Source organism: Synechococcus sp. H55.10 (genome assembly GCF_047502715.1).
Taxonomy (GTDB): Bacteria; Cyanobacteriota; Cyanobacteriia; order Thermostichales; family Thermostichaceae; genus Thermostichus.
Genome location: NZ_JANSJJ010000014.1, coordinates 1 through 56,235 on the forward strand (window position 1 = coordinate 1; position 56,235 = coordinate 56,235).

50 protein-coding genes, 1 tRNA gene and 1 pseudogene (1 of these 52 only partly in view) are annotated in these 56,235 nt (G+C 60.0%); 20 read left to right on the plus strand and 32 right to left on the minus strand.

Annotated elements, in window-relative coordinates; translation table 11 throughout:
- Both NW858_RS01230 and NW858_RS01235 read left to right on the plus strand, forming a co-directional pair.
- Window positions 1-226 (plus strand): transposase (locus NW858_RS01230; RefSeq protein WP_414519437.1); only part of this gene is annotated, 226 nt, incomplete at its 5' end.
- A gap of 16 nt (window positions 227-242) precedes the next feature.
- The gene (locus NW858_RS01235) at window positions 243-797 is read left to right on the plus strand and encodes a class I SAM-dependent methyltransferase (protein ID WP_414519439.1); all 555 of its coding nucleotides are present in this window, start codon (window positions 243-245) and stop codon (window positions 795-797) included.
- Here NW858_RS01235 and NW858_RS01240 read toward each other — a convergent pair.
- Window positions 687-1,091, minus strand: a complete 405-nt coding sequence (locus NW858_RS01240) for a hypothetical protein (protein WP_414519441.1) — start codon at window positions 1,089-1,091, stop codon at window positions 687-689. The two genes, NW858_RS01235 and NW858_RS01240, sit on opposite strands and share 111 nt — an antisense overlap.
- A gap of 212 nt (window positions 1,092-1,303) precedes the next feature.
- Here NW858_RS01240 and NW858_RS01245 point away from each other — a divergent pair, with 212 nt between their 5' ends.
- A complete protein-coding gene (locus NW858_RS01245; protein WP_414519443.1) occupies window positions 1,304-2,488 on the plus strand; it encodes an NAD(P)/FAD-dependent oxidoreductase in 1,185 nt (394 codons plus the stop codon).
- A 101-nt stretch (window positions 2,489-2,589) separates the two neighbouring features.
- A complete protein-coding gene (locus NW858_RS01250; RefSeq protein WP_414519444.1) occupies window positions 2,590-3,564 on the plus strand; it encodes a GDP-L-fucose synthase family protein in 975 nt (324 codons plus the stop codon).
- On the opposite strand, the gene NW858_RS01255 is transcribed toward NW858_RS01250, so the two are convergent.
- From NW858_RS01255 to NW858_RS01265, 3 genes are all read right to left on the minus strand, one after another.
- Window positions 3,561-4,298: a DevA family ABC transporter ATP-binding protein gene (locus tag NW858_RS01255; RefSeq protein ID WP_414519446.1), complete on the minus strand. Its 738-nt coding sequence runs from the start codon at window positions 4,296-4,298 to the stop codon at window positions 3,561-3,563. The two genes, NW858_RS01250 and NW858_RS01255, sit on opposite strands and share 4 nt — an antisense overlap.
- A gap of 189 nt (window positions 4,299-4,487) precedes the next feature.
- Window positions 4,488-5,672, minus strand: coding sequence for an ABC transporter permease DevC (devC, locus tag NW858_RS01260; protein WP_414349174.1), 1,185 nt, complete (start codon window positions 5,670-5,672; stop codon window positions 4,488-4,490).
- Between the two features lie 10 nt (window positions 5,673-5,682).
- Window positions 5,683-6,834, minus strand: coding sequence for an ABC exporter membrane fusion protein (locus tag NW858_RS01265; RefSeq protein ID WP_414509865.1), 1,152 nt, complete (start codon window positions 6,832-6,834; stop codon window positions 5,683-5,685).
- A 293-nt stretch (window positions 6,835-7,127) separates the two neighbouring features.
- Here NW858_RS01265 and murC point away from each other — a divergent pair, with 293 nt between their 5' ends.
- The 4 genes from murC (at window position 7,128) to NW858_RS01285 (ending at window position 10,827) form a co-directional block, all read left to right on the plus strand.
- The gene (gene murC, locus NW858_RS01270; RefSeq protein WP_414519449.1) at window positions 7,128-8,657 is read left to right on the plus strand and encodes a UDP-N-acetylmuramate--L-alanine ligase; all 1,530 of its coding nucleotides are present in this window, start codon (window positions 7,128-7,130) and stop codon (window positions 8,655-8,657) included.
- Window positions 8,654-9,592, plus strand: a complete 939-nt coding sequence (gene murB, locus NW858_RS01275; RefSeq protein ID WP_414336521.1) for a UDP-N-acetylmuramate dehydrogenase — start codon at window positions 8,654-8,656, stop codon at window positions 9,590-9,592. The genes murC and murB overlap by 4 nt, the downstream gene beginning before the upstream one ends.
- 114 nt (window positions 9,593-9,706) lie before the next feature.
- Window positions 9,707-9,961, plus strand: a complete 255-nt coding sequence (locus tag NW858_RS01280) for a hypothetical protein (RefSeq protein WP_414335383.1) — start codon at window positions 9,707-9,709, stop codon at window positions 9,959-9,961.
- A gap of 86 nt (window positions 9,962-10,047) precedes the next feature.
- Entirely contained in the window at window positions 10,048-10,827 is a 780-nt protein-coding gene (locus tag NW858_RS01285; protein ID WP_414519451.1) for a DUF3598 family protein, read from the plus strand.
- Here the strand turns inward: NW858_RS01285 and NW858_RS01290 are convergent.
- The 4 genes from NW858_RS01290 to aroB form a co-directional block, all read right to left on the minus strand.
- Window positions 10,793-11,575, minus strand: coding sequence for an alpha/beta hydrolase (locus NW858_RS01290; protein ID WP_414519453.1), 783 nt, complete (start codon window positions 11,573-11,575; stop codon window positions 10,793-10,795). The two genes, NW858_RS01285 and NW858_RS01290, sit on opposite strands and share 35 nt — an antisense overlap.
- A gap of 47 nt (window positions 11,576-11,622) precedes the next feature.
- Window positions 11,623-12,396 (minus strand): ZIP family metal transporter, encoded by a 774-nt coding sequence (locus NW858_RS01295; RefSeq protein WP_414519455.1) that lies wholly within the window; start codon window positions 12,394-12,396, stop codon window positions 11,623-11,625.
- Between the two features lie 311 nt (window positions 12,397-12,707).
- Window positions 12,708-13,715, minus strand: coding sequence for an aspartate-semialdehyde dehydrogenase (locus NW858_RS01300; protein ID WP_414519457.1), 1,008 nt, complete (start codon window positions 13,713-13,715; stop codon window positions 12,708-12,710).
- A gap of 35 nt (window positions 13,716-13,750) precedes the next feature.
- Entirely contained in the window at window positions 13,751-14,875 is a 1,125-nt protein-coding gene (gene aroB, locus NW858_RS01305; RefSeq protein WP_414519459.1) for a 3-dehydroquinate synthase, read from the minus strand.
- 202 nt (window positions 14,876-15,077) lie between these two features.
- On the opposite strand from aroB, the gene NW858_RS01310 reads away from it, so the two are divergent.
- The 3 genes from NW858_RS01310 to dnaN all read left to right on the plus strand — a co-directional run bounded on the left by NW858_RS01310 (window position 15,078) and on the right by dnaN (window position 19,816).
- Window positions 15,078-15,308, plus strand: coding sequence for a DUF4327 family protein (locus NW858_RS01310; protein WP_414334190.1), 231 nt, complete (start codon window positions 15,078-15,080; stop codon window positions 15,306-15,308).
- A gap of 150 nt (window positions 15,309-15,458) precedes the next feature.
- Window positions 15,459-17,741: a RelA/SpoT family protein gene (locus NW858_RS01315; protein WP_414334189.1), complete on the plus strand. Its 2,283-nt coding sequence runs from the start codon at window positions 15,459-15,461 to the stop codon at window positions 17,739-17,741.
- A 716-nt stretch (window positions 17,742-18,457) separates the two neighbouring features.
- Window positions 18,458-19,816, plus strand: a complete 1,359-nt coding sequence (gene dnaN, locus NW858_RS01320) for a DNA polymerase III subunit beta (RefSeq protein ID WP_414348229.1) — start codon at window positions 18,458-18,460, stop codon at window positions 19,814-19,816.
- 67 nt (window positions 19,817-19,883) lie between these two features.
- Here the strand turns inward: dnaN and NW858_RS01325 are convergent, their stop codons facing one another.
- The 5 genes and pseudogenes from NW858_RS01325 to rpsB all read right to left on the minus strand — a co-directional run bounded on the left by NW858_RS01325 (window position 19,884) and on the right by rpsB (window position 25,662).
- Entirely contained in the window at window positions 19,884-21,086 is a 1,203-nt protein-coding gene (locus tag NW858_RS01325) for an AAA family ATPase (RefSeq protein WP_414509871.1), read from the minus strand.
- A 216-nt stretch (window positions 21,087-21,302) separates the two neighbouring features.
- Window positions 21,303-22,304 carry a tRNA epoxyqueuosine(34) reductase QueG gene (queG, locus tag NW858_RS01330; RefSeq protein ID WP_414519461.1) on the minus strand — a complete coding sequence of 334 codons (1,002 nt, stop codon included), beginning with the start codon at window positions 22,302-22,304 and terminating at the stop codon, window positions 21,303-21,305.
- A gap of 8 nt (window positions 22,305-22,312) precedes the next feature.
- Window positions 22,313-23,728: an amidohydrolase gene (locus tag NW858_RS01335; RefSeq protein ID WP_414519463.1), complete on the minus strand. Its 1,416-nt coding sequence runs from the start codon at window positions 23,726-23,728 to the stop codon at window positions 22,313-22,315.
- A gap of 327 nt (window positions 23,729-24,055) precedes the next feature.
- Window positions 24,056-24,712 (minus strand): annotated as a pseudogene (gene tsf / locus NW858_RS01340) (translation elongation factor Ts); the annotation flags it as partial.
- Between the two features lie 158 nt (window positions 24,713-24,870).
- Window positions 24,871-25,662, minus strand: a complete 792-nt coding sequence (gene rpsB, locus NW858_RS01345) for a 30S ribosomal protein S2 (protein WP_414334179.1) — start codon at window positions 25,660-25,662, stop codon at window positions 24,871-24,873.
- Between the two features lie 299 nt (window positions 25,663-25,961).
- On the opposite strand from rpsB, the gene NW858_RS01350 reads away from it, so the two are divergent.
- A tRNA-Pro gene (locus NW858_RS01350) sits at window positions 25,962-26,035 on the plus strand.
- Window positions 26,036-26,066: 31 nt separating this feature from the next.
- Here the strand turns inward: NW858_RS01350 and NW858_RS01355 are convergent.
- The 12 genes from NW858_RS01355 to NW858_RS01410 all read right to left on the minus strand — a co-directional run bounded on the left by NW858_RS01355 (window position 26,067) and on the right by NW858_RS01410 (window position 41,653).
- The gene (locus NW858_RS01355) at window positions 26,067-27,266 is read right to left on the minus strand and encodes an aldo/keto reductase (RefSeq protein WP_414334178.1); all 1,200 of its coding nucleotides are present in this window, start codon (window positions 27,264-27,266) and stop codon (window positions 26,067-26,069) included.
- Between the two features lie 150 nt (window positions 27,267-27,416).
- Window positions 27,417-28,496: a ribosome small subunit-dependent GTPase A gene (rsgA, locus tag NW858_RS01360; RefSeq protein ID WP_414348222.1), complete on the minus strand. Its 1,080-nt coding sequence runs from the start codon at window positions 28,494-28,496 to the stop codon at window positions 27,417-27,419.
- Window positions 28,493-28,756 (minus strand): sulfurtransferase TusA family protein, encoded by a 264-nt coding sequence (locus tag NW858_RS01365; protein ID WP_414334176.1) that lies wholly within the window; start codon window positions 28,754-28,756, stop codon window positions 28,493-28,495. The genes rsgA and NW858_RS01365 overlap by 4 nt, the downstream gene beginning before the upstream one ends.
- On the minus strand, window positions 28,753-29,937 hold the full coding sequence (gene dnaJ / locus NW858_RS01370; protein ID WP_414334175.1) for a molecular chaperone DnaJ: 1,185 nt from the start codon (window positions 29,935-29,937) through the stop codon (window positions 28,753-28,755). The genes NW858_RS01365 and dnaJ overlap by 4 nt, the downstream gene beginning before the upstream one ends.
- Before the next feature lie 126 nt (window positions 29,938-30,063).
- On the minus strand, window positions 30,064-31,872 hold the full coding sequence (dnaK, locus tag NW858_RS01375; RefSeq protein WP_414334173.1) for a molecular chaperone DnaK: 1,809 nt from the start codon (window positions 31,870-31,872) through the stop codon (window positions 30,064-30,066).
- A gap of 178 nt (window positions 31,873-32,050) precedes the next feature.
- Window positions 32,051-32,779 (minus strand): nucleotide exchange factor GrpE, encoded by a 729-nt coding sequence (grpE, locus tag NW858_RS01380; protein ID WP_414334171.1) that lies wholly within the window; start codon window positions 32,777-32,779, stop codon window positions 32,051-32,053.
- A 151-nt stretch (window positions 32,780-32,930) separates the two neighbouring features.
- Window positions 32,931-34,592, minus strand: a complete 1,662-nt coding sequence (locus NW858_RS01385; protein WP_414348216.1) for a bifunctional metallophosphatase/5'-nucleotidase — start codon at window positions 34,590-34,592, stop codon at window positions 32,931-32,933.
- 63 nt (window positions 34,593-34,655) lie between these two features.
- Window positions 34,656-35,876 carry a DUF445 domain-containing protein gene (locus tag NW858_RS01390; protein WP_414334169.1) on the minus strand — a complete coding sequence of 407 codons (1,221 nt, stop codon included), beginning with the start codon at window positions 35,874-35,876 and terminating at the stop codon, window positions 34,656-34,658.
- 64 nt (window positions 35,877-35,940) lie between these two features.
- Window positions 35,941-36,885: a hypothetical protein gene (locus tag NW858_RS01395; RefSeq protein WP_414334167.1), complete on the minus strand. Its 945-nt coding sequence runs from the start codon at window positions 36,883-36,885 to the stop codon at window positions 35,941-35,943.
- 135 nt (window positions 36,886-37,020) lie between these two features.
- On the minus strand, window positions 37,021-38,583 hold the full coding sequence (locus NW858_RS01400) for an S-layer homology domain-containing protein (protein ID WP_414519465.1): 1,563 nt from the start codon (window positions 38,581-38,583) through the stop codon (window positions 37,021-37,023).
- A 146-nt stretch (window positions 38,584-38,729) separates the two neighbouring features.
- Complete coding sequence (locus tag NW858_RS01405) at window positions 38,730-39,764, minus strand: NADP(H)-dependent aldo-keto reductase (RefSeq protein WP_414332807.1); 1,035 nt, start codon at window positions 39,762-39,764, stop codon at window positions 38,730-38,732.
- Window positions 39,765-39,847: 83 nt separating this feature from the next.
- Window positions 39,848-41,653 carry a hypothetical protein gene (locus NW858_RS01410; RefSeq protein WP_414519468.1) on the minus strand — a complete coding sequence of 602 codons (1,806 nt, stop codon included), beginning with the start codon at window positions 41,651-41,653 and terminating at the stop codon, window positions 39,848-39,850.
- 371 nt (window positions 41,654-42,024) lie between these two features.
- Between NW858_RS01410 and NW858_RS01415 the strand changes: the two genes are divergently transcribed.
- Window positions 42,025-43,146 carry a PP2C family protein-serine/threonine phosphatase gene (locus NW858_RS01415; RefSeq protein WP_414336493.1) on the plus strand — a complete coding sequence of 374 codons (1,122 nt, stop codon included), beginning with the start codon at window positions 42,025-42,027 and terminating at the stop codon, window positions 43,144-43,146.
- Here the strand turns inward: NW858_RS01415 and NW858_RS01420 are convergent.
- A complete protein-coding gene (locus NW858_RS01420) occupies window positions 43,143-45,299 on the minus strand; it encodes an NAD(P)H-quinone oxidoreductase subunit 5 (RefSeq protein ID WP_414332811.1) in 2,157 nt (718 codons plus the stop codon). The two genes, NW858_RS01415 and NW858_RS01420, sit on opposite strands and share 4 nt — an antisense overlap.
- Before the next feature lie 371 nt (window positions 45,300-45,670).
- Between NW858_RS01420 and NW858_RS01425 the strand changes: the two genes are divergently transcribed.
- Window positions 45,671-46,027, plus strand: a complete 357-nt coding sequence (locus tag NW858_RS01425; RefSeq protein WP_414332812.1) for a single-stranded DNA-binding protein — start codon at window positions 45,671-45,673, stop codon at window positions 46,025-46,027.
- On the opposite strand, the gene NW858_RS01430 is transcribed toward NW858_RS01425, so the two are convergent.
- A complete protein-coding gene (locus NW858_RS01430) occupies window positions 46,024-46,800 on the minus strand; it encodes a cobalt-precorrin-6A reductase (RefSeq protein ID WP_414332814.1) in 777 nt (258 codons plus the stop codon). The genes NW858_RS01425 and NW858_RS01430 overlap by 4 nt on opposite strands.
- 64 nt (window positions 46,801-46,864) lie before the next feature.
- Between NW858_RS01430 and NW858_RS01435 the strand changes: the two genes are divergently transcribed.
- Together NW858_RS01435 and ispG are read left to right on the plus strand one after the other, a co-directional pair.
- Window positions 46,865-47,380 carry a bifunctional nuclease family protein gene (locus NW858_RS01435; RefSeq protein WP_414332815.1) on the plus strand — a complete coding sequence of 172 codons (516 nt, stop codon included), beginning with the start codon at window positions 46,865-46,867 and terminating at the stop codon, window positions 47,378-47,380.
- A 249-nt stretch (window positions 47,381-47,629) separates the two neighbouring features.
- Window positions 47,630-48,871 (plus strand): (E)-4-hydroxy-3-methylbut-2-enyl-diphosphate synthase, encoded by a 1,242-nt coding sequence (gene ispG, locus NW858_RS01440; protein ID WP_414332881.1) that lies wholly within the window; start codon window positions 47,630-47,632, stop codon window positions 48,869-48,871.
- 254 nt (window positions 48,872-49,125) lie between these two features.
- Here ispG and NW858_RS01445 read toward each other — a convergent pair whose 3' ends face one another.
- Complete coding sequence (locus tag NW858_RS01445; protein WP_414519470.1) at window positions 49,126-49,518, minus strand: hypothetical protein; 393 nt, start codon at window positions 49,516-49,518, stop codon at window positions 49,126-49,128.
- Window positions 49,519-49,624: 106 nt separating this feature from the next.
- On the opposite strand from NW858_RS01445, the gene NW858_RS01450 reads away from it, so the two are divergent.
- Together NW858_RS01450 and NW858_RS01455 are read left to right on the plus strand one after the other, a co-directional pair.
- Window positions 49,625-50,296 carry a hypothetical protein gene (locus NW858_RS01450; protein ID WP_414332817.1) on the plus strand — a complete coding sequence of 224 codons (672 nt, stop codon included), beginning with the start codon at window positions 49,625-49,627 and terminating at the stop codon, window positions 50,294-50,296.
- A gap of 86 nt (window positions 50,297-50,382) precedes the next feature.
- On the plus strand, window positions 50,383-50,679 hold the full coding sequence (locus tag NW858_RS01455) for a DUF2470 domain-containing protein (protein WP_414332819.1): 297 nt from the start codon (window positions 50,383-50,385) through the stop codon (window positions 50,677-50,679).
- Window positions 50,680-50,696: 17 nt separating this feature from the next.
- Here the strand turns inward: NW858_RS01455 and grxC are convergent, their stop codons facing one another.
- From grxC to NW858_RS01475, 4 genes are all read right to left on the minus strand, one after another.
- A complete protein-coding gene (grxC, locus tag NW858_RS01460; RefSeq protein ID WP_414332820.1) occupies window positions 50,697-50,957 on the minus strand; it encodes a glutaredoxin 3 in 261 nt (86 codons plus the stop codon).
- A 71-nt stretch (window positions 50,958-51,028) separates the two neighbouring features.
- On the minus strand, window positions 51,029-53,812 hold the full coding sequence (polA, locus tag NW858_RS01465) for a DNA polymerase I (protein ID WP_414332822.1): 2,784 nt from the start codon (window positions 53,810-53,812) through the stop codon (window positions 51,029-51,031).
- Between the two features lie 216 nt (window positions 53,813-54,028).
- A complete protein-coding gene (gene recR / locus NW858_RS01470; RefSeq protein WP_414332824.1) occupies window positions 54,029-54,628 on the minus strand; it encodes a recombination mediator RecR in 600 nt (199 codons plus the stop codon).
- Window positions 54,629-54,641: 13 nt separating this feature from the next.
- The gene (locus NW858_RS01475) at window positions 54,642-54,977 is read right to left on the minus strand and encodes a YbaB/EbfC family nucleoid-associated protein (RefSeq protein WP_414332825.1); all 336 of its coding nucleotides are present in this window, start codon (window positions 54,975-54,977) and stop codon (window positions 54,642-54,644) included.
- A gap of 199 nt (window positions 54,978-55,176) precedes the next feature.
- On the opposite strand from NW858_RS01475, the gene NW858_RS01480 reads away from it, so the two are divergent.
- Window positions 55,177-56,073: a carbohydrate ABC transporter permease gene (locus NW858_RS01480; protein ID WP_414332827.1), complete on the plus strand. Its 897-nt coding sequence runs from the start codon at window positions 55,177-55,179 to the stop codon at window positions 56,071-56,073.
- Between the two features lie 49 nt (window positions 56,074-56,122).
- A protein-coding gene (locus NW858_RS01485) for a UbiD family decarboxylase (protein ID WP_414332828.1) crosses the window boundary here: on the plus strand, window positions 56,123-56,235 show its 5' portion. The gene runs 1,396 nt beyond the window's last position; 113 of the gene's 1,509 nt are visible here — the first part of the coding sequence; its start codon is at window positions 56,123-56,125; the stop codon falls past the right edge of the window.

Sequence of the window (56,235 nt, forward strand, 5' to 3'; positions counted from 1 at the left end):
TAACCTCGTTTCTTTTCTCAAGTCAGCATCAAGTCGCATACTAAGACAACAGTTTGCGGAACAGCTCAATAAAGTGTCCTGGGGAAAGGCTAAGCTTTGGCATGATTCTAAGTGCATTGTCTCATGCGGCGGTGCACCTCTAGAAATTGTGAAGCGATATATCCAGAATCAGTCAGGAGGCGCTATCCCTCCCCACCCGGGTGGGGAATCCCGCGCCTTACGTTGAACAAAGCCTGGGCCAGATGCCGCCGCAGGTGCATCTGCAGATGGCCGATGCCACCCAGTTGCCTTATGGGGATCGCTGTTTCGATGTGGTGATCACCGTGCATGTGTTGCACCTCATCTGCGAGTGGCAACAGGCAATCGCCGAGATCCGGCGCGTGCTCAAGCCAAGTGGGGTCTATCTCTACGGCTACGGCGAGCGGGTGACGAGTGCCCGCCACTCCTTTGAGCTGCGATGGGCCCAAATTCTGGCGGAGCTGGGATTTGAGCCACAACAGGTGGGGGCCAATGCCGAGCAGGTGGAGGCGTTTTTGTGGGCTCAAGGGGCCCATGGGCAGCAGGTAACGGCGGCAGAGTGGCAGACGACCTTCACTGCCCAAGCCTTGTTTGAGCAATACGCCCAGCGCTGCTACAGCAGCTCCTGGTCGGTCCCAGAAGCGATCTTTCAGGCGGCCATCGCCCGCTTACAAGCCTGGTTTCAAGATACCTATCCCAACCCCAATGCGGTGCTGCTGGGGGAGAGCCGGTTCCAAATGCTGCTGGCCCGCTATCCCACCGATGGCTACCGACCCTAACCCCAACAGCCCGATCAGATCTCCCAAGCGCAGATCTGGGAAAGCCACCACGCTGGCTGCCAGGATCCCCACCACCCAAGCACCCACTTGGCCGATCTGCACCAGCAGCATCTGTAGGGAAGGGCTGGGGATCCACCGGTTGGCTGCGGATCCCACCAGGCGGCGCACCGCCCGAACGCCATAGCGGGTGGCCCAGAGGATCACCGCGGCAATCAAGAACCCCGGCAACAGCTCGATGCCTCGCCCCACCATCTCCAAAAGACTGCGGTTGATGGTTTGAAGTAGTTCTTTCATATCTTTGCCCTTGCTCCGCTATCGACCACGATGAACGCCAGATCACTCTATAACACCGTTGAACTGCGGCGGGAACACTCAATTAGGACTCAGGGAGGCCCTCTGGGGGTTCCTCCTCAGCTAGTATCCGCCACCGCTGAGGTTCTGCTGCGCTTGCTACCCTGAACAGAGCCACTCTGCCGCAAGATGAAGTTCAGGGTAACGAGGGCAGCATGGCCAACTACGACTGGATTGTCATCGGCGGCGGGATCACCGGAGCGGCCTTGAGCTACGAGCTGGCCCGTCAAGGGGGATCCGTTCTCCTCATAGAGAAGGAAGCGCTGCCGCCCAGTGCCACGCGCTACAGCTACGGTGGCCTGGCCCATTGGGCGGGGAAAACCCCCCTGCTCAAAGCTTTGGGGGAAGAAGGGATCCAACGCTACCGCATCCTGTCAGAGGAGCTGGAGGCGGATATTCACTTTCGCGAGCTGGATCTGCTCCTGCCAATTGCCCCTGGCCACCAGCTAGAAGCTGTCGAAGCAGATCTGGCCGACTGTCGCATCCCACCCCGGCGGATTTCTGTAGAGACGGCCTGTGAGCTGGAGCCCCTCTTGCATCCGGCGGCCCTAGAGGGTGTGCTCTGGGCCCGGCATGGCCACATTCACCCCTGGCTGACGACGCTGGCTTTTCAGAAGGCTTTCCACCGCCTGGGCGGATCCCTGCTCTTGCAAACCGTGACGGGCCTGCGGCGACAGGGGCAGCACATTACGGGCGTGGAGACCGATACAGGCTTCTATGGCGCAGCCCAGGTGGTGGTGTGCGCCGGCGGCTGGACGCGGGCTCTGTTGCGCCAGGCCGGGATCCGGGCCCCTATCTACTTCACCCACGCCGAATCCCTCGAGCTGAAGCCTGCAGAGGTGCGGTTGAGAAGCATCGTCATGAGCGCGCCCGTGCGGCGTTTGGAGCTGGAGCGGCAAGCGGCCCACCCCGACCGGGATCCCTTTTGGGATGAGCCGGGGCAGGAGCTCTGCCCGCCGATTTTGGATGTCGGGATCCTGCAATTTGTGGACGGCAGCATTCGCCTGGGCCAGATCAGCCGGGTGCTGACGGATCCCATGGCCGAGGTGGATGCCGCTGCCAGCGAAGCCCAGATCCGGGAACAGGCCGGTCGCTACCTGCCCCAGGTGGCCCGCCTGCCCGGGCGGTGGTATCACTGCTTGGTGGCCTTCAGCGCCGATCACCAGCCTCTGGTCGGATCCCTGCCCGGCTGGGAAGGCCTGCAACTGTTTTCCGGCTTCAGCAACCCTTTGGCCATCGTGCCAGCCCTGGCCCGTCGTTTCGCCCAACAGGCTTATGGACAAGTGGACGAATGGATCCCTGCTCTGTCTCCGGGGCGGTTTGTCCAGGTTTTGAGTTGAATACCTCACCTGTCGATTGTCAATGGCCATCGCCGAACAGCTCTGAGATACGGCTATCCCATCTGCCGCATAATGGAAGCCGGGGATTTTCCGCGTCGGACATGATGCTCAACAGTGTGCCCAGTGCCATCGATCTCAGCCAAAAGCGCATCTTGCTCACGGGGGGCAGCGGCTTTTTGGGCAAACATGTGCTGCAGCAGTTGCAAGTGCTGGGGGTGAAGCCGGAGCAGGTGCGGATCCCGCGCTCCCGCACCCACGACCTGCGCCGCTGGGAAGTCTGCCAAGAGGTGGTGCAGGGGCAAGATATCGTCATCCATTTGGCGGCCCACGTGGGCGGCATCGGCCTCAACCAGGCCAAGCCGGCGGAGCTTTTCTACGACAACCTGATCATGGGATCCCAGCTCATCCACGCCGCCTATCTAGCTGGGGTGGAGAAGTTTGTCTGCGTGGGCACCATCTGCGCCTATCCCAAGTTCACCCCCGTCCCCTTCAAGGAAGAAGATCTCTGGAACGGCTACCCGGAGGAGACCAACGCCCCCTACGGCATCGCCAAGAAAGCCCTGCTGGTGCAACTGCAGGCCTACCGGCAGCAATATGGCTTCAACGGCATCTACCTCCTGCCGGTGAACCTCTACGGCCCCATGGACAACTTCGATCCGGAAAGCTCCCACGTGATCCCGGCCTTGATCCGCAAGGTCCACGAGGCGCAGCAGCGGGGCCAGAACTACGTCGAGGTGTGGGGAGATGGCAGCCCCACCCGCGAGTTTTTCTACGCCGAAGATGCCGCCCGCGGCATTCTCCTGGCCACCCAGCTCTACAACAGCTCCGAGCCCCTGAACCTGGGCACCGGCGAGGAGATCTCCATCCGAGATCTGATTGCCCTCATCTGCGAGCTGATGGAGTTTCGGGGCGAGATCCGCTGGCAAACGGACAAGCCCAACGGCCAGCCGCGCCGCTGCCTGGACATCTCCAAGGCCCGCGAGAGGATTGGTTTTGTGGCCAAGGTGGGGCTGGGGGAGGGGCTGCAGCGCACCATCGACTGGTACCGCCGCCACGCCTCCAACGGGGCAAACTAGGCAAGGGGCTGGCTCTCCAGCCGTCCATCCTCCATGTGCAGCACCCGGTCGGCGATGTCGAGGATGCGGTTGTCGTGGGTCACCATCAGGATGGTGCAACCCTGCTCCCGCGCCAACTTCTCCATCAGGGTCACCACCTCGCGGCCCGACTTGCTGTCCAGGGCTGCCGTCGGCTCATCCGCCAGCACCAATTTGGGGTGGCTGACCAGGGCCCGCGCGATGGCCACCCGCTGCTTCTGCCCACCCGAAAGTTGTTCGGGGTAGTAGTGGACGCGATCCTCGAGACCCACCGCCGCCAGCATCGCTTCCGCCCGCTCTTGGGCTTCCTGGGCGGAAAGGCCGTTGTGCAGCTCCAGAGCCATACGCACATTTTGAGCTGCCGTCAGGGAGCGCAGCAGGTTGTGGGCCTGGAAGATGTACCCCACCTGGCGGCGGATCTGGATGAGGGTGTTGGGCTGGGCGCCCCGCAGCTCCTGCCCCAACACCCGCAAGCTGCCCTCCTGCACCGAGCGCAAGGCTCCCAGGAGGGTGAGCAGCGTGGTCTTGCCGGAGCCGGAGGGGCCGGTCAACAACACGATCTCCCCCGGCTGCAAAACGAAGTTGATGTCAAAAAGCACTTGCTTGCGCAGGGATCCCTCGCCGAAGTAGTGGTTCACCCCTTCGGCTTTGACCACCGGCTCAACGGCATTTTGGGTGGAGGCGAGGGCGGCTTGATCGAGAAGGGAAGGCAGCATAGGGAGCTCAAAATCTCAAACAACTTGGGTTGACAACTTATCGTGGGCCATCATGGAAACTGCCGCGATTGAACCATCCAGAAACCTTTGGCCGGAGATCATTGAAAGGATCCCAGAAGTTTTGGGCAGTTGAGTTCAAGCCATTCAACAATCCATTTCCTCTCCCCCATGCAACGCCTTGCCAAAACTTTAGAAAATATCGGCGGGATCGGCTGCCCGCAGCCGCCGCACGGCAATAGCTCCTGAGATAAAGCACATACTCACCGCCAGGAGCAGCACCAGCACCGCCCGGCTGAAGGTCATGGCAATTGGCAGCAACGTGGCATTGGCCGTCAAATCGTAGAGCAAAACCGCCAGGGCAAAAGCGGGAATATATCCCAGACCGGCCAGCAAAATAGCTTCTTGAAACACCACCCCCAGCAAGTAAGTATCCGTGTAGCCCATGGCCTTAAGGGTGGCATATTCTGCCAAGTGATCCGACACATCGGTGTAGAGGATCTGATAGACAATCACAATGCCGACGATGAAACCCATGGCCACCCCCAGGCCGAAAATAAAGCCGATGGCCGTGCCCTCCTCCCAGTAGCTTTGCTCCATATCGATAAACTCTGCCCGCGACAGCACCCGCACATCTTCCGGCAGCAAAGCCCGCATCTGCTGCACCAACGGCTGGGGATCCACCCCCGGCTGCAGTTGCACCACACCGATATCCACGAGGCCGCGCTCCCGCTGGGGAAAAATGCGCAGGAAGTTGAGGTCGCTGGTGAGGATGGTGCCGTCGGCGCCAAAGGTAGCCCCCATCTCAAACAGACCCCCCACCTGGACGCGGCGGTTCCCCACCTCGGTAAAGACCTCTCGACCGGACTCAAACCATTCCGGGATGGGGCCAAACTCGCTGCGGGAGCGGCGGTCGAAGAGCACCACGTCCGCCTTCTTGATCTCCTCCAACTTGTCGGGGGTCAGCTCCGGCAACTCCAGCAGGTCGGCAGAGGGATCCACCCCCACCACAAAGATGCTGCGGGTGCGGCGGGTCTGGGGGTTTTTCCAGAGGGCAAAGCCCACATAGACGGGCGAGATGGCCCGTACCCCCTCAAAGCCCAGTGCCTGGTACAGCCGCCGCTGGGAAAAGGTGTTCATGGCAATGAGGGCGTTGGACTGGGGGCTGACCAGGAAGATCTCCCCCTTGAGGGCGACATGGAAGCGGATGGCGCTCTCCAGCAGGCTGTCTTGGAAGCCCAACTGCATGAACATAAGGATGCAGGCAAAGGCAATGCCCGCCAGGGCCACCAGCAGGCGGATCTTCTCCCGCGTCAACTGCAGCCAGGCCAACGGGATGCGGCGCCCGATAAACGCTACGCTGAACAGGCCGGACATCGTTCCCCCCCTACCCCTCGACCTCGATGGCCACATCCACTTGCAGGTTGGTCAGGCCAGCCACGCGGGCGCTGCTTTCCGGATCCAGGCGGATATACACCTCCACCACACGGGCATCCACATCGGCGGCGGGGTCGGTGTTGAGCACGTCTTTCTTGCCGATTTGCAGGCCCAGGCGCTCGACCCGGCCCTGCAACGTTTCTGGCAGCGCGCGGTTGCTGATGGTGGCCCGTTGTCCGGGCCGCACCCGCAGGATGTCGGTTTCGTAGACCTCCGCCACCACCATCATCTGGTCGGTGTTGCCCAGCTCGAGGATCCCTTTGTCGGCAGCGATAACTTCCCCAGGATGGGTGTGGATCTTGAGCACCTGGCCGGCCCGGGGGGCGCGGATGAGGGTGCGCTCCAGGCGGGCTTCGGCCAGCTCCAGGTTGCGGGCCAGGGATCCCAGTTGCACTTGCGCTTGGGCCCGCCTCAGCCCTGCTTCAGCGGCTTGCACCTGGGCTTGGGCGTTGCGCAGATCCCGCTCGCGGGCCAGGCGCAGTTGATCCAGAGTGGCCTCGGCAGCCCGCAAGTCCTCCTGCCGTTGCCGCACCAGCAGAGCCTTCTGGTCTAGCTCCTGCTGGGAGATAGCCCCCTCCTGCCACAGGGTCTGAAAGCGAGCCAGGTTGGCCTCAGCATCGGCCAGCTCCGCCCGAAGGCGCTCCACCACCGCCTCTTGGGATCGGATCTGCAACTGTTGCGGTTCGTCTAGACGGTTGAGGCGGGTGCGCGCCTCTTCAACTTGGGCTTGGCCAAAGCGGGTCTCGGCCTCTAGTCGGGCGCGGGCTTCTTGCAGTTGGGCAGCAGCATACTCCCGCTCCGCCAGGCGCTCGCCATAGTTTTCCAGTCGCGCCAACACTTGGCCTGCCACCACGCGATCCCCTTCAGCTACCAACAGCTCTCCTAACCGCTCTCCCGGGGGGCCGGCCACCCGCACCACTTCTCCTTCCGGCTCCAGGCGCCCCAGGGCGCCAATACGGGGGGGCAGCCGGATTTCCACTGTCGCCTCAGCATTTTCTGAGATGGACTGAGTGGCTGCCTGCCGACTCAGGCCCAGCCAGGCTAGGCTGGCACAGCCCAGCAGCGCAGCTCCCGCCGTCCACCAGAGCACCCGCCGATTCATTAGTTCCCCACTCGCTTTGGTTCCGTAGTTGGGCACCGCAAACGTGCAAACGGTTGCTGTGTCGCCAATTCTTTAATAAATGTAAATTTTGCGAGCTGAGGATGTCCAGGTTTTTCCTGGGTGCTTGCTTTTGTTTTTTTTCCTAAATCTGGGTTGATCTGTCGGCCTTGGGCAGCCCTCAGGGGCAAAAGCTACCTAGCCGTAGGAATTCCTGATATGATCTGCCCTGTTTGGTGCCTCTCTGCAGGTGCCGATTTTTTGGGTGTGGTGGCAAGGAGTGAGGTGGAGTTGCGATGGTGGAGACAATTGGAGGAGGGGATCCCGTCACGCCGTCGCCGGTTCATTCTCAGCCTTTGCTCCCGCATCGGGATCCCTTCAATCCCCTGCTTTCCACTTATCACTTTGTGGGCATCGGTGGGGTGGGGATGTCGGCTCTGGCCTACATTTTGGCCAAGCAGGGGTTTCGCGTTTCCGGCTCAGATATTGCCGCCAATGGCCGTACCCGTCGCCTGGAAGCCTTGGGGGTACGCTTTATTCAGGGCCACACTCTAGAGGGTTTGGCCGGGGATCCCCAGGTGGTCTATTCCAGCGCCATCCGCCCCAGCAACCCGGAATTGGCAGCGGCTCTAGACAAGGGACTAAAGGTTTGGCATCGAGCTGATTTACTGGCCGCCTTGTTTAACCATCGCCCCAGCATCGGCGTGGCGGGCACCCACGGCAAGACCACTACTAGCAGTATGATTGGCTACATGCTGCTGGCGGCGGGCTGGGATCCCACCTTGATTATCGGTGGGGAGATGGATGCCTGGGATGGCAACGCCCGTCTGGGCCAGGGGGAATATTGGGTGGCGGAGGTGGATGAGTCGGATGGATCCCTGGTGCGGCTTTACCCCAAGATTGGCGTGATCACCAACATCGAGCTGGATCACCCCGATCATTACGCCAATCTGGAGCAGGTAATCCGGGCCTTTCAGCAGTACGGGCAGCAGAGCCAAACCCTGGTGGCTTGCCTAGATTGCCCCAACGTGGCCACCCACCTGGCGGTGGACATTGGCTACAGCCTGGCCGGCCATCCCCAAGCCCAGTACCAGGCGCGCGAGATCGTCTGCGCCGCGGATCTTACCTCCGCCGAGATCTGGGAGAGGGGATCCCTCCTCGGCCAGCTCCGCCTGCAGGTGCTGGGATCCCACAACCTCAGCAACGCTTTGGCCGCCGTTGCCGTCGGGCGGCAGTTGGGCCTGGAGTTCCCCGTGATTGCCTCTGCTCTGGCCCAGTTTCGGGGGGTGCAGCGCCGCTTTGAAGCCAAGGGCGAGGTGGGCGGGGTCACCTTTATCGACGACTATGCCCACCATCCCAGCGAGGTTCGCGCCACGCTGCGGGCGGCCCATCTGCAGCAGCGGCGGGTGGTGGCGGTGTTTCAGCCCCATCGCCACAGCCGCTTGGCCGCCTTGTTCCAAGATTTTGCCCGCTGCTTCGAGAATGCAGATGTGGTGGTGATCGTGCCCACCTATGGGGCCGGAGAAGCGTCCCCTGAGGGCTCCGATAGCTTGCGGTTAGCCGTAGCGGTGGCGGAGCACCATCCCCAGGTGCGCTACGTGTCCTCTTTGCCGCAATTGCCGCAGGTGTTGGCCTCTGTTTTGCAGCCTGGAGATCTCGCTATTTTTTTGGGCGCAGGTGATCTCAATCAGCAGATAGCCGCTACGATGCGGGCCTATGCGGCTCGGGTGGGGGAACAGCCTCTGGCAGACTTGGGGGAGAAATTGCCGGGGCAAGCGGAGAATGGGATCGGGGAGATGGGGGCTTCTGAGGTATTGGCATCATGACTACAGCTCCCTGCGTGCCCAATACCTCCAGCGTTGCCCGACTCTCTGGACGGATGCAAGCGGCGATCCCGTTGGCCCCTCTGACCAGCTTCCGGGTGGGCGGCAAGGCGGAGTGGTATTGCGAGCCGCACAACAATCTGGAGCTGCAGCAATGTTTGGCCTGGGCGCGGGCGCAAGGGATCCCTGTCACCCTGTTGGGGGCGGGCAGCAACCTGCTCATCAGCGATGCTGGCCTGCCGGGGCTGGTGATCCACACCCGGCGTTTGCGCGGGATGCAACTGTTGGAGGGGGGGAGGATCTGGGCCGCTGCCGGAGAACCTTTGGTTAACCTGGCGCGGGCAGCCGCCAAGCGGGGCTGGAGCGGCTTGGAATGGGCCATCGGGATCCCGGGCACGCTGGGGGGAGCAGTGGTGATGAATGCCGGCGCCCACGGACGCGCCATGGCGGACGTGTTGGTGGAAGTGCAGATTTTGGATGAAGAGCAGGAGCCCTGCCGCTTAGAACCTGTCGATCTGCAATTTGGCTACCGCCGCTCTCGCCTGCAGGACTTGCCCTGGACGGTGACGGGGGCAACGCTGCAGTTACTCCCAGGCCGGGATCCGGCCCAGGTGCAGTGGGAAACCCAGCGCAACCTCAACCAGCGCCTCAGCTCTCAGCCCTATCATCTGCCCAGTTGTGGCAGCGTCTTTCGCAACCCCGAAACTTATCCTGCCGGCTGGTTAATTGAGCAGACCGGTCTAAAGGGCTACCGGATTGGTGGGGCCCAGATCTCCGAGCGCCATGCCAATTTCATCCTCAACTGTGGCCAGGCCAGCGCCAACGACATCTACCGTCTGATTTGCTTGGCCCAAGAAAAGGTTTATCAACGATGGTCGATACTTCTGGAGCCAGAAGTGCGCATCCTGGGATCTTTTGACGATCCTTTGATGAGCTAATTTGGCCTGCTCCGTTTGTTTCTTTGATGATTTGATGATTCTGGTCTTACACTGTTCTCACCAGTCCTTGCTGGATCCTCGTTGATTACTTTGCGTCGGCTTATGAGTCAGGATATGGCTACTTTACGTCGTTTAATTCGACGGCTCAATCAGTCCCACACCACCGCAGAAGAACGCCGCTATTTGGTGGAGATCGGCAGTTTGGCTGCCTTGCTCAGCGGGGAAGAAGCGGCTGCCTTAGCTCAGGATCCCACACAGCTCAGCGCCGAGCAGCACTATCGCATTTGGGATTGGGTGCGTCGCTGGGAACGGGAACACCGCCACGAAGACCTGGACTGGGATCCTACTTCAGACCGGCACAACGACTAAAACTCGAAAGGACTCCGCCCGTTACGGGATCCCGGATAGGATCTTAGGACAGAAGCCATCTCCCCAGTCTTACGTCACATGGCTTTATGAAAACCCAGAGACAATGTCTGGCCCTGCACCTGGGAGAATGGCACGGCCTGTTTTGCGAGTATCGACCCACCACCCACGGCTGGGAACTCGTGGGCCAAAAGCGCAGCCTCATCACCTTTGAAGCTTTGGATTTGGGTGCGATCCGCCAAACCAATGCCTACTATCCCCCGCAGGGATCCCCCACCCCAGAAAGCCGCCAGAGCTGGGTCTATGAGGATTTCTCGCCCGGCTTGCGCTTTTTTCCCGATGGCTCCTTTTCCAACGGGCGGCTGCAACTGGCGCCATTTGGCGATTTTGCCGTCGAGCAGGGCTTCCTCTGGGGGGATCGCAAGGCGCGGCTGGTGCAACAGTGGGACGCCCAGGGCCGCTTGGTGGGGGTGACCGTCATCTTGGAGCGGCGCGGCCAAGCGCTGGATCTTGCTGCCGACTTTCCCTCACTTACCAAAGCGCAACTGGGCCTGGCCCTACAAGGGCGATGGCGGGGGATCGCCCAGAGCTTTTCTGCAGTTGATAGCCTGCCCAGCGAAACTGAAGTTCAGTTTTGGGGGGAAGAGGAAACAGGGATCCGGGCTCCCTTGCCGGGGGGGCTGTGGATTGGCGGGCCGGATCCCTTGCCCATCCCCACCCTGCATCGGGATCGCCGCTTTTCCGTCAGCCTAGGCTGGTTTCCGGAAGGGCCGGAAGGCCGCCACCTGCTGCGCCTGGTGCGGGACTACGACGAGGGCGGCGCCTGGCAACGGGTTACGCTGATCCGGCTGGAGCGGGATCCTGGGTGAGAAAGGCGCAAACCTGGGCAAACACCGTCTCCCGCTCACAGTCCAACGTGAGAATGTGGTCGGAGTGCTCCAGCCAATGCAGGCTCTTCTGGGCGGATCCCAGTTCTTGATAAAGCCACGCTGCTTGTTCAGGATCCACCACCGTATCTTGGCGCGGCTGCAGGATAAGGGTGGGAACTTGGATGCTGGCTACTTCCCCCCTGACCCGCTCGATAAGCTCAAGGGCGCTGCGCACTGCCGTCAGATGGAAGCTGTGAAAATAGGCCACTTTTTCTGCCAGCGCGCGGGCATCGCCATCCCGAATCGGCAGGCGGAAGCGAGGGACATCTTCCAAGAGCCAGCCCAGGCTGTTGAGGTACTGCTCTGGGCGAAAGAGATAGTACCAGTGGTGGCGAATGGCAAAAAACGGCGCCAGCAGCACCAATTTGTGAACAGGATGGGCAAAGGCCAGGTGCAACGCCAGCAGGCAGCCGGTGGAAAACCCCACCAGCGAAACACGCGGGTACTCCTGCCGCAGGGCTAGGTAATGTTCCAAAACCCGCCCGTACCAGTCTGTCCAGCGGGAAGGGGGCATGCGGGGTGCTGGACGCTCGTGGCCAGGGTAGTTAAACCCCTGCACCGTCAGGCCGGCTGCCAGCAGCCGCTCCGCCAGCCACTGCAACTCGTAGACACCACCCCCCAACCCATGAAGCAGCAGGCAGGCGTGCTCCCTTGATCCCCGCCACAGAAAAGGCTCGTTGCTCAGCATCAAAACCTCGTGTCAAGACTTGACCCAGGTCAGGACAGGATCCCTTTTTAACCCAGAGCAATATCCAGCAGCAGCATCACCACAAACCCACTGAGAACGCCAAAGGTGCCCTCCCGCTCCAGCCCCTGCCGATGCGACTCAGGGATGATCTCATCCGAGATCACAAACAACATTGCCCCGGCGGCAAAGGCCATGCCCCAGGGCAACAAGGACTGCGCCAGAGAAACCACTGTCGCTCCCAGGATGCCGCCGATGGGCTCCACCAGCCCGGTCAGCAGGGCAATGGCAAAAGCAAATAGCCGCGAGTACCCCTGGCTGGCCAGCGACAAGGCCACCACCAGCCCTTCCGGCATGTTCTGCAGGCCGATCCCCAGCGCCAGCGCCAACCCATCGCTGACTTGGCCGGTGGCAAATCCCACCCCCACCGCCAGGCCTTCGGGGAAGTTGTGCAGGGCAATGGCGATGATAAAAAGCCAGATCCGCTTTAGGTGGGCGCGGTTCTCCCCTTCAGACCCTTTGAAAAAGTGCTCGTGGGGAAAAAACTGGTGGGCACTCTCCAGAAAGATCGCCCCCAACAACAGGCCCGCCACCATCACCACGGCCGCCCCCAACTGGGAATATCCCAGTGCCAGCGCCGCCTCGGTGCCCGGCACCAGCAGCGAAAACGAGGTGGCGGCCAACATCACCCCACCCCCAAACCCCAGCAGGATCCCTTGCACCCTCTCCGAGAGCGAGGGGAGAAACAGCGCCGGCAAAGCCCCCAGCCCCGTTGCTAATCCGGCCACAAAGCTGGCCAGGGATCCCGTTGCAATAGGATGCACAAGCCACTCTCCGTCAAGGACAAACGCCTCTCGATTCTCCCCTTTTTCCAGCGGGCTGGGAAATTCCCAAAAGAACTTCCCTTCTACCCGCTTCTTTTTCTCGACAGCGGCTCCGGTTAACGGGAACACCACTCAATTCACTGGAGGAAAGTAGCTGGGGGTGGAGCCTGCACAGTTACTATCCCTGTAAAAACGGCAGTGGCCTTGGCACCAGCCGGCACCTACTCCTACCCCAACTCCCCAGTCACGTTGAACAGCACGCAGGCCGCTCCTGTTCAGGCCGGGCCTGTTACTTGGACAGTGGTGGTGAACTAGTCCTGCAAAAGCAGCTCGGCAATTTGAACGGCGTTGAGGGCCGCTCCTTTGCGGATCTGATCCCCGCACAGCCACAGCTCTAGAGCTTTGGGCTCGGAGATGTCCTGGCGGATGCGGCCCACGGCCACTTCGTCTTTGCCGGCCACGTCGATGGGCATGGGGAAGCGGTTGCGTTCCCAATCTTCGATGAGCACCACCCCAGGAGCCTGGGCCAAGATTTGCCGAGCTTGTTCCACCGGGAAGGGCTGCTCGAACTCCAGGTTGAGGGCCTCGGCGTGGGTGCGCAGCACCGGTACCCGCACGCAGGTAGCCGTCAGCCGTAGGTGGGGGGATCCCATAATTTTGCGGGATTCGTTGACCATCTTCATCTCTTCCTGGCAGTAGCCGTTTTCTTGCAGGGGGCTGTTGTGGAGGAAGAGGTTGAAGGCAATGGGATAGGGGAACACCTGCGGCTGCAACGGTTGGCCTTGCAGGTAGGCGCGGGTTTGCTCCTCTAGCTCCACCATGGCGCGGGCCCCGGCCCCGCTGGCGGACTGGTAGGTGGCAGCCACCACGCGGCGCAGCGGGATGTGGCGATGCAGCGGGTAGATGGCCACGCACATTAGGATGGTGGTGCAGTTGGGGTTGGCGAGGATCCCCTGGTGGCGGAAGGCTTCCTGGGGGTTGACCTCCGGCACCACCAGCGGGACATCGGGATCCAGGCGGAAGGCGCTGGAGTTGTCAATTAGCACTGCCCCTGCCTCGACGATGGCCTTGGCCCAAGTTTTGGAAACACTTGCCCCGGCAGAGGCCAACACCAGATCCAGACCCCGAAAGGACGCTTCTGCAACCGGCTCCACCGGGATCCGTTCTCCCTTGAAGGTCAAGTGGGTGCCCGCCGAGCGGGGCGAGGCCAACAGCTTCAGCTCTGCCACCGGAAAGCGGCGCTCTTCCAGCAGCTTTAGCAGCTCCATTCCTACGGCTCCTGTGGCCCCCAAGATGGCTACCCGTTGTTGCCGTCCCATGCTTTCTTGTCCTCAGGTCTTCCTAATTCTAGGGTTCAAGAGGTTGCTGTCATTGCGGCCAGAGCGGCCTGCACATCCGCCAGCTCGACTTGATCGGTCAGCTCCGCTTGGCCAATCCGGCGGGGCAGAACGAAGCGGATCCGCCCTTGCTTGACTTTTTTGTCTGCCTGAAGCGCCTGCAGCACCGCCTCCCAAGGGATCCCGGCGGGCCAGTGGCTGGGCAGCCCTGCCCTTTCGATAAGGCGTCGCTGCCGCTCGGCCTCAGTCGCGCTCCACCACCCCAGGCGACGGGCGATCTCCCCCGCAGCCACCATGCCGATGGCAACGGCCTCCCCGTGCAGGTAGCGGCGGTAGCCGGTAACGGCTTCCAGGGCATGGCCGAGGGTGTGGCCGTAGTTGAGGATGGCCCGCAGGCCCCCCTCTCGTTCGTCCTGTTGTACCACCCAGGCTTTGCACTCGGCACAGCGGCGCAGCAGATAGTGCAGGTCGGCGGGAGCAAAGTCGGCATAGCGGCTCAGCTTGGGCCGGTCTTGCAAAAACTCAAACAGGTCGGCAGCCTGGATGACGCCGTATTTGATCACTTCCGCCAGGGCAGAGGTAAATTCCCGCCGGGGCAAGGTCTGCAACACCGTTGGATCGATCCACACCAGGCGCGGCTGGTAGAAGGCCCCAATTAGGTTTTTCCCGCCGGGATGGTTGACGCCGGTCTTGCCGCCGATGGCCGCATCCACCATGGCCAAAAGCGAGGTGGGCACCTGCACCCAAGGGATCCCGCGCAGCCAGGTGGCGGCAGCAAACCCCACCATATCCCCGATTACCCCGCCTCCCAGGGCCACGAGGGTGGAAGAGCGCTCCAGGCCAAAGCTCAAGGCAGCATCGTAGATCTTGGCCACGGAGCGCAGGGTCTTGTAGCGCTCGCCGGCGGGCAACAGAAAAAGATGAGCGGCAAACCCGGCTTGCTGCAACCCTTGCATCAACTTTTCGGCAAAATGCTTGACAATACCCGGATGGCTCACCACCAGCGCCTTGCCGGCTAGCCCCAAAGCTCGCATCTGGGATCCCAACTGGCTGAGGCTGTGGCCGCCGGAACCTGCGGGGGACTGGATGAGAATGTCGTAGGAGCCGTGGGGAAGCTTGACAGGGATCAGACAGGGATCCATAGGTGCTGCTGTTGGAAGGGTTGGGATCCAGTGTGGCATGGTCTTTCAGGCAGGTGCGGGTTATCCCTACAGTTATCTGCACTACAAAGTTGTATCTCTTGCTACGAAACGAGACCCAGTTCTATGATGGAGATGGCCAGGCAAGTCCAGATTCCTTCTGGCCCTCCGGTGCATCCCATTCATCCCACCTGTAGGTTAAGCCATGCCCACTTTACAAGCCACCCACTATGCGGTTGAGGCTATTCAGGAGGAAGCTCGTCGCCTCATCCGGGAGGGGGTTCTGCGCCGCTCTGAAGCCATTTCCCACCTGCAGCCTTTTTTCCCACAGCGGGAGTGGCAGGCAATTGCCCAGGAGTTGGAGCTGCAAGACTACTGCCCCTCGGATCCCCTCTGCGATTTAATCGGCGATTGCGAGGAATGGGGCGAAGACTAATCTCGCTCTGCTGAGGATATCCAGCAGGCAGCGTCGGCGGCTCGCCGGCGCTTCGCTTTTTATCCGGTATTTTTTCTCTCTCCAATCTGTTGGCGGTCGAGCTGGATGAACTATAGTCAGTAATTAAACATCCTGTTTCTCCGGGTTCACATGGGTCAGACTGCTGTCCTTGCCACCTCAGATAGAGGTCTTGACCTAAACAGCCTCGACTTTGAGGTGCCGGGATGGCTGCGCGCTTTGCTTTCCGGTGCTGAGGATCCCGGCGATGGGCTGCGGCCCTACACGGCTGAAGAAGCCGATCTGCTGCGCCGTGCCTTTGAGTTTTCCTATTGTTTGCATCAGGGCCAAAAACGCAAATCAGGGGATCCCTACATTGCCCATCCAGTAGCCGTGGCTACGCTCCTGCGAGAGCTGGGGGGAGATGCGGTGACGGTGGCAGCGGGCCTTTTGCACGATGTTGTCGAAGATACAGAGGTCACCCTAGAGGCGCTGGAAGCCGAATTCGGCTCAGAAGTTCGCCTACTGGTAGAGGGAGTTACCAAACTTTCTAAGTTCAATTTCTCCAGCAAAACCGAGCAGCAGGCCGAAAATTTCCGCCGCATGTTTGTGGCCATGGCCAAAGACATTCGAGTCATCGTGGTCAAGCTGGCGGATCGCTTACACAACATGCGCACGCTGCAGTACCTCTCCCCCAGCAAGCAACGGCAAATTGCGGCCGAAACGATGGAAATTTTTGCCCCTCTGGCCAACCGACTGGGGATCTGGCATTTCAAGTGGGAGCTGGAGGATCTGGCTTTTAAGTATTTGGATTACGAAGCCTACCGAAAGATCCAGGAATTGGTCAACGCCAAGCGCGCCGAGCGAGAGGCGGAGATCCAAGCTTTTATCGAAGAGCTGCGTCAAAACCTCATCCAAGCGGGGCTGGAACATTTTGAGATCAGCGGGCGGCCCAAACATCTGTACAGCATCTACCGCAAGATGCAGCAGCAGCGCAAAGAATTTCACGAGATTTACGATCTCTCGGCAGTGCGGGTAATCGTGCAGACCAACAGCGAGTGCTATCGGGTGCTGGCGGTCGTTCACAACTGCTTCCGCCCTATCCCTGGGCGCTTCAAAGACTACATTGGCTTGCCCAAGGCCAATCGCTACCAATCTTTGCATACGGCGGTGATCGGCCCGCAGGGAAGACCGGTGGAGGTGCAGATCCGCACCGAAGAGATGCACCGCGTGGCCGAGTACGGGATCGCCGCCCACTGGAAGTACAAGGAGGCTGGCAGCACCACCGTTAGGCCGGACGAGGAGCGCTTTACCTGGCTGCGGCAGCTACTGGAGTGGCAAAACGACCTCAAAGACGACAAAGAGTATCTGGAGACCATTCGCGAGAACTTGTTTGAGAGCGAGGTTTACGTTTTCACGCCCAAAGGGGATTTGCTGGCTTTGCCGCAGGGATCCTGTCCGGTGGACTTCGCCTATCGCATCCACTCCGAAGTTGGGGATCACTGTGCGGGGGCGCGGGTCAACAACAAGATCGTGCCTTTGGATACCCGCCTGCGCAATGGGGATATTGTGCAGATCATCACGCACAAAAATGCCCATCCCAGCTTGGACTGGATCAATTTTGTTGCCACCAGCTCGGCCCGCAATCGCATTCGCCAATGGTTTAAGCGCTCGAATCGCGAGCAAAACATCGCCCGGGGTCGGCATTTGCTGGAGCGGGAGCTGGGCAAAACGGGCTTTGATGCCCTGCTCAAATCCGAGCGGATGCAAAAGGTGGCCGAGAAGCTCAACTACGCCAGCGTAGAGGATTTGTTGGCGGCTCTCGGCTATGGCGAGACAACCCCCACGCTGGTGCTCCATCGGCTGCAGGAGGTCAGCAAACCGGCAGTCTCTCCCCCCACAGAGGCAGGAGCGATCGAGGGATCCAAGCTGTTGTTGCCGCGGCCTGGGGCGGCTTCTGGCTCCCGCAAATCCCAGTCCCCCATTTTGGGGGTGGAGGGCCTGAAACACCAGTTGGCCAAGTGTTGTAACCCGCTGCCCGGGGATCCGATCTTGGGCGTGGTCACCCGCTTCAAAGGCATTAGCATCCATCATCGGGACTGCCCGCGGGTGGCCCAGGTTTCGGGAGAACGCTTGGTGCCGGTGCGCTGGAATGAAGAGCAACTGCAGCAAAATGCTCAGATTTACCCGGTAGAACTGCATCTGGAAGTCATCGACCGCGTCGGGGTGTTGCGGGATATCCTGTCCCGCCTGTCGGATCAGAGCATCAATGTTCGCAACGCCAAGGTACAAACTTTTGCCAACCGCACTGCCCTAATCGATCTCTGTATCGATGTGCGCGACAAAAAGCAACTGACCCAAATTCAGAATCAACTGCGCCAGCTTTCTGACGTGCTCGTGCTGCGCTCCCGCCATTACCAGAATGGATCCCGTTGACCTACACCTGACCCTCCGCTGCTACGGGTTCTTGACGCCATCCCCTCGCAACTGGATCCCCTGCTCTGGGTCAGGTGTTGTCCCGTCCCGATCCCTACCGCCTTTAGTCTTGGCTGTCCTGCCAAGAGTACCTGCAAGCTCACCGGCAGCCAAGCAGAGCCGATCAAGCCAAAAGGCAAGATCCAGGCTCTCTTCGCCAGCCTGTGGAAAAGCTGTGGAAATCCAGCGAAGCCTGCCCAAGCTCCGGTGGAGTCCCCAGCCATATTTAGGGGGAGGACTCACTACGTTAGGGGATTTCACGCTGATCGTGTGTTAAGTTTTATGAATTTGTCAGGAAATAGCAACATTTGCATCCCTTCAGCCTGTGGAAAACCTGTGGAAAAACCCCAAAAACCTGTGGAAAACCTGTGGAAAAACCCCCCAAGTTATTAACAGGTATAAATACCCTGTGGAAAAACGGCCAAGTTATCCACAGTTTTTCCACAAGTGGGGAATAAGCTCAAAGGCTGATGGCGCAAGGGGTTGGCGATCACTTTCCACAGTTTCCACAGCCCCTACTACTACTAGATCAAAAAATTAAATTAGATAGGGATCGTGGTTTCTAGCTTGATCCCGCGCGCGCGAGAAAATTTTTTTGCAAAACTCGTCTTGGCAAGGCAGGATCCGATCGGGGCAGTCGGTGTAGGATGTGCCTGTGCAGCCCTCAAGTGCTCCCCATGGTGCAAGCTCAACGTCCTGTGGATCGAGAACTGGAAACCGAGTCGTTCGCGCTGGCCCGGCGCAGCGGCAAGGCTGGCGGCCCCTATGGTGGGGAGAGCCGCTTTGATGAGGCTGCCGACCTGTCCCAAAATGGCTTCAGCTTTACCTGTGAGCAAGCCGATCTCAGCCACCACCTCGCTTCCGTTGGACGAGCGGTTGCCAGCCGCCCTGCCCTGCCGGTTTTGGCCAATGTCTTGGTGGAGGCGAGCGGGGAAACTCAACGGGTTGCCCTGACCGCCTTTGACTTGAACTTGTGTATTCGCAGCGAGTTCGAGGCGCAGGTGAAGGGATCCGGTCGCATCACTCTGCCTGCCAAGTTGCTCGGCGATATCGTCAGCCGTCTGCCCAGCGGCCCGATGAGTCTTAGGGTGAGCAACCAAGCCCAGGAGGGTGCCCCTGTGATTCTCACGTCGGCAGCCGGCCAGTACCAAGTGCGGGGCATGTCGGCTGAAGAATACCCCACCTTGCCGGAGATACCGCTTCGTGCCGCCGCTGCGGATGGCGATCTGGCGGGGCAGGAAGGCGCAGCAGCTCAGGCCCTGGAGCTGCCCATCGAGAGCCTGTTGCAAGGGATCGGCCAAACCCTCTTTGCGGCCTCTGGGGATGAGACCAAGCAGGTGCTTACGGGGGTTCATGTCAAGCTCTTGGCGGGGGATCCCCCTTGCTTAGAGTTTGCGGCCACCGACGGGCATCGTCTGGCCATGGTGCAGGTGGAGGCAGACGGGATCCCGGTGGTGGCCAACCTGGGGTTGGATTTCACCATCCCTGCTCGTACTTTGCGAGAGTTGGAGCGCATCCTCGCCGCACAGACTGCGACATCGACGGTGGAATTGCGGTTTGACCGATCCCAGGTGCAATTTGTTCTGCCCCCTGGCGCCCAGTGCCAACAGCGGATCACCAGCCGCCTGTTGGAAGGCCAATATCCCGACTACAATCGCCTGATCCCGCGGCAGTTTGAGCGGCATGTGACCCTGGAGCGTCGGCCTTTGATCGAGTCCTTGGAGCGGGTGGGGGTGCTGGCTGCCCAGCGGAACGACATCATCAAGTTCAGCCTTTCTGAGGCAACCCAAACCCTACGCATCAGCACCGAGGCGCCCGATGTGGGCAGTGGCGAGGAATCTCTGCCGGTACAGATGTCCGGCCCTGACCTGGAGCTGGCTTTTAATGTGCGCTACCTGCTGGACGCCCTTAAGGTGTTTCAGACCCAGCAGGTGAGCCTGGAGCTGAACGGCGCCACCCAGCCGGCCATCTGGAAGCCGATTGGAGCGACGCGCCTCTGCTATTTGGTCATGCCGGTTCAACTGCGGGCTACCTAGCCCACCCAAGCCCGACCCAAGTCGAAGATTGGCCCCAGCGGCTAAACCAGGTAGATGCCGACACAGCTCAAACAAAGCGGTGGGTAAACTCTTGGATCAAGTCCACCCGCCCTTTGCGCAAAACGGCCGGATCCAGGCGCTCGGTCGTGTTGCAGGTCATCAACACCACCAGCCTCTGCCTGCAGTCGAGATAATCGGGATCGAGCACGCTTTGGTGAAGGGTGCCATCCAGCAGGCTGAGGATGCGTTCGGTTTTGGTGCTCTGCTGGGCCACCTCGCTGGCTCGGTCTTGGGCGAGGTTATCGGCTTCGTTGATGATCAAGCAGACCCGCTCCAGGTAGGGGGGCGCGATGAACTCCTGTACGGCTTCGTGATCCAAGATAAACACCACATAGCCCAGGGGCACCAGCAGCTCGTGGGCCACCGCTTGCGTCCAGGCCGTTTTACCCGTACCTGGGATCCCGTGCACCAAGACCGCCAATCGCTCCTGCTGTAGAATCTGCTGTTGAACTTGATCGGTAAAGGCCTGAATTTCAGCGGGAAAAGAACTGATTGGATAGGGGCTGTAGACTTGCCCGATCCGGCTTTGGTAGCCGCTCACCATCACCGCCAGATTGTAAGTAACCTTGCGAATTAAGGGCCTGAGATCCACGCCCAGCAGGGTGTAGCGGCGGCGGTTGTGATAGGCGGTCTGAACTTGCAGCCAAATCTGGTGCTCTGGCCAGAAGGCATAGGTGGTGCCCGGGCTGCTGATTTCCTCCCAACTGCTGAAACGCTCGACCGGATAGTAGAAGTAGCGCTCCATATAGAATTGCACGATCTGCGCCGGTCGCCCCAGATGCGCCAAAACTCTGAGAACGGTCATTTCCTGCAGGCGCCTTAGAACGTAATCGATGGGAATTTGATCCCGGCTCACCTGCTGCCGAATCGGCGTCTCCGTGGAGAGCTGATCTTGAAATACTGCATAGTCGGGGCCGGGCAGAGGTGGGGTGATGCTATTCCAAAACTCTTCGATCTCGTAACGGGTATTCTCTGAAAATAAGTTGAGAAAGTTGGCCAGCGGGCTGTACTCTCTACGTCCTACCGCATTGGCAACATCGCTGCACACATCCAAAAATTTCTCGGCCAACGCCCAGGGATCCCGCATCGCCAGTTGCCAGAAATACTCGGCATCGAAATGGCGGTACAGGGGCTTCCACCCAGATTGCAGTAGGTTGTAGCTGTTGGCCTGCCGGTAGCCGGGGTAATAGTCTTCGTAATCGTTATCCATGCAGGGTTAGGGTCTGAGAAGAGGGAAACCAATAGGAGGTGCTAGGGCGTGGACGCCTGACGCTCTTCAGCCCAGCACTGGGATCCCAAGAAAGAGGGTAAGACGTGTATGCCGGCTTGCGTCCCCGGCCCGGAGACAACAGCCCCACCGTTTTCCGGTGCCGGCTCAGGCCCAAGGGTAGGGATCCCCAGATCCTGTTGGAAAAGGATATCCAAATTAGGTAGAGAGGGCTTCCAAATCGTTGCTGCAGGCTGCAGAGGTGGGATGGGCTCGGAGAGCAGCTTGGGCGTTGCGGCGCAGCCGGTGGGCCTTGAGGCGGCGCAGGGCAGAGGCGGGGAAGCGGCGGTCGAACTCCTCGTCGCCGAGCCGCGCCAGTTCTTGGAGATCGGGGGCAACGTTCCAAGGGTAAGGCTGAAAATCCGGGATCCAGCTGGGGCGGGCAAAGCGCTGGTTCCAAGGGCAGACCTCTTGGCAGATGTCGCAGCCGGCCACCCAATTGTGCAGGTTCTGGGCAATTTCGGCAGGGATCCGCTCAGCATGGCTCTCTAAGGTGTGGTAGGCAATGCAGCGGCGGGAATCCACCACCCCTGGGCTGACGATGGCCTGGGTGGGGCAGGCTTCCAGGCAGCGGCTGCAGGTGCCGCAGTGGGCAGTATGGGGACGGTCGGGAAGCAGGGGGAGAGTTGTCAAGATCACCCCCAGGAAAACCCAGGAGCCGTACTCGCGGGTGAGCAAGAGGCCGTTTTTGCCGATCCAGCCCAAGCCCGCCCGCATGGCCCAGGGCTTTTCCGCCACCGGGCCGGTATCCACATAGAATCGGCCTCGATAATCCGGGAACTGAGTTTGCATCCAGAGGTGGAGCTGCTTCAGCCGCCGCCCCAGCACGCGGTGGTAGTCCCGCCCCCAGGCATAGCGGGATATCTTGCCTTTGGCTGGATCCCGACTGTGGCAGATGGGGGTGTAGTAGTTGAGGGCCACACAGACCAGAGATTGCACCCCCGGCAGCACCCGCTCTGGATCCATTCGCCGGGGATCGGCCATCCAGGCCATGTCGGCGGCCATGCCCGCCGCCAGCCAGGCCCGCAAGCCCGCCAAGTCAGGGGGATCCGCCGCGCTGGCGATGCCGACTTTGTCAAAGCCCAGCGCCAGCGCCTGCTGCTTCACCTGCTCGGTAGCTCTGGCCCAGTCGGCTGTTGCTCCCACGGTCGGCCCCGGCAACTCTAGGGCTATTCTGGCAGACCCATCACCTGGCGGTAGCGGGCCTCCAGTTGTGCTGCCTGCTGCGAGCGACGGAAGGGATCCCAGTGGCTGTGCTCGAACAGCTCCTGCCGCAACTGGGCCACGTCCACCGTCGTTACCTCGCCGTTGGCCACCACCCGTTTCCCTCCAACCCAGACGCTGTGCACCACCTGGGTGGGCCGGCCCAGCACCAGCAGCCCGATGGGATCGGTACGGGGCAACAGCGACAGTTGGGTGAGATCGTAAAGCACCAGATCCGCCTGCTTGCCCACCTCCAGGGATCCCAGCTTCTCTCCCAGCCCTAGGCCAATGGCCCCACCGCGGGAGGCCATCTCGACGCTCTCGCGGGGCGAGATCCAGTGGCGGTAGTCGGGATCCGTGATGTTGTGCAGGATGGTGCCGATTTTAATGGCCTCCAAGAGATCCTGGGAGTCATTGCTGGCGGATCCATCGCAGCCAAAGGCCACATTCACCCCCGCCCGCCGGTACTTGAGGATGGGGGCGATGCCGCTGCCCAGGCGCAGGTTGCTCAAGGGGTTGTGGACAACCGTAGAGCCGGTGCGGGCCAAGATCTCGATATCGGCATCGGTAAGCCAGACGCAGTGGGCCAGCGAGGTTCTCCGGTCTAGGTAGCCCAAGCGCTCCAGGTGCTCGACTGCGCTGCAGCCGTACTTTTCCTGGGCCAACCTCTGCTGGGCGCGGGTTTCCAGCAGGTGGGCATGGCGGGGGAGGTCATACTTCTGGCTCAACTCCGCGCAGCCCTCAAACAGCTTGTCAGAACAGAGTTGGATGCCGGTGGGGGCCACCATCAGGGTGATGCCCTCTTCCGGGCGGTGGTACTTCTCAACCGCCTCTTCCACCAGGGCCAGCACCTCTGAGGTGCTCAGGGGATAGGCTGCCGCCTCGCCAGCGAAGGATGAACCGCCGGGCAGGCAGGTGGAGAGGGCCTGATCCTGAAGCAGGGGACCGATGAAGGCGCGGATCCCGACTTCTCGGTAGGCCCGCACTGCCGCCTCGAGGGTGGCCAGCTCCTGGCCGGGGATGAGGATGAGATGATCCACTACCGTCGTGCCGCCGCTGAGCAGGGTCTCTACTGCCGTCGCCAGGGCGCTGAGATAGATCTTTTCCGGATCCGGCGGCGCGTACTCGTGCAGTTGTGCCAGCCACAGCTCCAGCGGGTAGGGCGGGATGATCCCTCTTTGCCACAGCTCGGAAGAGTGGGTGTGGGCATTGACAAAGCCCGGCAGCAAGAGTTGGTTGCTGGCCTCCAGTTCTAGGCTGTCTGCGCCCGTTGCGGGTAACCCTTTATCGATAGCAGCAATCCGTTCCCCCTCGATGCGCACATCTGTGGTTTCGTAGCCTGTGCCGGTGGGGATCAACGCATTGCGTAGGATACAGCTCATGCCCAAGATCCAAAATGACCGCCTGTCACCCTAGCGTGTTGTAGTTGGCCGTGCCAAGGCAAAAAATAGGGAAACTCCATCCAGAAAGCCTCAACCTGCTCAGCCGGCTTGCCATGGTGGGAGAAGCAGAGTGGCACTGCTGCCGCCCACTGGGGTGAATTCAGGGATCCATCGGCAATAGAGCTATTTTTTCTTCTTGCTGGAGCCTTTTTTGGCTGGCTTGCTCTCGGCAGCCGGTTCAGGAACAACCACCTCAGTAGTAGTCTCGGCAGCAGCTTGGTCAGCGACAGGTTCTGCCCCTTGCGCTGGCTCTGCCGGCTTGAGACCGGCCTGAGCAGCCACTTCAGCGGCAAAATCCGCTTCCTGTTTCTCGATCCCTTCTCCCAAGACAAAGCGCACGAAGCGCCGCACCCGGATGTTTTCCCCTAGCTTGGCAATGTGCTGCTTCACCAGTTCCTCTACGGTAATCGAGGAATCTTTAATAAAGGGCTGATCCAGCAGAGACAACTCCTTCAGGCGCTTCTCGATGCGGCCCTGCACGATCTTCTCGCGTATGTTCTCCGGCTTGTTGGCCAGATCCTCTTTGCCCATTTCGATGGCTTTTTCCCGCTCCACCACCTCGGCAGGGATCTGGTCAACGCTGACGTACTCTACGTTTTGGCAGGCGGCAATTTGCTTGGCGATGTCTTGCACCAGTTTCTTAAAATCTTCGTTGCGGGCCACAAAATCCGTCTCGCAGTTCACCTCTACGAGCACACCAATCCGATTGCCGAAGTGGATGTAGCTATCGACTACTCCCTCTGCCGCGACGCGACCGGCCTTTTTGGCTGCCCCCGCCAACCCTTTCTGTCGCAGCCAGGTGATGGCTTTGTCCATGTCGCCCCCCGACTCTTCCAGGGCTTTTTTGCAGTCCATCATGCCTGCGCCCGTCTTTTCGCGCAGCTCTTTGACCAGCTTGGCGTCAACTTTGGCATCAATACTCATGAGGGTTCCTCGAATGAAAGAACGAGAAGGACGTGGCCGAATGGGAGTGAGAACGAGTAAGCTTGGGCAAAATTGTAAGCCTAGATTCAAGAATACGAGCTTCTGGAGAGAAGACGGGCAGGGAAACGCCCAGAGCGCATGGGATCCCTGCCCCTGCTCTAGTCTTCGTCAGTTTCTCCTTCTTCGTCCTCTGCATCCTCCAGAGTGTCGTCGTCCAGATCCATAGCCCCTTCGTACTCGTACTCATCCTCTTCGACAGTGTCGAGCTGCCCATGCCGCCCTTCGTAGATGGCGTCGGCCAGCTTGCCTACAATCAGCTTAATCGCTCGAATGGCATCGTCGTTAGAGGGGATAAAGATGTCGCTGAGGTCGGGGTCACAGTTGGTGTCCAGCAGAGAGATGATGGGAATGTTAAGCTTGATACACTCCTGAATGGCGTTGGCTTCTCGCCGCTGATCGACAATGATCACCGCATCGGGGAGCTTGCGCATGGTTTTAATGCCGCCCAAGTACTTTTCCAGCCTGGCCAACTCTCGCCGCAGACGGCTGGCCTCTTGTTTGGGCAGGCGATCCAAAAGACCACTGCTTTCCATCTCCTCAATTTCTTTGAGGCGGTCAATGCGGGTTTTGATGGTGGCCCAGTTGGTGAGCATACCCCCCAGCCAGCGCTGGTTGACGTAGTAGCTGCCACAGCGACGAGCTTCTTGAGCGACGATCCCAGCAGCTTGCCGTTTGGTGCCGACGAACAGGAAGCGCCAACCCCTGTCGGCAGCATCCCGCACATACTCGTAGGCTTCGTTCAGATAACGGGCCGTCTGCACCAAATCGATAATGTGGATGCCGTTCCGTTCGGTAAAGATGTAGGGCCGCATCTTCGGGTTCCAACGGCTGGCCTTGTGCCCAAAGTGAACCCCCGCCTCCAACAGTTGAGGCAAACTGACTACGCTCATGAGTTTTTCATCTCCTACGGGTTAGCCTCCGCCCGAACGGATCCCAGCTACGACCTTCCTGACGGTTCCTGCACATTCACTCCCAGAGCGCTCTGCCCCAATTGGCGAGGAACTCCGGTGCTGTTGCAGCAAACCGCAAAAAGGCTGTAAGGACACCCGGTGGTTCAGGCGTGTGTTTTTTAGCAGCCTAACCAAGCTAGCATGGTTTCCGCAGGATCCCACAGCTTGGGGTTAACTCTGGCCGCGATCCAATGCTAGACTAACTAGGCGCTTCCTGAACTTCCACCTGTTCAGTGCGTCGGGGCGTAGCGCAGCTTGGTAGCGCACCACTTTGGGGTAGTGGGGGTCGTGGGTTCAAATCCCGCCGCTCCGATCAGCTGTTGTCGTTCCAGCAGCCCAGACAGTCAGGATCCCTGGACACGTTGGCTCTGAGATAGCCGCTTCACCTCGGCTCCAGAGAGCAGGCGATGGGCTTCTTGCAACAAGGCCGGGATCCGGTCGCGGTGGGGGCTGTGGATGAGACAGGGCCGTAGGGCTTCCGCATCCACTTGGTCTGCCCGTTGGCCGGGGAGCCAACTGCCGGCATTGCCCAACAGGTTGTAACGGCTTTTGGCATAGTCCACCAAGTCATAGGCCAAGGCCAAATTGCGCAACAGCAGAATAAATGGGATATTCACCTGTCCAGGGGTTTGGTCGTAGCGAGGCAGGCCCTGGTGCCAAGTTTTGGCGTAGTGTTCTCCCACCTGCTCGATCAAAGCTTGCTCTAGGCGGGCCAGGATCGGTGGCAACAGCTCATCAGCCCGATCCAACAGCTCCACCGCCCGCAGGTGCTCATCAAAATCGCTGGGTCGAGCTGCTCCAATGCTGAGGGTGTGAACCTGTGGATGGGACAGGCAGAACAGGTCGTTGAAGACCATTGGGCTGAGAGGTTGGCACAACTGCACCAGCTTGGCGGGCGGATCGTAAAGCTTGCCCCCTTTGTCTGAGGGGCTGATGATGAATACCCCCATGTCTTGCCGGGCGGCAGCCTCAATGGCTGGCCAGTTGGTCTGGTTGACAAAATACCAGTGCAGGTTGACGTAATCAAAGCCCCCCGACTGGATGGCTTCCACAATCAACTCCGTCGGCCCATGGGTGGAGAAGCCGACGAAACGCACCCGCCCCTGTCGCACCAGACGCTGACACACCTCCAGGCACCCTCCTGGACGCAGGCTGTGCTCCAAATCTTCCCAGGTGTTCAATCCGTGGATGGCCAGCAGATCCACATGGTCGAGGTTCAGGTAGCTCATCGATTGTTCGAACTTGGCCAGGAACTGCTTCGGATCGGCGCTGGGGCCAATTTTTGTTTGCACGATCAGATCTTGCCGGGGGAAAAGAGGCAAAATGCGGCCCAACTGCATCTCAGAGGTGCCGTAGCCGCGGGCAGTTTCGATGTGGTTGATGCCCACTTCCAGGGCCCGGCGGATCGTCGCTTCCAGGTTCTGCTGGCTTGCTGCTGGGATCCCTGACCAAGGAGTGTCTTGCCAACTGTGCTGATAACGCATGCCGCCACAGCTCAGTACAGGCATAGACAGCTCGGTACGCCCAAATCTGCGATACTGCATGATTTTTCCCTTCGACTGGCCCCATTTTAGTAACCTTCAACGACCGGGCAGGACGGGCGCCGGAACTGGTGGAAGACCCGCCAACTCTCTCAGGCGAAGAGGTGCTACCTTCGCCCTCTAGGGGAGGGAAGAGCGACGGAACGAACCGTTTCATTGCCATTTGAAACGACTGTAGTTCAAATCAAAGGCACGCCATCCATCAACGGCCTGCTCCTGCTGGCGAGATGGGCCTTTCGCGCAATTCTGGCCAGACTGGGCCTCTTGCAAAAGCTGCAAGTAGAAAGTCCGTCGTTCCCAATCCAGATCTCGGAGCCCGCAGCCCGGCTCTCGATCGTGCAGGCAATCGCGAAACTGACAGGTGCCCAAGCGATCCCTGACTTCTGGAAAGCACCGTATCAGTTGCAAAGGATGAACCGGCGGGATCCCTTCGCCGGCATTGAATCCGGGCGAATCGGCGATCCAACCGCCTTCTGGCAAGGGAAACAGCTCCACATGGCGGGTGGTGTGCCGACCCTGACGCAAGCGCCTGGAGACGGCCTGAGTAGCCAGCCGAACGTCTGGCAACAGCCGATTGAGCAGACTGGATTTGCCCACTCCGGAAGGGCCTACTACCACCGAGATCTGATCTCGACAACACCGTTGCAACTGGGGGATCCCAGCTTGGGTGTGGGCGCTCACCAGCAAAGGCTCATATCCCCACCTCTGCAGGCGATCCACCCAAGTTGCCGCCACCCCCGGATCCACGCGGTCGCATTTGTTCAACACCACTTGAACCCGCAGTTGGCTGGCCTCAGCCTGCACCAGCAGACGGCTGAGGGCGTTGGGCTCGGGATCCGGCTCGGCCAGGGCCACCACCACCAGAACTTGGGTCACATTGGCAATAGCCGGTCGAGGGAGTTGAGTGCGCCGCGGCCAGATCGCCTCGATCACCCCTCGCTCCGGCCAGAGAGAGTCGGCAGCCGGCGGCAAGCCCACCTCTACCCAGTCTCCCACCATCACCGATTGCCCCATTTTTTTGAGCTTGGCCCGAGCTGTGCAGAGGAGCTCCGCCGGCATGGGCTTTTGGGCCGGGAACTGAGCTGGGATCTCCGGAAAAAGGGCGGCCAAGGCCGGATCAATGCGCACACGGTAAAAGTTGGCCTGCGCCGCTCGCACCCAGCCGGTATAGGTGGATCCCTGCTCCCCCTCTTGGGCAGCCTGTCCCGATCCCTTCCGGCTCAGGTGGCTCATGTCAAGTCCCCGCGGCGCACCCAGAGGATGTGATGCCCCTCAGGCGTAGCTTGTTGCCCCTCGATCCGATGCCCGGCCATCGCCAGGCTGTTGGGCACTTGCTCCAGGGGTTCTCCTGCATCCAGCCACAGCTCCAACAGCTCTCCAGGGGCCATGCGTTCCAGCCGCAGCTTCGCCCGTACGTAGTTGAGGGGGCAAGGGATCCCGCGCTGGTCAAGGACGAGCTTGACCTCTTGCAATGAAACAGCCTCTGGCGTCATTCTTCCTCACGCTCCCGGTTGCCGGGCATCTGGGCCAGCCCGCGCAACAACCCGCCCAAGAAACCATCCCGCTTGTTGATGCGTTCTCCGTGCAGCTCAGCCAAGCGCAGCAGCAATTCCCGCTCTTCTGAGCTGATGCGGGTGGGAATTTCCACCACCAGGGTGATTTTGTGGTCGCCCCGCGACATTGGGTTGCCGATGCGAGGCACCCCCTTACCTTCCAGGGTCAGCACCGTGCCCGGCTGGGATCCGGCGGGAATGGTCAGCTCCACCTCTTCCTCCAAGCCAGCCTTTGAGTCCACGGTGGGCACCGAGACTTTGGCCCCCAAAATGGCCTGCAGATAGCTCACCCGCACCTCCGAGAGGATGGTCAGGCCATCGCGCTGAAAGTCCGGATCCGGCTCCACAAACAGGTAGACGTAGAGATCTCCGGGCGGGCCACCGCGCCGACCGGCATCGCCTTCTCCGGAAACCCGCAAGCGGGTGCCACTGTCCACGCCGGCGGGGATGTTGATGCGCAGTTTCTTCGTGGTTTGGGCCAGGCCCTCGCCATTGCAGTTGTAGCAGGGCTCCTCCAACACCTGACCACTGCCACCACAGGTGGGACAAACCGAGACTTGGGTAAAGTTGCCAAACGGGGTGCGGGTGGCCCGCCGCACCTGACCAGCGCCACCACAGGTGGGACAGATTTTGACCTCCGTGCCGGGCTTGGCGCCACTGCCCCCGCAGACATTGCAGACTTCTAGGTGGCTGATGCGAATTTGCTTTTCGCCCCCGAAGATGGCCTCAAGAAACTCCAATTTCAGGTCAAAGCGCAGATCATCCCCCCGTACCGGCCCATTGCGGCTGCGGCCATAGCCGGCTCCCACCCCCGCAAAGTTGGTGAAAAAGCTCTCGAAAATATCGGCAAAGCCACCCATCCCCGCAAAATCCTGGAATCCGCTCGCTGCCGCGGCGGCCCCTCCCAAGCCCGCCTCTCCAAAGCGGTCGTAGCGGGCTTTCAGCTCGCTGTCGGAGAGCACCTCATAGGCACGGTTGATCTCCTTGAAGCGCTCCTCCGCACCTGGCTCTTTGTTGACATCCGGGTGGTACTTGCGAGCCAATCGTCGATAGGCGCGCTTGATCTCCTCTTTGGAGCTGTCGCGGCTAACCCCCAAGATTTCGTAGTAGTCACGAGCCATAGAAGCGCTTCAGAAAAAATTAAAGATGCAAAGATCAAACATGCTTGAGACACAACTTGTCGGGCAACACAACCAAAGCAAGCCTACAAGCCACCGAGGCCAAAGAAGAGCTGTCTCCGAGAATCCCTAGCGAGCTCCGTAGATCTCGCCACCCATCTCCAGAAGAACAGCCCGCAGCTCTTCCATTGCGTTCCGTAAAGTTGCTAAGTCTACGTTATCATTTGCCAGCAATGCCCTCAATCTGCCCGCCACCTGAGCCCCCCGCTGGATTCGAGCTTCGCTGAGGCGATTGCCGTGCTCCTGCAGGGTTTTGTCGTAGTTGTAGAGCAGGCTGTCCGACTGGTTACGGGCTTCCACCAACTGCCGCCGGCGTTGATCTTCTTCGGCATAGGCTTCCGCTTCTCGGCGCATCCGCTCGATCTCGCTGCTGCTCAAGCCGCCGTTGTTGGTGATCTTGACGCTTTGCTCGATTCCCGTCCCCTTTTCACGAGCTGAGACTTTCAAGATCCCGTTGGCATCGATGTCAAACGAGACTTCGATCTGGGGCACCCCACGGGGAGCCGGCGGGATCCCGGTCAGTTGAAAGCGGCCCAAGGTCTTGTTGTCTTTGGCCATGGCCCGCTCCCCCTGCAGGACGTGAATCTCCACCACGCTCTGGCCATCGGTGGCGGTGGAGAAAATTTGGGTTTTGCTGGTGGGGACGGTGGTGTTGCGCTCGATGATGCGGGTGAAGACGCCCCCCAGCGTTTCCACCCCAATCGAGAGGGGGATCACATCCAGCAGCAGCAGATCTTTCACCTCTCCTCCCATCACCCCTGCCTGGATGGCGGCGCCAAGGGCCACTGCCTCGTCCGGGTTGACGGAGCGATCCGGGTTTTTTTTGAAGATCTGCCGAATCTTCTCCTGAACGGCGGGAATGCGAGTAGAGCCACCCACCAGGAGCACACGGTCGATATCCTCAGGGGAGAGGCCGGCATCCCGCAGCGCCTGTTCTGTAGGCTCGACAGTAGCTTCCACCAGATCCCGCACCAACTCCTCGAACTTGGCGCGGGTCAGCTCCACTTCCAGGTGTTTGGGCCCGGAGTCGTCGGCGGTGATAAAGGGCAGGTTGATGAGCGTAACCTGGGTGCTGGACAGCTCAATTTTGGCCTTCTCGGCCGCCTCCCGCATCCGCTGCAAGGCCATACGATCCCGCGAGAGGTCGATCCCTTCCGTCTCCAAAAACTGGCGGGTGAGCCAATCGACAATTCTTTGGTCGAAGTCATCCCCCCCCAGGTGGTTGTTGCCGGCGGTGGCTTGCACCTCGAACACGCCGCTGCCCAGTTGCAGCACCGAGACGTCGAAGGTGCCACCGCCCAAGTCGAAAACCAAGATGCGCAGATCTTGATCTTGTTTGTCCAGCCCGTAGGCCAGGGCGGCTGCCGTCGGCTCGTTAATGATGCGCAGCACCTCCAGCCCGGCAATGGTGCCGGCATCTTTGGTGGCCTGCCGTTGGGCATCGGTAAAGTAGGCAGGAACGGTGATCACGGCCTGGGTCACCGGCTCCCCCAGATAGGCTTCCGCATCGGCCTTCAGCTTCTGCAGGATCATGGCCGAGATCTCCTGGGGAGTGTAGGCGCGGTCTTGCACCGCCACTTCCACCATGTTGTCTCGGCCAGGGATCACTTTGTAGGGAACCCGCTTCCGCTCTTCTTCGGTCTCGGCAAAGGTGCGGCCAATGAAGCGTTTGATGCTGAAGATGGTGTTTTCCGCGTTGGTAACCGCCTGGCGCTTGGCCAGTTGGCCCACCAAGCGGGCGTTGTTTTTGGCAAAGCCGACGATGCTGGGGGTGGTACGCCCTCCCTCGGCGTTGGTGATCACAACGGGCTGGCCGCCTTCCAAAACCGCCACACAACTGTTGGTGGTTCCCAGGTCAATCCCGATGACTTTACCCATAGCCCCCTCTTCCGGTGCCCCAAGTTTTAACCCAAGGACGCAGTTCCACGGATCTTAAAAGCATTCTGCCCAGGATCCCGCAGAAACCTTCAGGCAGCGCTTCTGCATCCGTAGCTTTACTGTAGCCTTTCTGAAGACAGATAGGCTCTACTTGTCAAGGTTCAAGCGAGCAGTTTTGCTAAGAGTTTGCAGCACTTTGGGAAGAGGCAGAGGTATCTTCGGGGCCGGCCCCCTCGCTTTGGGGAGAGGGTGCAGGGTTTGGGCTGCCTGCCGAGACGGCTACCATGGCATGACGGATCACCAAATCCCCCAGCTTATAACCTGGCTGATATTCGACGGCTACCACATCTTCGGGATAGTCGGTGCTGGGTTGACGGGCGATGGCTTCATGTAGGTTGGGGTCGAAGGGATGGCCCACCGACTTCATGCGGGAGACCCCCATCTTTTTGAGAGATTCCACCAGCAGGCGGTAGACGCTCTGGTAGCTGTTGTGCAACTCCCGCTCGCGGTCGGTTTCCAGTTTCAACTGGTGCTGGGCCCGCTCGAAGCTGTCCACAACAGGCAAGATCTCCAGCACAAATTTCTGCCGTTCTTTTTGGCTGAACTCTTCTTTTTCCCGCTGGGTACGCCGCCGGTAGTTTTCAAAATCGGCGTAGAGGCGCAGGTAGGCGTCTTCTTTTTCTTTGAGCTGCTGGCGGACGACTTCCAATTCGTGCTGGAGCTGCTTCAGGGCTTCACCGGGATCTGGAGATGGCTCGGTGCCGGCTTCTGCGGAGGAGGCACCGGCTTCTGCTTCGCTGTCTTCCAAAATCAGCTTCTCCAGTTCTGCCTCCACGTCGATCTCTTCTTCCTGCAGCTCAGGATAGGTATCTTCTGGGGCCATCGGTTGCTTCTCTTCAGCAGTCATGGGTTATGTCGACAAGCGTGAGCAATAAGCAGTAACGTCGGGTGCCCACAGTTTGGCAGTCTCAAAACCATCGCCGCCATTAGCCAAACTGGGCTCTGTGCTGATCGTATTCTACCGACTCCTCTACCAGCCAGTTAAGGTTCCTGTTGTTCTAGCCTACCAGCAAGCTGTCCTGAGGCTGGCCCAAACACTGGGGAAAGTAGATCTCGGCCAAGTTGGGAATGAGGTGCCAGTTGTGGCTGTAGATGGGCTGGATGGGGGAATGGGTGTGAATGTGGCGGGCGAGAAAGTCGCGGATACTGTCGGCGGAGATCCAGAGGGTTTGGGCTTCTTGGAACATGCTGTAGCCCCCCCCACCGCCGGCGCGGTAGTGGTTGATGGCCAGGCGAAAGGTCTGATCCGGCTGCACCGGTTGGCCGCGAAATTGTAAGGTCACCAAGCGCTCGCCTACGGGGCGGGTGAGATCGAAGCAGTAGTCGATGCCGTGGTAAAGGTCGAAGGTGTAGCCTCGTGCTTCGGGGGCCACGACGGCAGCAGGATCGGGGGGAAGATGATCGGGATCCAATTGGCGAAAATACCCAGCCGTCTGCTCAAGAGCGCGTCGCAAGATGTCGCCGGTGATCTCCAAGATGCAGAGGGTGTTGTCGTAAACGGTGAGGCTGTAGGCGTCTTGCAAAAAGATGGGGCCCGCTGCCAGGCCGGCACTGCTGCAGATGTTGACCAGGGAGAGCTCCGCCGAGAGGCTGGCCTCCCGTACCGCCTGCAATTGGGCCTGATGCAGGAGCTCTGCTAGGGGATTGGCCCCCAACCGGGCTGCCAGCCCACCGCGGTAGGCACAACGGGCCTGCCCAATGGGCTGACGGATGTAGCGCAAGGTGGCCTGATGATAGGGCTCTGTCAGGGCCAGGAGTTCGGGATCGGGATGGATCCCTTCTGCAGCCAGCAACTGGGCGGTTTTCCCGACAACTTGCCAGCGTCCGCCGTGGCGCTCCAGCTCCAAAGACACGTGGGAAAGGTGGCTGCCCCAGTAGCCGGGCTGCACCACCAGGGCCTTGGCCCCCCCCAGGCCGGCGATGGTCTGATGGGTATGGCCGGAGAGAATGACGTCAATGCCCTCCAGCTCTGCCAGGGCCAGCAGCTCGTTTTCCCCCCTCAGGCTTTTGTTGCTGGTCCAGCCGGAGCGATCCGGGTTGTGCCAGTGCTCTGGGGTGCGCAAAGGGGGCAATTGGCTGGGGCCGCTGTGCAGAATCAGCACCAACACGTCCACCTGGGGCCGCAGCAGCGACAGGTAGTGCTGGGCAGTTTCCAGCAGGGGGGCAAAGCGCAGCCCCGCGATGTAGTCGGGCCGCTCCCAGGTGTCGATGCGGGGGGTGGTCAGCCCCAGCAGGCCGACACGGATCCCGGCCACTTCTCGGATTAGATAAGGCCGAAACAGGGGATCCCCATTTTGGCGGAGGATGTTAGCGCACAGGGTGGGACAGCGGAGATCGCTCACAAAATCCTGCAGGACCTGGGGCCCAAAGTTAAAGTCGTGGTTGCCCGGCGTGAAGGCGTCGTAGCCGAGGGCGTTGAGGGTATGGGCCATGGGGTGAGGGGAGACCCGCTCCACCTGAGCATAGTAGGTGCCCAAGGGGGATCCCTGGATCGTGTCGCCGCTGTCGATGAGCAACACCGGATCCGCGCTGGCTGCTCGCACGCGCTTGATCAGGGTGGCCAGCTTGGCCAAGCCGTGCTCTGCGGTGCTCCCGGCAAAGTAGTTCCAGGGATGCAGGTTGGCGTGGAGATCGGAAGTGTGGAGAATTGTTAACCGCATTCTAATATCATAACCGAAGCGAAAACTCCCATCCAAGCTCCCGTTTTCTGGGGAAGGGGGCTGTCACCTCAGCAAAAACAGCACCTGCACACAGCCCACCAAAAAACCCAGCAGCCCCCCCAAGTTGACGATGGCCTGCAGTTCTTGGCGCACAATTTGTTGGATGGCCTGCTCCAGGTCGGCGGGGGAGGTGGCGTTCACTTTGTCGGCAATCACCTGATCCAAGTTCAACACCGGGATCACCTGCATCATCAGGGATTCCAGATCCCGCTCCAGGTAGCGCTCCAGGATCAAAGCCAGGTCGGCGCTGATCTGATCGATGGAGGTGATCAACGCCTTGGAGTTGCGCAGGCGACCCAACACCAGGCTGGCCACTTTTTCCCAATCGATGCTCTCCCCCAGCCCTTTGATAACCTCTGGCCCTTGGCTGCGCAGGTAATCTTGGATCCCATCGCGGAGGGCACGACGCAACTGACGTACGGCGGAAACCGGCAGGTTTTGCAGGGAGAGGTTCTGCAGGATCTCGGTCAGGCGGCGGGGGGCGTTGATGTCTTTGAGCAGATCTTCCAAGATGGCTTCTGCCCCTTCCGGCTCCTCCAGGCAATAGGTGCGCAGGCGCAGTAGGGCGTTTTTGAGGCCAAACAAGTTGGCCACCACCCAGTAGGAGCCGGTGGCCCGCTCGCGAAATTCTTCATCCAGAGATTCGATGTTGCGATCGGTGAGAAAGTCCACTAGGTTCTGCCGCAACACCTTGGGGGGCAGCGCCTGCTTCAGGATCCACTCCGAGAGCTGCCGGGCTTGCTCAGCGTTGAGGCGCAGCTCCAGCAGCACCTGGTCGAACAGTTGGTTAATCGGCCCCTCCAAAAAGGTCTCCTGGCGGGCAAGCACCTTCACCAGGCGGGGCAACGACTCGTTAAACAGATCGGCCAAGATGCGCGCCAGCACCTGCGCCGTTTGCTGCTGTTGCTCAGGGTTTTGCAGCCGATCCAGCGCCACCCCCAGCAGCCAGCGGATCCCTGCCTGCATGCGCTCGGTTTGCAGCAGCTTGCGGGCCAAGTTGTGCAGCTCCTCTGGCGTGAGCAGGGATCCCATGATGGTCTTGGCAATCTGCTTGGCCAGGCGGGGCTGGTTCTGCGGGATCAAGCCGGGGGTGAAGGGGATGCGCCAGCCGAAAACCCGGTAGGGGCGATAGGGCCGGAAGAGCATCTTGATGGCGATGTCGTTGGTGAAATAGCCGATCACCAGCCCAGCTAAGGGGGGCACGAAGTAGGTCCAAAGGGCCATGGAGCAAACTTGGGGGGGATCTTCTCTACTCTACCGACCCGCCCCTGCTGGCTTCTTGTCAAGGCTATTGGATGATCAGGCTCTCGCTCAGTTCCAGCTCCACCAGCGTATTGGGCTGCAGCGTCACCACCCGGTCGATGTTGGTACTCCCTGCAGCAGCACCCGCCAGGCCGCCGGCCAAGATGGGCAAAAAGCCCCATCCCCCCGTGAGCACTCCCAAGGCCAATCCGCCCGCCGCCCCATAGCCCGCCCCACGGGCGACGGTAGTGCCCACGTCGGCGTTGCGATCCAACCCGACCGGGAGGGGTGCAGACTGGCCTCTAATGAGATAGGTGGAAGAGCCGATGGTGAGGCGGTTCGCCACAAAGCGGCTGCCGACGACCCGCTCTTGGGGATCGGCGCTCTCCGACTCCCGACCAGAAAACTTGAGTTCTCGGTAGATCGGCTCAAGAGTGCCCCACACCACGCTCCCCGCCGGGATCACCACCTGGCCAAAGCGATCCAGCACCGGCTCCGAAACTTCTAGGTTGCCGTTAATGGCCTGGTAGGGCTGGAAGGTGATGGGGCGGTAGACCGTGAGGAGAATACGGGTGCCGGCGGGCAGCTCGCCCCGCGCGGCCCCGGCCAGATTCCCCCCTGGACTGAGGTCGGGCCGCCGTTGGTAGGAGTAGGCCTCACCTGGCGGAGCCTGTCCACCTGGGGCCGCTTGAACGGGCACCACCGGGATTGGGGCCGGGCTCGGATCCCCCGGTGGTGGGATGGGATCCCCGGTGAGCGGCATTTGCGGCACCTGAGGCACCGGTGGCAGGGCTTGCGGAGCCGTGGAGCCGGGCGGGTTGCTGAGCAGAGGCAGGGTGGGGACGGGATTCGGCTGAGGAGCTTGAGGAGTGAACTCGAACTGCTGGGCAACAACTGCAGCCGCCGCCGCAGCCCACAACATCCCACTCACCAGCCACCCAAAGCCAACCCTTTGCCACGACGGCAAAAACGGCTGCAACGCTGAGCTCATGGATCCCGTCCAGTCACAACTGGCAGTACCTTAACATCCTGACCAGCTCGTGCCCACTAGATTTAGTAGAGGTTAAGGGGGTGGCGGCCCTTAAAACACTATTGAGACCTGTTGAAGGCCTGGACTGGGTTTTCCCTAGGGGCTAGGGGAAGGAGAGGGGGAAGGCTCCCCGCCAGCCTGTGGACTCGGCGTGGGTGTGGGTTCTGGAGTAGGGGTAGGTATTGGAGTCAGCGTGGGCGTGGGCGTGGGTTCTGGAGTAGGGGTAGGTGTGGGTGTCGGGGTCGGCGTGGGTGTGGGTGTTGGAGTGGGTGTGGGCTGGGCGGCCCGCACCTGGAAAGACCACTGCTGGATGGCAGTGTTGCCGCTAGTATCGGCAATTTGAACGGCAATCAAGGTCGGTCGATCGCTGGGCAGCGGCTCGGCTGGGGTATAGGCGAAGCCGGTGCGGCTGAGCTGGGCTTGGGCAGTGACATCTACATTGTTCACCAGCAGGGTAAAGCTATTGAGGTCGATCCCCTGGTCATCTTGAAAGCGGGCGGAGATGGCGGGGCGCGGGTTGTCGGTCACCGCTCCGTTGGGCGGGGCCAGGTCGCTGATGGTGGGGAAGGTGGTGTCGGTCACCTGCCCAATGCTGATGGTTTTGTCCGGCAATTGCACCAGGGTCACCAGCCCATTCCGCTCCAGACGGGCGAACACCGGCGCTTCCGAGGCCCGGTCTTGGCTGCGGAAGGTGTAGCTGCCCTCGTATTGGCCAGGGCGGGTTTCCTGCAACGGCAGGTTGTAGGCGATACCGGGGATGGAAAAAGACCCCTGCGCCCCCGGGGATCCCAGCAAATACACCGTCAGGGTGTCCCCCGGATTGACGGATCCCAGCTCCTCGCGGGCCAAGAAAGTTCTCACTTCCGGCGCGGCGGGCAGCGTTTCCACCAGCGGCTCCACAGGGATATCCGGCGTAGCCAGGGGCTCAGGGGTGGGGGTAACCTGGGCGAGGAGCTCGGTGCGGATCCCTGGCCCGGGGATGGCAGCCCCCACCGGCGGGTCTAGGCTGGGCACCCGGCCCACCTTGGCCAGCGCTTGGTAGGTAAGAGCCGCCACTTCCCCCCGCGTGGCCACCGCCTGGGCATTCAAGCGGGTGGGATCAGGGTAGAGCACCAACAGCCCTTCTTGAACCGCTGTCGCGATGGGGGCGCGGGCAAAGTTGGGAACCAAATTGGCATCGCTGAACCCGGCCAGGATGGCATCAATTTGGCTTGGATCCCCGAGGAGCCTGCCGTTGGTGGCAGCGCGGGTCAGGACAGTAATGGCCTGGGCGCGGGTGAGGACATCGTTGGGACGGAACGTGCCGTCGGGAAAGCCGGAAACATACCCTGCTGCTGCCGCCGCGCCAATAGAGGGAGCTGCCCAACTGGGAATGGGATCGGCAAAGGAGCGTACGGGAACGTTGGTATCCAGCCCAAAAGCTTTGGTAACGATAACGGCAAACTGGGCGCGGGTAATCGACTCATTGGGGCGAAAGGTGCCGTCTGGGAAGCCGCCGATGATCTGCCGCTCGTTCAAGCCGGCGATGTACTGGGCGCCCCAGTAGGTGCTGATGTCAGAAAGTTGCGCCCAAGTGGGATCCCCCATCCAAACCAAGCCGCTGCAGCCTACCACCAGAGCTGCCGTCTTCCAACCCTGCCAAAGGAAAAGGTCGCGCATTGTTCACACCTCACGATCTGCTAGGAGAGCCCCTGGGAGGTTTGTGAGTTCAAGAGGGGCCAGCTCGGACCTAGTTATCCAAGCCATAGCCCCAGACGAGGAAAGTTCTCAAAAAGTTCTCCTTGGCGGGCTGTTTTGTCGCCTGCTCAGGGTGCAGGATTGGGGTAGCGCTGGTGCACCGCTTCGATCTCCGCCAAGATCTCAGGCGACAGCTCCAGGCAACTGAGGTTTTCCTTGAGCTGGGCCAGGTTGGTGGCTCCGATGATGGTGCTGGTGACAAACCAGCGGCTGCGCACAAAGGCCAAAGCCAACTGGGCAGGGGTCAGGCCGTGCTGGCGGGCAATGCGTACGTAGGCGGCCACGGCCTCTTCCACATTGGGCTTGCGGTAGCGCTGGCCAAAGCCCTCAAACAGTGCCAAACGGGATCCCGGCGGCTTGGCGCCCCCCAGGTATTTGCCCGTCAGCAGCCCAAAGGCCAGGGGGCTGTAGGCCAGCAACCCCACCTGCTCGTGGTGGCAAACCTCCGCCAGGCCCATCTCAAACGTGCGGTTGAGGAGGCTATAGGCGTTTTGAATCGAGACCACCTTGGGCAGGCCCAACTGCTCGGCCAGGTGGCAGAACTCGCAGACTCCCCAGGGGGTTTCGTTGCTCAGGCCGATGTAGCGCACCAGGCCCTCCTGCACCAGTTCCGCCAAGCCCTGCAGTTGCTCGGCAATGGGAACCGTGGGCCGCTCCTGGCTGGGATCGTAGGCCACCCCCCCAAACAGGGGCACATAGCGATCCGGCCAGTGGATTTGGTAGAGGTCGATGTAGTCGGTCTTCAGGCGTTTGAGGCTGCCGGCCACCGCCTGTTTGAGGTTGTCGCGGCTAATCGAGAGAGACCCACCGCGGATCCAGTGCCAGGGCCGCCCGGGGCCGGTGATCTTGGTGGCGATGATGAGGCGCTCCCGCGGCTGGTGTTGTAGCCACTCGCCGATGTAGCGTTCTGTGGCTCCCTGGGTTTCCGCCCGCGCCGGCACCGGGTACATCTCGGCGGTGTCGATGAAGTTGATCCCGTGCTCCACCGCGTAATCGAGCTGTTCCCAAGCCTCGGCCAAGGTATTCTGCTGTCCAAAGGTCATGGTGCCCAGACAGATTTCCGAGACCTGCAAAGGGCTGTGGCCAAGCTGGCGGTAGCGCATGGAAACTCCCGATCTCCTAACCCGAGACAGCACACCTTAGCCCCATTGTGCCCAACACCTGCCAGCCTATGGGATCCCTGCCCCTACTCTTGCTGCAGCATAGGCATGTACTCGCGGTAGATCTGGTTTAGGATTTCCAGGCCAATGCGGGTGCGACTGTCGGGGGGACGGGCCTCGACGGCTGCCTTTACTTGCAAGATGGTGCCCACTGGGTAAGGAGAACGCAGCTCCTCCCGCTTGCCCAAAAACACATCCGTGAAGTAGTCGATCAGCCGCTTGACCTCTCCCATGTCCTTGCGGGAAATGTCCATATCCAAAACGGTGGTCAATTTGGCCCGCATCGCCTGGAAGCTTTGCTGACTGGCGTTGAGGGCCACCCGCTTGGCCAGGCTATCCACCACAATTTGGCCGATCTTCTCCACATTTTGAGTCACGATCTCGCAGTGGCGGGCAGCAAAGCGCAGTTGCACTTCATGCAAAAATTGTTCGCGCTCCAGGATTTGGATGCCCTGCTGCTCCAGATCCACTCCGTAGCTTTGCAACTGCTTGTACTGATTCAAAACCCATTGGTTGTAGAACGAATCGGCCAAAACCCGCCAATAGCCGATGATTGTTGCCTCAGCAAAGGGGATGCTAAGCAAATAGGTCTCGCTGGTGATCCAGTGCAAATGCTCGGTCAGCTTGTCCCGCTCTTTCTCGTCCAAGTAGGAGGTGCGCGGCACCCAAACTGCTCCATACTCGCTTTTCACCTCTCCGGGTAGGGATCCGAAGATGGTGTCAAAAAACTGATGAATGCTGAAAAGAAGAAACTTTCCCGGATCCTGCAGGCGGTTGAGCAGCTCTTGTTTTTTCTCTTCTTGATATTGGGTTACCAACTGCTGCGCCTCGGCGGCCTGGCCGCGCGCCGCCTCCGCATCTTGCCGCAGCTTTTCGATCTCTTCTGCGCTCGGCACCTCGGTAGCAGCAGGTTCCCATTCTCCACTGAAATAGCCTCCCCCCGGCCCCGCGCCACCGATGCCCACCAAGGGAGCGTCGCTGTCGTTATCCAGGGTTAAGAGGCGAGAAAGAGCCTGCAAGCGAGCCCGCCGATCGCCAGAGCACAGGGATCCCACCTCCACCGGATCCCGACTTTCCCACCCCTCTAGCCCACCGATGCGGTAGAGCGTGTAAAAATACTTGCTGAGCAGCAAGGCGAGGAGATGTCGGTTTTTGACGTCGTTGTACTCCAGGTAGGCCCGCAGACACAGTTGGAAAGCGATGTTGGGCAGGCTGCGACACACCTCCTTGATCTGGGAGTACACCCTTTGCAGATGCGGTCGAAAGCGACGCGGGATCGCCTCGGGCCGCAGGCCGCGCAGCAGGAACTCCGGCTGGCGCAGATCTTGAGGGGTGAAGTAAAAGCTTTCTTGCCAGAGCAGCTCGTCCAGGTCGCGGGCAAAAATCGGCTTCAACTGATCGATGATCTGCACAACGACCGCTTCGTTAAAAACCGGTATGATTTCTTCAATACGCAGCTCCTCGTAAATAGAATGCAGCCGCTTGCTGCGAAAGTCCTCGATCGAGATCAGCCCCTTCATGGTTCCAATCCGACCGTCGCTCAGCAGGAACTTATAGACAACTTCGGCAGTGGCGCCTGGGGAGAGAACGGGAGTTCCGGTCAAGTCAGGGCAAATTTGCAGGGGGCGTAGCAAGCGGCTGGTTTCACTGATGCTGAAGCAACTCCAAGCTGCCGGGTTGAGCACCACCGACGATAGGCCGGCCAGCAATTGCTTCTCATCCAACTCCTCCAGCCGGATTTCTCCCCCGGGAGCTTGGCGGGGTGCCGTGGGTGAAGCCGCCTGCGAATCCCGAACGGACGGCGGAGATAAGGATAGAGGAGACGCGCTCATGCAGCAAAGGCCGTTTAACCTCAAAGTTCACTCTAGACCGGCAAAGGATGGATAAGATGTGATCCGTATCTCTGTGTCCAATGGAAGTCTCTAAAGCAAAATCTGCCCAAAAACCCCCCCGCTGTTATCTATTCCCACCAGTATCTTGAAACGGTCAGCTTTTGGGTAGCGTGCAACCACGGTTTTAGGGATCCACTAAGGGATACGCAACTTTAGCTCTGGTGGATGAGGTTGCTGAGGCTTTTCCCCTAACTGCCCTCCAAACCGGCTTTTCTGCCGCAACCCCTGGGCTAGGATAAAGGGTCCGCCTACCAGTACGGGCCAGAGTTGCATTTTAATTCGGGTTGATTCGGGATTGAGGTGCAGTGGTCATGACGGCCATTTTGATTGTGGACGACGATCCCACCATTCGGCTGGTGTTGAAGCGATCCCTGGAGCGACAGGGCTATACCGTGGAGATGGCCAGCGGTGGCTTGGAAGGGCTGGAGAAAGCTCATCTCCTAACCCCGGGGCTGATTATCTGTGACTGGATGATGCCGGATATGGATGGGCTGGAAGTCTGCCGGCGCATCAAGGCGGATCCCAAGTTTTCCACGACGTTTTTTATTTTGCTCACTGCGCGCACAGAAGTCGAAGACCGTATTCAGGGCCTGGATGCCGGGGCAGACGAGTTCCTCAGCAAGCCCATCGACCCCAACGAGCTGCGGGCGCGCGTGCGGGCTGGGCTGCGCTTGCATCAGCTCAGCTACGACTTGCAACAGCAAACCGCCAGGTTGCGGGCAGAACTGGCCGAGGCGGCCAGCTATGTGCGTTCGCTTTTGCCCAAGCCGGCCTCTTTCCCCGATCACCGAATAGCCATCGAGTGGTGCTTTTTGCCTTCGCAGGAGTTGGGGGGGGATTCATTTAACTACCACTGGCTAGACGAGGATCATCTGGCCATCTACCTGCTAGATGTGTCGGGGCATGGGGTGGGATCCGCTCTACTGTCGGTATCGGTGATGAACCAGTTGCGCTCTCAGGGCTTACCCGACACCGACCCGCGACAGCCGGATGCGGTCTTGCGCGCCCTCAACCACTCTTTCCAGATGGGATCCCACCACGACATGTACTTCACCCTTTGGTATGGGGTCTATCAGCCGCGATCCCGTCTGCTCTCTTTTGCCAGTGCTGGCCATCCGCCTGCTCTGCTCATCCAGGCTCAGGAGTTGCGCCTGCTGAAGACCGCCAACGTGCCCATCGGGGTTTTGCCCGACCAGAATTTTCAAAGGGATCAAGTGCAGATCCCTGAGAACAGCCACCTCTACCTGTTCAGCGACGGAGTTTACGAAGTCATGAACCCGCAGAGAGAAATCTGGGGGCTAGACAATCTGATGGCTCTGCTGAGCAAGAGCGCCGACGGCAGCCTGGATCAGGTGATCCAGCACGCCCAATCTTTCCAGGGGCAAACAGATTTTGAAGATGATTTCTCCTTGCTTCGTGTCAGCTTTCGCTAAACCCCCACGCCGGAAAGCACCACCATCACCACCACCGCTGCAAAGATGATCAAAGCATAAAACTGCGCCTTGCCGTTCTCCAGGTATTTCATCACTTCGCCGCCGACCATTGCCACCAGGCCCGTCAAGTTGACCACCCCATCCACAATGCGGCTGTCCACCTCCAGCGCCTCCCGCGCCACAAAGCGGGTGCCCCGCACAAAGACCCGCTCGTAGAGGTCATCAATGTACCACTTGTTGAGGGAGAAGTAGTACAGGGGTTGCAGGCTTTGGGGGAAGGTGCCGGGATCGATGCGCTTCTGCCAGTAGATCAAGCCGGCCAAGGTGATGCCGATCAGCCCAATGCCCACCGAGCTGCCCGCCATGATCAGAAACTCCCGCCAGTCAAAGTGACCCGCCAGCACCCCTTGCCACTCGGCTGCCACCTGGGCCCAGAGGGAAACGGCCTCTGTAGCCGATTCGCCAGGCGCATGGATGAACGCCTCGAAGAAGTTGGCAAAGGGAGTGCCCACCAAGCCGATCAGCACCGAAGGAACCGCCAGCGCCACCAACGGCATCGTCATCGACAGGGGAGACTCATGCGGCTCGGCGGCGTGGCCATGCCCATCGTGCCCGTCTTCCACAGCTTCGGGATGGCTGCTGGGCTGGGGCCTTTCGTAAAGGTTCATGGCTCCGGGGCCGTAGGCCGCCTCTTTCCCGGCAAACGCATAGGCAAAAGCCGGCACCGGTCGGCCCTGGCTGACGGCCACCTCCTGCCGCAGCTTCAGGTTGGTGCCGCGAAACTCCCCTTCAAAAGTAAGAAAGTAGATGCGGAACATGTAGAAGGCGGTGATCCCCGCGGTGAGGAAGCCCACACCCCAGAGAGCTGGGTTGTGTTCAAACACCGCGGCCAAGATCTCGTCCTTGGACCAGAAGCCGGCAAAGGGCGGGATCCCACAGATGGCCAGCGTGCCAATCAAAAAAGTAATGGCCGTAACCGGCATGTATTTGCGCAGCCCTCCCATCAGGCGCATATCCTGAGCTAAGGCGGGGTCATGGCCAACCACGGCTTCCATGCCATGGATGACCGAGCCGGATCCCAAAAAGAGCAGCGCCTTAAAGTAAGCATGGGTTGTCAGGTGAAACAGGCCGGCCCCATAGGCACCGCACCCCATGGCCATGACCATATAGCCCAGTTGGGAGATGGTGGAGTAGGCCAAGCCCTTTTTGATGTCGTTTTGGGTGATGGCGATGCTGGCCCCCAAAAAAGCCGTACCTGCCCCTGTCCAGGCGATGAGATCCATGACTGCTGGGATCCCTTCCAGCAGCGGGAACATACGCGCCAACAGGAAGACCCCGGCAGCCACCATCGTGGCCGCGTGGATGAGGGCGGAAATGGGCGTGGGACCTTCCATGGCATCCGGCAGCCACACGTGCAGCGGGAACTGGGCCGACTTGGCCACTGGCCCCAAGAACACCAACACCGCAAACAGGGCAACCAAGCTGCTGCTCACCGCGCCGTTGGCCACCATCTGCTCCACATTGCGGGCCAGTTCCTCAAACCCAAAAGTGCCGGAAATCCAGTAGAAGCCCAAAATGCCCAGCAACAGGCCAAAGTCCCCCACACGGTTGACCACAAACGCCTTCTGGGCTGCTTCCGCCGCCGCCTGCCGCTCGTACCAAAAGCCGATCAGCAGGTAGGAGCACATCCCCACCAGCTCCCAGAAGATGTAGATCTGCACCAGGTTGGGGCTGACCACCAGGCCCAGCATCGAGGAGGTGAACAGGCTCAGGTAGGCGTAGAAACGCACATAGCCGGGGTCGTGGGCCATGTAGCCATCGGAGTAGATCTGCACCAGAAAGGCCACCGTGGTTACCACCACCAGCATCATGGCGCTCAGGTGATCCACCACAAACCCCATGTCCACCAAGAAAGATCCCGCCTGAGCCCAGGTGATGGTTTTGAGAACGGTCTCATGGCCCTGCACTTGGCTGACCAAAAGGGCAAAGGCGTGAACCATCGCCGTTCCCGTCGCGAACACGCTCAAGAAGGCGGCCAGAGAGCGGTTGGATCTTGTCCAGGCATTGAACACCAAAATGCCCAAGCCGAGTAAAAAAGCCGCCACCAACGGATAAACGGGGATCAACCAGGCGTATGCGTAGATGAATTCCATGGGAAATGGTGCTGAATGCGTCCTCTTGCGGTAGTCAACCCTCCCTGCTGGCCGGTGAAAATCTATCTCCAGGGATCAGGGGTCTGGGCCGGCAGGTGCTCTGGGGCTTCTGACATTGTAAATCTTTGCAACACGATCAGCGCCCCCCTTGTGGCTGCCCAATCCATGAGAGCAGAGATTTTTCTTTCTGAGCAACCGGGATCCCCGCAGGACAATCGGGAGATATTCTAAAGACTCTCCCCGAGCCTCGATCCGCAAGGCCTACGGCCCGCTGACGCGATCAGCCGAGGCCGTCGCCGCGAAGATGACAGGGATCGCTTGCAAGCGCTACAACAAAAGCCTAGGGGCCGTAAACGATCTGGAGAAAACCCATGAGCCTGAACTTGGTGACCTTGGTGGGGCGAGCCGGCATGGATCCGGAGGTGCGCTACTTCGAGTCGGGCAAGGTGGTGTGTACCTTTAGCTTGGCGGTCAACCGCTTCCGCAAAGGCGAAGACAAGCCCGATTGGTTCAACTTGGAGCTGTGGGGGCGCACGGCTGAGGTGGCCGGAGAATACGTGCGCAAGGGCAGCCTCATCGGGGTAACGGGCAGCCTCAAGTTCGATCGCTGGAAAGACAAATCCACGGGTGAGGAGCGCCAGCGGCCTGTCATCGCTGTAGATCGTCTCGAGTTGCTGGGATCCCGTCAAGATCGCGAGCCTGACCTGGCTGCAGAGGAGCGGTTCTAAATCTGCCCCAGCCGACGTTGGCACTCCCGCACCACCTCGGCCAAATCCTGACTACACCAGGGGTAGCTCAAGAGTGGTCGTCGGACTACCCACAGCGGGATCCCCAGGGTTTTGGCCACGGCCTGTTTAACGACCAGCCCACCCGCTTCTCCCGAGTCCTTGCTGATGACTCCCTGAAGATCTAGCCTCTGCCAAAGCCGCAGCTCCTGCTCAAAGCTGAGGGGCAGGCGCATCCCAATCACCCGCTCAGCAGGGATCCCGGCTTGCACCGCTTGGGGAACCGACTGCGGCAGTACCCGCGCGTACAACTGGCAGCGATCCTGCCAGGGTACAAACAAGGGCAACGCCTTCACCCCCACCGTCAAGAGCAGCCGCCGCCCCGCCAGCACGGCCTCGGTGAGCACCCCCTGCCAGTCCGGCACCACCTGCACCCAGGGATCCAACGCCACCGGGGGGCGCTCGTAGCGCAGGTAGGGGATCCCCAGTTGGGCCGACACCTGCATAGCCAATTGTGAGATCTCCTGGGCAAAGGGATGGGAGGCATCCACTACCACGCGGATCTGGCGCTCCTGCAGGAACTGTTCCAAAGAGGGCAGCGAAAATCGCGTCACCACCACCTGGCCGGGCAGATCCCGATACAGGCTTCTGCCGCCCTCGCTGGTGACGCTGGCTATCCAAGGGATCCCCTGGCGGCTGAGGGCCTTGGCCAAGCTGCGGCTCTCGCTGGTGCCCCCGATCAAGGTCACTTTCGCCAGATCACCGACTGAGCTCATGGTGTGTTGCCAAACTTTGGCACCCGTAGATACGATCAAGATCAACGGCTGGAGGCAGTTGCTCATGATCGAGATGCATGTGGCTGGGATCGCGGTCGATGCCGTTAACCAGAACCCCATCGTCATCCTGCGCGATAGCAGTGAGCGGCGTGCCCTGCCCATTTGGGTGGGGAAAGCAGAAGCCAATGCCATTTTGCAGGCGCTGGACGACCAAAAGCCACTGCGCCCTATGACCCATGATCTAATCCTCAACTCCTGGAAGACGTGGGGGATCCGGCTGGAGCGAGTTATCATTCACGCCCTGCTGGACAACACCTTCTACGCGGTGCTCGTCACCTTCTGCGGCGATAAAAAGCAAGAGATCGACTGCCGCCCCAGCGATGCCATTGCCCTCGCCTTGCGGGCCCACGTTCCCATCTGGACGGTGGAAGAGGTGATCGCGGAAGCCTCGATCCCGATGAACCAGGATGCCGACGAAGCGGAGCGGGAAGCCTTTCGCAAGTTTGTGGAAAACGTGACGCCCAAAGACTTTATTCGCAGCCGCCCCTTCACCGACCACCCCACGGAAGCAGACAGTTGAAGTTGCTGCCCTGCTGAGCTATCCGCTGCTAGAGGATCCGAGTGATTGACCAGTCTCTGCCCCCTGTGGCCGTCTAAGGCTCTGCTCATTTTCTCGATAAGGTGTCCCATCCTAAGTTAATCAGGAGGCGGGGATCGCGCCCGGCTGCCAGAGGGTGAGCCCCTCAGTACCTACCCTGAGCTCCCGGTCTTGCCGGCATTTCAGCCTACAATCAAGCTAGAGTAGCCCTCTCAGCTTAACCAAGCTATGATGCAAACCCTAGATCGGCCCAGCGCCCCCCCTCAGCAGCCCTACCCAGAACCGGTCTATCCTCGTCGCCCCACCCGCACCGTGGCCGTAGCCGACGTGTTGATCGGCAGCCAGCACCCGGTGGTGGTGCAGTCGATGATTAACGAAGACACCCTCGACATCGAGGCGGCGGTGGCGGCCATCCGTCGTCTGCACGAGGCGGGCTCGGAAATTGTGCGCGTCACCGTTCCCAGCATGGCCCACGCCAAGGCGATGGAGGCGATTCGGGACAAGCTGATCCAAACCTACAGGCCGGTGCCCCTGGTGGCCGATGTGCACCACAACGGCATCAAGATCGCCCTGGAAGTGGCCCAATACGTGGATAAGGTGCGCATTAACCCAGGGTTGTTTGTCTTTGAAAAACCCCAGCCCGGTCGTACCGAATATACCCAAGCGGAATTTGAGGCCATCCGCAACAAAATCCGGGAAACCTTCACCCCCCTTGTCCAGACCCTCAAAGCCCAGAACAAAGCCCTGCGCATTGGGGTCAACCACGGATCCCTGGCAGAGCGGATGCTCTTCACCTACGGGGATACGCCTGAGGGCATGGTGGAGTCGGCCCTGGAATTTGCCCAAATTTGCGCCGAGCAGGATTTCCACAATGTGGTTCTCTCCTTCAAGGCTTCCCGTCCTCAGGTGATGTTGGCGGCCTACCGGCTGGCGGCCCGCCGCTTCGATGCCTTGGGCCTGAATTATCCCTTTCACTTGGGCGTAACCGAGGCCGGCGATGGAGAATATGGCCGCATCAAGTCGGCCGTGGGGATCGGGACGCTGCTGGCCGAAGGGATCGGCGACACCATTCGGGTGTCTCTCACGGAAGCGCCGGAAAAGGAGATCCCGGTGGCCTACGGCATCTTGCAGGCCCTCAACCTGCGCAAGACCATGGTGGAATATGTGGCCTGTCCTTCCTGTGGCCGTACCCTCTTCAACTTGGAGGAAGTGCTGCAGAAGGTGCGCGCCGCAACTCAGCACCTGGTGGGCCTCGACATTGCCGTCATGGGCTGCATCGTCAATGGGCCAGGAGAAATGGCCGACGCCGATTACGGCTATGTGGGTAAGACGCCAGGGGTGATCTCCCTCTACCGCGGCAAAGAAGAAGTGAAAAAGGTGCCGGAATCCGAGGGCGTCCAAGCGCTGATCGATCTGATCAAAGCCGATGGCCGTTGGGTGGATCCGCCTTCTTCCCCCGGGACCCCAGCCTGAGTTGAAATCACTACGTCCAGAGCAACTGTAGATTTCAACGGCCATTTATAGTCGTTAGATTAAGACACTTTGCCGCCGGCCCGCCCAAGCGCTCCGCGCCGCTAGCGCGACCACCCCCGACCCCTCTCCCTGAGGGAGAGCCCTCACCCCCGACCCCTCTCCCTCAGGGAGAGGGGAGTTAGAGCGCTGCGTAGCCATAACGACGTAGCGAACCGTTTCATTGCTATTTGATTTGAAATGACTATAGAAACCGGCTAGTGGCGTCGGCTACGCAGGGCTCTGGCGCGGTTGTTGACCTGCCTCACAAACAGAGGCAGCAGGTGCTCCTGGATGTAGGCAAAGGCCGCTTGTAGACCTTCTTTTTCGTAAAGCAGGCCGATTTCTGCCTCCACCTGTGTGGGATCCCTGAGGGCCGACAAAAATTGATTGGAGGTCAGCCAGGTGAACAGTTCTGCCCGATTCAAATCACAACGGGGAGGGGAAGGCACCTGCCAGTCCTGAGGTGGGCCCAGCAGCCACTGCCGGGCAAACAAGCCTAACACGGCATCCCCCAACCAGGCCTTGTCTCGACGGGATCCCTCGTCCAACTGGGCCACTTGCTGTCTGAGGGTCTGGCCGGTCGGGGAGAAGTGGGATCCTGTCGGCATGGAGATAGAAAGCAAGCAAGGACTGGCAGCGAAGCGCCTCTGCCTCATTCTAAGATAGGGTCTGGCCCCCAGCAGACAGATTGTGGCATTGTGAGGATCCCTGAGCATGTTGTTGGAGCTCACCCCAGAAGAATGCGAATTGGTGATTCCGGTGGTGCCCACACGCCTTCAGTATGCAGCTTACTGGAGCGATGCCCTCAAGAGCACGGGCCGCATCATCACGGCCATCCTGGTGGGTGTGGCGCTGCTGGTGCTTTCTCGTGCCTTTGGCGAGGGATCCTTTCTGGGGGCGCTCTCCTTTTTGGCCGGGTTTCTCGCGTTGCTCTATCCCTTCCTGTGGGGGCCCCTGTACACCATCTCCCGGCGCCAGATAGCCTTTCGCGAGATTCCCTATGGGGGATTGTTTTTTGGGCAGGTGTTGCGCACCCGCCGCTTCGAGGTGGTGGTGGAAGAACGGGAAAAGCTGGACGAAGAGGGTGAGCTCTATATCGAAGAGGTGCGAGAGCGCCAGTTTGAGATGGAGATCGGCGATGAGACCGGAGTCGTCTATCGTGTCCGCGCCAAGGACGATCCCCGCTACCGGCGAATTGTTAAAAAGCAATCGGTGCTGGCGTTGGTGAAAGCCTACTCGCGGGATTTGCAGCGCCGCCCCACCTTGAGCGAGGTCTACGTGGTCAAGCTGGGGGAATGGGTGGGAGATGTCTCTTACCTGGATCGGGAGGCTTTTTTGGAGATGGCAGACGAGTTGTTGGAGCTGCAAGCCCAAGGACGAGCCTGAGCTGCTGGATCCCTGATTTTTTGCTTATCTTAGGTGCGCCGGGTAATTTACTCTAAACTGAGAGCTAAGAGCAAAAAACGACTGCCATGGCCGATCCCCTCACCCCAGAAGTCAGCGAGCGCATCTGCAAGCATATGAACGAAGATCACGCCGATGCAGTGGCGCTCTACGCCAGGGTCTTTGGCCGCCTGGAAGGCGTCACCCAAGCCCGTATGCAGGCCATCGATCCAGAAGGGATGGACTTGCAGGTGCAGGTGGATGGGATGGCGCAAACGCTGCGGATTGGCTTCGACCACCCCCTGCGGGACTCCGAGGACGCCCATCACACCCTAATTGCCATGTTGAAGCAGGCCCGCGCTCAGCTTAAACAAGCGGCAGAGTGACCCCCAGACGGTGAGGCTTAGCTGGCCTGTTGCAGGAGCGGATCCAACTGACCGCGGGCCTCGAGCGCGTAAAGATCGTCGCAGCCGCCAATGTGCTGGTTGTTGATGAAAATTTGCGGCACCGAACGGCGACCATTGGCCCGCTTGGCCATTTCCGCCCGCGCCACCTCGTCTCCATCAATCGCGTATTCGATGTATTGCACGCCTTTGCGCTCCAGCAGTTGCTTGGCCCGGATGCAGAAAGGACAAAAACGCCAGGTGTAAATCTCGACGGCCATAGGAAAACAACAAACACTTTTACAAAGTTTAACATTTCCACAGGGCTGGGATCCCTGGTCTGTCCCACGGTCTAGTTGGCTTCCTTCCAGTTGTGGCCGATTTGGATATCCACCACCAGGGGTATGGAAAGGGGCACCGCTCCTTCCATTTCTGTTTGGATCAGGGGTTGTAGGGCCTGCCATTCCGAGGGATCCACCTCAAACACCAGCTCGTCATGGACTTGCAGGAGCAAGCGGGAGCGAAAGTTCTGCAGCTTTTGCTGCAGGCGTACCATCGCCACTTTGATGATGTCTGAGGCGGATCCCTGGATGGGGGCATTTACAGCCGCCCGCAACTCGGCCAGTTTGCGATGGCCTGTCAGGCGGGACAGGTTGGGGAAATAGCGACGGCGGCCCAAGATCGTTTCTACGTAGCCGTGTTCTTCCACAAAGGCTTCGGTGGAGCGCAAATAGGCGAAAATGCCGGCGTAGCGCTCGTTAAATCGCTGCAAAAATTGCTTGGCCTCGGATAAAGAAACCCCCGCGGTGCGGGCAAAGCGCTGCGCTCCCATGCCGTAGATCACCCCATAGTTGATCGTCTTGGCTAGGCGGCGTTCTTCGCTGGTGATGTCTTGTTTTTCAAAGAGCAAACGAGCTGTAAGAGTATGCACATCTTCTCCTGAGCGAAAGCCCTCCACCAACGTGGGCTCCTGGCTGAGGTGAGCCAAAATGCGCAGCTCAATTTGGGAGTAGTCAGCCGAGGCCAATAGCCACCCCTCTTGGGGAATAAAAGCCTGGCGAATGCGGCGGCTGAACTCGGTGCGAATGGGGATATTCTGTAGGTTGGGGTTTGAGGAGCTGAGCCTGCCGGTGGCGGTGACGGTTTGGTTGAAGTCGGTGTGGACTCTGCCGGTGTCGCTTCTCACCAGGGCAGGCAGAGCATCCACATAGGTCGATTTCAGCTTGGCCAAAGTGCGGTAGCGCAGAATGGTCTCGATGAGGGGATGATCCCCCTCTAGCTTTTCTAAAACAGAGGCGTCGGTGGAATATCCGGTGGCCGTTTTGCGGGTTTTGCGAATATCCAGTTTTAGCTTCTCAAAGAGCAGGGATCCCAGTTGTTTGGGAGAATTGAGGTTGAAGGTCTCGCCGGCTTGGGCATAGGCTTGTTGTTCCAAACTTTGCAATTCTTGTTCCAGCTCTTGGGAGAATTGCCTCAAAAATTCGGTATCAATGCGAATGCCGACCCACTCCATTTCTTCCAAAACTTGGGCCAAGGGCAGCTCCACCTGAATGAAAAGATCCCACAGGCGCGGATCGGTCTGTTGGAGTTTTTCGGTGAGGATGGGCACCAAGCGATAGGCGCAGTAGGCATCGGTTCCGCAGTATTCTGCAACTTGAGGAATTGGAATATCGGCGATGGATTGTGCTTTGCCCAGCAACTTTTCGTAGCTGGTGGTCGGCAAATTCAAGTGGGTGGCTGCCAAATCGGCCAAGTTGTGGCCGGCTTCTGGATCCAAGACATAGCTGGCCAACATGGGATCAAATTGGATCCCTTGCAGGTGGATGCCGTGGGCGCGGAAAATGCTCAGGTCATACTTGCAGTTTTGTAGGCTTTTGGGTCGGTTGGGATCTTCCCAAAGGGGCTGCAGGTTTCGTTTCACCAGCTCCCAATCCAGGTTGGCTCCCTGGCGGTGGCCGATGGGCAGGTAGGCAATGTCCTGCTCTGACCAACAACAGCCGATCCCCACCAATTGGGCATCTCGGGGCTCCAAACTAGTGGTTTCGGTGTCCCAAGCTATGATCCCTGGACAGGCCAGCAGGTCTTGTCGCAAACGCTCCAATTGCTCCGGCGTATCGACGATGCGCACTGTCGGCAGAGAAGGGGCGGGATCCAGAGCAAAATCAAACCAAAGGGCTTCGTCCTTCTCTTGAGCATCTGGGGAATCGGCGGTGGAACTGGGGGTGGCCGGGATCCCGCCCAAAATGGCTTGAATATTGCGTACTTGGGCGATGAGACTGTGAAACTCCAATCTTTCCAGCAGCGGCAGCAGTTCTTCTTGGTTAAACCCGGTTAATTTCATGCTTTCCCAGTCGGGGGAGAGGGGGACAGCGCAGTTGATCCGGGCCATAAATTGTGAGTGTCGGGCTGCCGGGATCCCTTCTTTGAGGTATTGTTGAACTTTTCCTTTGATCTCATCAAGGTGATTAAAAATCTCCTCCAAACTGCCGTAGCGTTCCAACAGCTCCGCCGCTCGCTTAGGTCCGATCCCTTTGACTCCGGGAATGTTATCGGAAGTGTCGCCGCAGAGGGCCTTGTAGTCCACCACTTGCCAAGGCCAAATGCCCAATTTTTCTTTAACCTGTTCGGGGCCGAATTCGCTGATGCGATCTTTGCTGTTGAGGTGCAAAACCCGGACTCTCCCATCGGCGTCGATCAACTGAAACAGATCTTGATCCCCGCTTAAAATCTGCACCCGGTAATCTGGGGGGGCCATCCTGCTGAGGGTACCCAAAATGTCATCGGCCTCAAAGCCAGGCACCACCAAAATGGGGATGCGCAGCGCCGTCAACACCTGCTTGAGGTTCTCCACGTCTTCGATAAACTCCGGCGGGGTTTCCGGTCGGCCTGATTTGTAGGTTTCGTCGGCCTCGTGGCGAAAAGTGGGCTGCCGGGTATCGAAGGCAACGGCTACGTGGGTGGGCGGGTATTTCTCTAGGACGTCCAGCAGCGATCTCAAAAAGCCAAAGCTGACGCTGGTGGGGATCCCGGTGGAAGTGCGCAACCCCCCCTCACGGCTGTAAGCAAAGGCGTAGAAGGAGCGGTAGGCCAGAGAGTGCCCGTCCACCAGCAGCAGTGTTGGAGTTTGCCAAGCCATCGCCCAGTACCACGAAGGTGAATCCAGCCTATCGGATCTGGGCTGGGCGCAAAAGGGATCCCCCATCCCTCAGGGCCGCCAAGACTCAGCCGGCTGCTGACAGGCCGGGCGCCCGAGAGTTGGGGTGGAATGACAACCAATGACAACTTCTGAACCCGACTGCCGTTTTGCTGGCTCCACTGCTCAGGTTGTTTTCTCAACCCCTGGTGGCGCGGTTTACAATTCCTGCCGGGCTTCTAGGGCACGGGCCAGGGTGACCTCGTCGGCATACTCCAGCTCGGATCCCATGGGTAGGCCGAAGGCCAGGCGGGTCATGCGCAAGGTGGGGGCAATCGGCTTCAGGTAATCCTTGACCACATGCATGGTCACCTCTCCCTCCACGCTGGGGCTGATGGCGAAGATCAGCTCCTGCGGCTTTTCCTGCGCCACCCGGGCCACCAGCTCGCGGATGTGCAGTTGATCCGCCCCGATCCCGTTCATGGGGGAGATCAGGCCCCCCAAAACGTGGTAAAGCCCCTTGAACTCGCGGGTGCGTTCCATGGCGATGAGATCCTTGACATCGGCCACCACGCACCACAGCGAGCGGTCTCGCTGCGGCGAACGGCAGATCTCACAGGGATCTTCCGCCGACCAGTTGAAGCAGATGGAGCAATGCTTGACGGTTTGCTTGGCCTCCAACAGGGCCTGGGCCAGGGCCTCGATCTCGCCGGCAGGCCGGTTGATCAGATGCAGGGCCAGGCGCTGAGCCGTTTTGGAGCCAATGCCGGGCAGCCGCTGCAGCTCCTCGATCAGGCGAGCCAAAGGGCGAGTGTACATAGAAAAGAGCGGCTCAGCCCAACCCCAGCCCCGGCAGATTGATGTTTCCGGTCAGCTCCTCCATGCGTTTGCGCATCGTCTCGGCAGACTGGGTGTAGGCGTTCACCATCGCCGTCAAGAGCAAGTCCTCTACCACATCCGCGGATTCTTTGAGAACCTCGGGATCCAAAGACACCTTGAGGGGTTCTTGGTTGCCGTTCACCGTCACTTTCACCAGCCCATTGCCGGCTTCGCCGACGATCTCCATCTCTTCCAGCTCTTTTTGCAGCCTTTGAGCGCCATCCCGCACCTCTTGGGCCTTCTTGAGCGCTTCTTGGATTTTGCCGAAGGGACCAAAGCCTCGGGTCATGGGATCCTCTCCTTAATTATCCAGACACTGCTGTTCTACTCTACCCGTTTCCTCTTGCCGGTAAAAGCACCCGAAAATGGAGCCAGACCTGCCTTCCTTAGGTTGCCCTTAACTCTGGCGGATTATCCTCACAACAGAACCAGCAGAAGAGAAACCCCAAAGCCCGTCTGCTCGTCGGTGTTCGCCGTTTGGAGGTGCCATGGCTCAACTGTTGCAGGATCCGCAATCGCCCTTAGCCCAGCCCATACCCTTATCCCAGAAGCCCTCTCCCCTGCCCTGGGGGCGCTGGATCCCGGAGCGTTGGTACGTGCATTTGGGCCTGGTGCTGGCCTGTTTGGCGTTGGGGTTTCCGGTGTTGTATGCCCTGATCGTGAGCACCCAAAACAACGCCGAGGTGTTCCGCTACCAATTGACCTTTGGCTCTTCGTTGGCCTTCAACTGGCAGCAGGTGATGGTGGCGCGCCACTTGGGCCACTACATGGTCAACAGCGCCATCATGGCCGCGGCCATCACGGTGGGCAAGACGGTTTTGTCCCTGCTGGCGGGGCTGGCCTTCGTCTACTTTCGCTTTCCGGGCAAAGGGCTGGCCTTCGGCTTTGTGCTCATGACCTTGATGATGCCCACAGAAATCTTGATCATCGCCCTGCTGCGGCTGGTCACCAACTTGGGCTGGGGATCCACCTACTACGCCTTGATCGTGCCTTTTCTGGCCAGCGCCACGGCCACGTTTTTGTTTCGCCAACATTTTTCCAACATCCCCCGCGAGTTGGCGGAGGCGGCCCAACTGGACGGGGCAAACCCCTTGCAGTTTCTCACCCAAGTGCTGATCCCCCTGAGCTGGAATGCCATCGGGGCCCAGGCGGTGATTCACTTCGTCTACGCTTGGAATATGTACCTGTGGCCCCGCTTGATCGTGCAAGGCCGGGAGCGGCAGGTGGTGCAGGTGGGGCTGCAATCCTTGCTGAACTTGGATAGCTCCGCCTCCTATGGCCCCATGATGCTGGGGGCGATCATCGCCAGCATTCCGCCGCTGGTGGTGTTTATTGCCCTGCAAAAGCCTTTCATGAGCGGCCTAGCCCTCAGCCGCGACAAATAAATCAAGTAAGTTAAGTTAGCGAGACCCTCACCCTGCGAGTACTCCCTTCATGCCCAGAGATCTGCGCCGTTTCGTTGCCCTGCTGGAGTCCCGTGGCCAGCTTCGCCGCGTTTCAGCCGAAGTGGATCCCGACTTAGAAATTGCCGAGATCGCCGATCGCCT

What these genes read in the sequence shown, in the direction of transcription:
- NW858_RS01385 (WP_414348216.1), bottom strand. Translation starts at nt 34,592, where the DNA reads ATGCGGTTAACAATTCTCCACACTTCCGATCTCCACGCCAACCTGCAT.
- NW858_RS01250 (WP_414519444.1), top strand. Translation starts at nt 2,590, where the DNA reads ATGATGCTCAACAGTGTGCCCAGTGCCATCGATCTCAGCCAAAAGCGC.
- NW858_RS01390 (WP_414334169.1), bottom strand. Translation starts at nt 35,876, where the DNA reads ATGGCCCTTTGGACCTACTTCGTGCCCCCCTTAGCTGGGCTGGTGATC.
- grpE (WP_414334171.1), bottom strand. Translation starts at nt 32,779, where the DNA reads ATGACTGCTGAAGAGAAGCAACCGATGGCCCCAGAAGATACCTATCCT.
- NW858_RS01335 (WP_414519463.1), bottom strand. Translation starts at nt 23,728, where the DNA reads ATGAGCTGTATCCTACGCAATGCGTTGATCCCCACCGGCACAGGCTAC.
- NW858_RS01255 (WP_414519446.1), bottom strand. Translation starts at nt 4,298, where the DNA reads ATGCTGCCTTCCCTTCTCGATCAAGCCGCCCTCGCCTCCACCCAAAAT.
- NW858_RS01265 (WP_414509865.1), bottom strand. Translation starts at nt 6,834, where the DNA reads ATGAATCGGCGGGTGCTCTGGTGGACGGCGGGAGCTGCGCTGCTGGGC.
- NW858_RS01445 (WP_414519470.1), bottom strand. Translation starts at nt 49,518, where the DNA reads ATGCCGACAGGATCCCACTTCTCCCCGACCGGCCAGACCCTCAGACAG.
- ispG (WP_414332881.1), top strand. Translation starts at nt 47,630, where the DNA reads ATGCAAACCCTAGATCGGCCCAGCGCCCCCCCTCAGCAGCCCTACCCA.
- NW858_RS01425 (WP_414332812.1), top strand. Translation starts at nt 45,671, where the DNA reads ATGAGCCTGAACTTGGTGACCTTGGTGGGGCGAGCCGGCATGGATCCG.
- recR (WP_414332824.1), bottom strand. Translation starts at nt 54,628, where the DNA reads ATGTACACTCGCCCTTTGGCTCGCCTGATCGAGGAGCTGCAGCGGCTG.
- NW858_RS01300 (WP_414519457.1), bottom strand. Translation starts at nt 13,715, where the DNA reads ATGGGACGGCAACAACGGGTAGCCATCTTGGGGGCCACAGGAGCCGTA.
- NW858_RS01240 (WP_414519441.1), bottom strand. Translation starts at nt 1,091, where the DNA reads ATGAAAGAACTACTTCAAACCATCAACCGCAGTCTTTTGGAGATGGTG.
- NW858_RS01435 (WP_414332815.1), top strand. Translation starts at nt 46,865, where the DNA reads ATGATCGAGATGCATGTGGCTGGGATCGCGGTCGATGCCGTTAACCAG.
- NW858_RS01405 (WP_414332807.1), bottom strand. Translation starts at nt 39,764, where the DNA reads ATGCGCTACCGCCAGCTTGGCCACAGCCCTTTGCAGGTCTCGGAAATC.
- NW858_RS01315 (WP_414334189.1), top strand. Translation starts at nt 15,459, where the DNA reads ATGGGTCAGACTGCTGTCCTTGCCACCTCAGATAGAGGTCTTGACCTA.
- dnaN (WP_414348229.1), top strand. Translation starts at nt 18,458, where the DNA reads ATGGTGCAAGCTCAACGTCCTGTGGATCGAGAACTGGAAACCGAGTCG.
- NW858_RS01355 (WP_414334178.1), bottom strand. Translation starts at nt 27,266, where the DNA reads ATGCAGTATCGCAGATTTGGGCGTACCGAGCTGTCTATGCCTGTACTG.
- NW858_RS01245 (WP_414519443.1), top strand. Translation starts at nt 1,304, where the DNA reads ATGGCCAACTACGACTGGATTGTCATCGGCGGCGGGATCACCGGAGCG.
- NW858_RS01455 (WP_414332819.1), top strand. Translation starts at nt 50,383, where the DNA reads ATGGCCGATCCCCTCACCCCAGAAGTCAGCGAGCGCATCTGCAAGCAT.
- NW858_RS01325 (WP_414509871.1), bottom strand. Translation starts at nt 21,086, where the DNA reads ATGGATAACGATTACGAAGACTATTACCCCGGCTACCGGCAGGCCAAC.
- NW858_RS01395 (WP_414334167.1), bottom strand. Translation starts at nt 36,885, where the DNA reads ATGAGCTCAGCGTTGCAGCCGTTTTTGCCGTCGTGGCAAAGGGTTGGC.
- NW858_RS01480 (WP_414332827.1), top strand. Translation starts at nt 55,177, where the DNA reads ATGGCTCAACTGTTGCAGGATCCGCAATCGCCCTTAGCCCAGCCCATA.
- NW858_RS01235 (WP_414519439.1), top strand. Translation starts at nt 243, where the DNA reads ATGCCGCCGCAGGTGCATCTGCAGATGGCCGATGCCACCCAGTTGCCT.
- NW858_RS01310 (WP_414334190.1), top strand. Translation starts at nt 15,078, where the DNA reads ATGCCCACTTTACAAGCCACCCACTATGCGGTTGAGGCTATTCAGGAG.
- polA (WP_414332822.1), bottom strand. Translation starts at nt 53,812, where the DNA reads ATGGCTTGGCAAACTCCAACACTGCTGCTGGTGGACGGGCACTCTCTG.
- devC (WP_414349174.1), bottom strand. Translation starts at nt 5,672, where the DNA reads ATGTCCGGCCTGTTCAGCGTAGCGTTTATCGGGCGCCGCATCCCGTTG.
- NW858_RS01365 (WP_414334176.1), bottom strand. Translation starts at nt 28,756, where the DNA reads ATGACGCCAGAGGCTGTTTCATTGCAAGAGGTCAAGCTCGTCCTTGAC.
- NW858_RS01400 (WP_414519465.1), bottom strand. Translation starts at nt 38,583, where the DNA reads ATGCGCGACCTTTTCCTTTGGCAGGGTTGGAAGACGGCAGCTCTGGTG.
- NW858_RS01290 (WP_414519453.1), bottom strand. Translation starts at nt 11,575, where the DNA reads ATGCTGAGCAACGAGCCTTTTCTGTGGCGGGGATCAAGGGAGCACGCC.
- dnaK (WP_414334173.1), bottom strand. Translation starts at nt 31,872, where the DNA reads ATGGGTAAAGTCATCGGGATTGACCTGGGAACCACCAACAGTTGTGTG.
- NW858_RS01430 (WP_414332814.1), bottom strand. Translation starts at nt 46,800, where the DNA reads ATGAGCTCAGTCGGTGATCTGGCGAAAGTGACCTTGATCGGGGGCACC.
- grxC (WP_414332820.1), bottom strand. Translation starts at nt 50,957, where the DNA reads ATGGCCGTCGAGATTTACACCTGGCGTTTTTGTCCTTTCTGCATCCGG.
- NW858_RS01450 (WP_414332817.1), top strand. Translation starts at nt 49,625, where the DNA reads ATGTTGTTGGAGCTCACCCCAGAAGAATGCGAATTGGTGATTCCGGTG.
- NW858_RS01420 (WP_414332811.1), bottom strand. Translation starts at nt 45,299, where the DNA reads ATGGAATTCATCTACGCATACGCCTGGTTGATCCCCGTTTATCCGTTG.
- dnaJ (WP_414334175.1), bottom strand. Translation starts at nt 29,937, where the DNA reads ATGGCTCGTGACTACTACGAAATCTTGGGGGTTAGCCGCGACAGCTCC.
- NW858_RS01415 (WP_414336493.1), top strand. Translation starts at nt 42,025, where the DNA reads ATGACGGCCATTTTGATTGTGGACGACGATCCCACCATTCGGCTGGTG.
- murB (WP_414336521.1), top strand. Translation starts at nt 8,654, where the DNA reads ATGACTACAGCTCCCTGCGTGCCCAATACCTCCAGCGTTGCCCGACTC.
- NW858_RS01285 (WP_414519451.1), top strand. Translation starts at nt 10,048, where the DNA reads ATGAAAACCCAGAGACAATGTCTGGCCCTGCACCTGGGAGAATGGCAC.
- murC (WP_414519449.1), top strand. Translation starts at nt 7,128, where the DNA reads ATGGTGGAGACAATTGGAGGAGGGGATCCCGTCACGCCGTCGCCGGTT.
- NW858_RS01280 (WP_414335383.1), top strand. Translation starts at nt 9,707, where the DNA reads ATGGCTACTTTACGTCGTTTAATTCGACGGCTCAATCAGTCCCACACC.
- rpsB (WP_414334179.1), bottom strand. Translation starts at nt 25,662, where the DNA reads ATGAGCGTAGTCAGTTTGCCTCAACTGTTGGAGGCGGGGGTTCACTTT.
- aroB (WP_414519459.1), bottom strand. Translation starts at nt 14,875, where the DNA reads ATGGATCCCTGTCTGATCCCTGTCAAGCTTCCCCACGGCTCCTACGAC.
- NW858_RS01475 (WP_414332825.1), bottom strand. Translation starts at nt 54,977, where the DNA reads ATGACCCGAGGCTTTGGTCCCTTCGGCAAAATCCAAGAAGCGCTCAAG.
- rsgA (WP_414348222.1), bottom strand. Translation starts at nt 28,496, where the DNA reads ATGAGCCACCTGAGCCGGAAGGGATCGGGACAGGCTGCCCAAGAGGGG.
- NW858_RS01410 (WP_414519468.1), bottom strand. Translation starts at nt 41,653, where the DNA reads ATGAGCGCGTCTCCTCTATCCTTATCTCCGCCGTCCGTTCGGGATTCG.